The following is a 57,671-nucleotide window of genomic DNA, read 5'->3' on the forward strand; positions in this document are numbered from 1 at the left end:
AACGCTATTTCGCTACGGATATCTCTATCCAGCAGTAACCTCGCGGTCGCCCTTTTTCGTCCTCACCGCGATCCGGCACTATACTTTAACTTTTTCAGGACGGCGCGCTGTCGTCCTTTGCCGATTAAAGGACATTAACACGGTATGCATCAACAACATCATCCACTGTTAAGCGCCTCTTTAGGCACCCAGCGTGAAATCATCAGTTTTCATTTTGCTCCGGACCACGAGCGTCAGGTCTATATCCAGGCTGCACTTCATGGTGACGAACTGCCCGGTATGGCGGTGGCATGGTTTCTGAAACAAAGACTGCAGTCGCTGGAGTCCGCCGGACAGCTGAAAGCCGCGTTTACCCTGGTGCCGGTTGCTAATCCCCTGGCGCTGGGACAGCACTGGCACGGCACCCATCTGGGTCGTTTCCATACGCTCTCTGGTCAGGACTTTAATCGCCGTTTCCCGTCACTGGGTACCACGCTGGCGGCCGGGCTGGCGGATAGTCTGACGCAGAGTGAATCGCAGAACCGAAGCCTGATTCGCGACGCGATCGATCGTCACTATCGCGATACCGTGCCAAAAACGGAGCTGGATGCGCAGCGTTATACGCTGATGCGAATGGCCAGCCAGGCGGATCTAATGATTGACCTGCACTGTGACTGGGAAGCCGTGCCGCATCTCTACACCACGCCGCATGCCTGGCCGGACATTGAGCCGCTGGCGCGATGGTTAGGCAGTGAAGTGCAGCTGCTGGCGCAGATCTCTGGCGGTGAACCGTTTGATGAAGCCTGCTGCGAACCCTGGCTGACGCTGGCAGAACGCTTTGGCAAAGATTATCCCATGCCACGGGGATTGCTGCCGGTGACGCTGGAGTTACGAGGCGTGCGTGATGTGTCGCCTGAACAGGCGGAGAAAGATGCGGATGCGATTATTTCGGCACTCCAGGAAAGTGGTTATATCGGCTACAGCGAGCCCTCAATTTCCGTGGAAGTGGCTGCACCTGTAATCGGTGGCGATGAACTGGTTCCGGCAAGCGCGGGCGGTGACGATATCGTGGCAATCAATGACGGTCCGATTGGTTTAAACGTGCCTGACGTTGCTGAAGCGCCAGGAGAGACGGGCGTGATTAAAGAACGTCACAGCGAAGGATCGGCGGCAGCCTCCCCTGCCCTGAAAAATCCCCCTACGCCGTTAGCAGGTTGCGAATACATTCATTCGCCGGTGTCAGGTCTGATTCTGCATCGTAAACCGCTTGGCGCACAGATTCGGCCAGGAGAAGTAGTCGCTGAGATTGTCGATCCGATTACTGACCATATTACGCCACTGGTGGCAGAACATGGCGGTATCCTCTATGCGAGACACTGGGTAAGATTTGCGACGGCAGGCATGCTGGTGGTGCGGCTGGCGGGTGAAAAGGAGATTCGGAGCGGGGATTTACTGGTGGGGTAAAAAAAAGGGCTTCCCGAGGGAAGCCCATTTTAGTGATTAATCTAACCACTCAGTGTGGAACACACCATCTTTGTCAATGCGCTTATAGGTATGCGCACCAAAGTAGTCACGCTGCGCCTGAATCAGGTTGGCAGGCAGCACTTCTGAACGGTAGCTGTCGTAGTAAGCAATCGCCGCAGAGAAGGTTGGCGTCGGGATGCCGTTCTGAATCGCGTAAGAAACCACATCACGCAGCGCCTGCTGATACTGATCCGCGATATCTTTGAAGTATGGCGCCAGCAACAGGTTAGCGATGCCTGCATCTGCTTCATAAGCATCAGTGATTTTCTGCAGGAACTGAGCACGGATGATGCAACCCGCGCGGAAGATCTTAGCGATTTCACCGTAGTGCAGGTCCCAGTTGTTCTCTTCTGACGCAGCACGCAGCTGTGAGAAGCCCTGCGCATAAGAGACAATTTTACCCAGGTACAATGCACGACGAACTTTCTCGATGAACTCTGCTTTGTCGCCGGTGAAAGCTTTAGCCTGTGGACCGCTCAGTACTTTAGAGGCCGCAACGCGCTGCGTTTTCAGTGACGAGAGGTAACGGGCAAAAACAGACTCGGTGATCAGTGACAGAGGCTCGCCAAGATCCAGTGAGCTCTGGCTGGTCCATTTACCGGTACCTTTGTTTGCTGCTTCATCCAGAATCACATCAACCAGGTATTTACCTTCTTCGTCTTTCTTGGTGAAGATATCTTTGGTGATGTCGATCAGGTAGCTGCTCAGCTCGCCGTTGTTCCACTCGGTGAAGGTTTCAGCCAGCTCTTCGTTGTTCAGGCCCAGAGCGCCTTTCAGCAGAGCATAAGCTTCTGCGATCAGCTGCATGTCGCCGTACTCGATGCCGTTGTGAACCATCTTCACATAGTGACCCGCGCCATCCGGACCGATGTAAGCCACACAGGCTTCGCCATCTTCCGCACGTGCCGCGATCTTATCCAGAATCGGCGCAACCAGCTCGTACGCTTCTTTCTGACCGCCAGGCATGATTGATGGGCCTTTCAATGCGCCCTCTTCACCGCCGGAAACGCCGGTACCGATGAAGTTGAAGCCCTGATCAGAAAGCTCTTTGTTGCGACGGATGGTGTCTTTATAGAAGGTGTTACCGCCATCGATCAGGATGTCACCTTTATCCAGGTGTGGAGTCAGTGAGGCGATAGTCTTATCAGTCGCTTCACCTGCCTGAACCATCAGCAGGATACGACGAGGTTTTTCCAGCGATTCGACAAACTCTTCAACGGTGTAAAAAGGAGCAAGCTTCTTACCCTGGTTCTCAGCGATGACTTCATCAGTCTTTTCGCGTGAACGGTTGAAGATAGAAACAGTGTAACCGCGGCTCTCAATGTTAAGAGCCAGATTGCGGCCCATCACTGCCATACCTACAACGCCGATCTGTTGCTTGGACATTACATACTCCTGTCTGTGGTCTCGCATGGTGTTACCCGTAACACCACTTTGTAAGTGATCAGTATGTTAACTCAGGATAGCGGATTAAAGGTAATGAATGGTGCGGTTGCGTGAGGAAATTATGTTAAGAAAAATCAACCTGATAGGTTAATTATCCTAAATATGATTCATCAGTTTAAAACGCACGGAAAGTTAATAAAAAAAGTTAACCAGCAGGCATCAACCTTAATGGGCATTGATGCCTGACAAAAAGTTAAAGTGAGGTGATATCGACCACTTTAAAACCTTGTGCATTCGCAACTGCACCAGTCACCCTTTCGACGCTGTGAGCAAGCGTGCCATCTAGCTGACCCGCCTCAAGTTCAAACTCTTCTTCATCCAATAAATTGCTGGCCAAAGGATCGAGAGCATCTTTCCTGAACCAGAACATTGAACCCGCCGGGAAACTGGTTTTGAATGTCTTAAACAATTCTGGAGAATCCATTCTTGTAAAAAGCTTTTCGAGCCAATATCTGTTGCCCAAATTTATTTCAGGAATGGAAAGATCAGTTATCGAATTTCTTGGAGCAATTATTCCTATATCATCATGAAGCTCGAAATGGTTAATGATTTTTGAAACATGTTCGCGCGATCCAAGAAGATCTGCGAACAGACTTTCACGCCATTGCTGGCCATCAACTCGATGAGGTGATTTCTTAGTATGGACTTTACAAATATATTTATAACCGAAGCCATCTGCAACTTTAAGCGCCTTGATGAAAGGTCGGATATCTCGTCCACGATTATCTACCATTACAAAAAACACATTTGCAAATGATGCTTTTATTTTCTCAAGCGTGGTCAATTTAACATCACTGCGCATGGTGATGATGAGGTCAAGTTTATCCTGATACTGCGCAATATATTTTTCGACCAATTCGCAAGCCAAATCTTCATAATAAGCATGTAGAATTACAGCTGACTTAAAGCGGGGTTTAAACTCCTGATTAATATCTGCAATAAGTTGGTTATCGCAATCATATTTCAAGAGTGAATTACGTAAGATGTTTGCTGTAGCATGTAAATAGGCATATCCATTATGACGATCAGGCTCAAGATGCGCACCTTCAGCCCATTCATTCCAGGCGTTGACAAAGACAAGACGTTCTTCAGGTTTGCGATTCATTGTGGTTTTGATTGCACTATCAAGCCACTTAGCATAGAGCTCAGGTTTAGCATTATAGAAAGAGAAACCTTGAGTGGGCTTTCTGGCTTCATTATCCCATGATGGCATAACTGCTTTGAAACAGGTAAAATTCTCATTATCAATTTTACCTGCTCGCAACGCCAACTCTTCATAATCATAAACCCGACCAGAAAAGTTTTTATTCAATGGCGTGATACTATCAGTAATATCTTTTGCACCAACCTGATGTGGTGGGAATTCTACAATAGCATCAAAGTCGTATGGTTGCGGACTAGAGACATCGAAAGCATTAACGACGACCAGGTAAAGACCTGGTAATCCATTTTTGATAGCATGCTCGCGCCAGCGTTTACCCGTCTCTTTGGCATCAGGAAGTGAGCTTGCACGATACAGAATAAGCAGTGGCTTACCATCTACCCTGATATAACGTTCATCCTTAAGTGCAGGCATGATATCATCTAAAAAGGCAATATCATCTTCTGGAGAATGTTTTTGAGAAATCAAAACATCGTTTTCCAGACCGTCCCAACGACGTGTCCAGTTCTCATTAGCCCAACACAAACAAAAATCAATATCGAGCGATTTATCCTTAAGGAAATTTTGTACAGGCGTTTCCATCAAACGCTTGCCACCAAACCAGTAATGGTGGAAGCAAAAACCGTTAACGCCATACTGTTTAGCAAGATCGATCTGCTGTCGCATTACCTGAGGTAAACGTAAGTCATAAAACCCAAGTTCGCCAGGTAAGCGTGGCTGCTGATGCCCAAGATATTGCGGCCTTGCTTTCGTCACGTTTGTCCATTCAGTAAAACCTTCCCCCCACCACTCATTGTTTTCTTTAAACGGATGAAATTGCGGAAGATAGTAAGCAATAACTTTTACAGGTAAGTCAACACCTTCAAGGCTATCAAGCGCCTTAGGAACATAATGACTTTGTTCGTTGACTTTCAATGACGCTTTTTTGAAATCAGTTTTTAACCAGGCCTCAATGAGCGAAGATCTATCGTTGATAGATGTTTCTTCAAAGCTATTTTCAGAAGTAGGGTTATAAGCATAAACGCCAGAATTATTATTCTTATAGGCTGAATGCAATCTGCTATAGACAGCTTTAACGCCTTCTTCCTTATAAAGCTTTGAGACCAGTTTAATGCGATATTTTAAAAGATCGCGATCTCCAGAGGATAACATCTTTTTTGCAAAACGATAGATTTTCAACGTCAACACCCTTATCTGATTTCAGATTGCCAGTTTAGTATTTGTTCAGCGATTTAGCAGACCGACTGAAAAATGAAGCTAATTTCCATGCTCTTGATGAAGTAATTTTCTGTAATTTATCCGTCTTAACTTTAACCTCTTCCATAAGTTTTTCTTCTCTGGATTTTTGTTCGGCGGCAACGCTAAGAAGGTTATCGATTTGCTCCTGCAACCGCGAACATGATGCTTGCGCATCTATCAACTCTTTCTCTTTTACATCCAATAAACTATTCTTACCAAATATCTCCTCGCCTTTCTCCTTAATCTGCTTTTCGACATCCTTAATTTGATTTTCGACATTGACTACAGTAGAGGAGAGATCCTGATTTGAATGATAAACTCTGGCAAGTTCGCTTTTATAATCATTCAGGAAATCACGGACAACGAAATACGAATTTTTATAGCGTTCAAATAGATCGTTAGTGTCAACATTGACCACTTGCGAAACCAAAGCGACTTCTTGTTTTAAGTATTCGTTAAAATGCTCTTCCGTTAGCTCCGGGAAAATTTCTGTTACTATAAACTTTGTAGTGTTAAATACATTAGAATCTGATAACTCTTTTGTAGGAGCAACGGATGTCACTCGTAAAAGTGAGTTAAATACACCCCTGAAAACGAGATATGAAAGCATCAGTGGCCTTTCAGAACTTAATTCCAAATCGAATATTTTGTAACCTTGTACCGTTTTTATAATATTAAACGGAGTTGCGTCCAGGTATTCGGGTGGCAACTCAGTATTCCATTTCCATGAAGAAGAAATATTTTCAGTGACCAGCGCTTCACTAATCCACACTCTTGCCCAATCAATAACGCTGCTTAATTGCCAGCCGTGCTTGTTTATGATGCTTACCAGGCTTAGCCACAGGCTTTCACCTTGATAGAAAGGTTCACCACCAATAAACTCCCCTGAAATTTTATAGCTCTCAATCTTATAATTTCCGTTAATCTCAAGGAATTTTATTTTTTTCTGACTATCATTTATTCTTGCATCGGAATAATACCATGCTAATGTATTATCACTTACGTGATTTTTAGATGACATTGAAGCTATCATCAGAAATGAGTTTGACAAATCTGATGAAAGTTCATTATTCCAGATTATTTTCGTGGACTCTTCTAAGGAAAAAGTATAGGAATCAGGGGCCTGCGCATCTTTGTGATGAACTTCACTCACTAACGGATAAATTACTGAACTACGCTGCTGATGACCATAGGGAGTAATAACTAAAGTAGGTAACTTGTAGTCAGGAAAGGGCAGGAATTCTTCAACATTGCTAAATCCTGCATTTTGCATCATTTGTATGAGTTCGATTCTACCAAAAGTGCGTACACCATTATCATGATAGGCGTTATTAATGCCCACCATAGGTATACCCAAATGATCTTCTTTAGCTCCGGCTAAATACTTCATGCCGAGTTGGTTCTCAATGGCTACGAATAATGAACCATCAGAGTTCAATCTCTTCTTACAAAAGGATAAAAGTGATAATTGCCCTTCAGCACCCAGGAAGCATTGAGCATATTCAAGAACGCCAATCAATAAAACGTAATCAAATTCACCAATATCCGGAATTTTATCGCTTGAACAATTAATTACTGTAACATCTTCTAAATCTTTACAGCGTTTACGCGTTATAGATGCTCTTCTTTTGCTGCCTTCAATTGCGATGACTTCTGCACCAGCTTCAGCAATAAAGCGGGTTATTGCACCACATCCACATCCAATCTCGAGAACACGTTTACCCTTGAAATTTTTCCCGAACGGTCTTAATAAGTTAGATCTTTTTGAAGTTAAATGATATTGTGAAGGCCAGTCTTTTATATATCCAGCAAGTTCCTGAGAAAGCACGGAGCAGTCTTCAGCTTTTGTGACGACATCTAAAATGTAGTTTTCATGATAATCGCCGTCATTATAATTAAATTCCTGCTGATCTTTTTCGGTCCAGATTCTAAGTTCAGAGTCGTAAACGAAATCAGACGATAGTAGTACCGTAGAAAGTTTTTCTTTATTCACAGTTAATCGAAGCCTCTAAATTTACCAGACCTAAGAATTCTGGGGTAGGTTCTACTGCAATATGAATTGAATCATATCTCCGATCGTGCGGAACCACCTCTCCTGATGTGTTATAGCTGGCCAGGCCTATTGAAATGAAATAATCACCCTGGAAAAGACGCATGGGTAGTTCAATATTAACTGTATAGGATTTCCCTTCCTCTCCAACTTCAATAAAAGGAATTTCTAATATATTTGTATTGGTATTATAAATTGTTATTCCATCTTTAGTTTTAACCGCAAAACCAAAAATAGGTCTGAAAATGGTCGAGTTGAACTTAACAAGGAATTTAAATTTCATATTCCCGTTTCCCGACACACTATACGGGTATAAGTTTTCACCCTGAACAAGCGAAAAGTCTTGGATCTCAGCAGTCCTGTCACCCCAACGAAATTCGTTCGCGTTATAATTATTACGCTTTTCGAACCCAAATTCTTCTAAAGTGACGACTGGCTCAACCTCCTGACTTACGTTAAATCTTTCAGTCTGATTTTTCTCGATTTCGCTAGCTGATTTTATATGATCATCTTCTACTGCTCGCTTAGTATTGGTTGATGATGACTTTCCAAACAATAGATCGAGATACTGATTAACAATATCTTTAGGAGCACCGTTGTCTACTATTGAACCATCGTTCAATAGTAGAGCTTTATCACAATGAGTAATGATCTGTTCAGTCGCATGTGATACAAAAAGAATAGATGTGCCATCATTTTTGAGTTGCTTAAGTCTGGCAAAGCATTTTGCCTGAAACTTAGCATCCCCGACGGCTAATGCTTCATCAACGATTAATATCTCAGGGTCAATTTGAGCCTGTACAGCAAACGCAAGACGAACCATCATTCCGCTTGAATAAGTCTTAACTGGTGTATTAATAAAATGTCCAATATCGGCAAAAGCCAGGATATCATCCAGTTTATTATCAATCTCTTCCTTAGTCAGACCTAATAGCGCGCCGTTAAGATAGACATTTTCACGCCCAGTGAAGTCACCATTAAATCCAGCACCTAATTCAAGCAGGGCAGCAACACGACCTTGAATATTGACAGTTCCTTGGGTAGGAGATAATGTACCCGCAATAATCTGCAATAATGTTGATTTGCCAGAGCCGTTACGACCAACTACACCCAGCGTTTCGCCTTTAGGTAAATTAAAACTTATATCCTGAAGCGCCCAAAACTCTTCATGATACACCCGGGGGACTTTCCCAAGTCTGCGCTCGATATTAGGTACTATAAATTGTTTAAGTCGTCTGACAGGACTATCGAAAACCTGATAGCATTTGCTAACATCAATTATTTCTAATGCATTATCTTTAGATAACATCAGCAAATCCCTTACGTGTTTTCTGGAACCAGAAGTAGCTAAGCCATAATATTACTGTTGATATACAAGCATATATTATCAGACCATTGAAATCAGGCAATCTACCCCAAATCACAACTTCCCGAGTTTGCTCGATTATGAACGTTAATGGATTAGATAATATAATGACCTGATATTTCTGAGGCACAGAAGAAAGCGGGTAAAATACGGGCGAAAGAAAAAGTATTACCGTAATTAACAACGTTATAAACTGCCCTAAATCTCTGATAAAAACACCCAGCGAAGAAATCAAAAAACTTAAAGCCAAAACTAAAATTAATACGGGAATGAATACCAATGGAAGTAACACCGCCGTCCAGTGGATATAACCGTTCGCAAAAGCAAATGCCAGTAAGAGTACAAAAATATTGATCAGCGCCTGAAAACATGCGGACAATAAAGCTATTACTGGGAAAGAATCAAGTGGGAAAACTACTTTTTTAACATAGTTGGCATTATTAAGTATTAATGTGGGTGATTTAGTTAATACCTCGCCAAAAATCCCATGCACAATCAACCCTGCAAAAAGAATTATCGCAAACTGCGCTTTTGACTCATTTGCCGCAGCATTCCCCCAACGTGCATTAAATACTTCTGAAAAGACAAGCGTATAGACAGCTAACATAAAAACAGGATTTATGAAGGACCAGAAAATGCCCATCACTGAGCCTTTATATCTGCTTATTACGTCGCGCTTGGTCATTTCGAAAATAATATGTCTATTAATATAGGTATTCTTGCATAACGACCATAGGGATGTATCGTGTCTAGTATTCTGCTGCAAAATTTCACCTTTAATGGGTAAATTTATTTATCGATCATAATTTCTTCAGAAATATAGCAACGTAAAGGCCTAAAGTGCCTAAAAACGTCTGACGGTACATATCCAACTTTCTGAATATATAAAGTCTTTTAAATAAATTACTGCTTCTGGCATCATTAAATCTATCAAGAATAACCTTTTTCTCGGGAGCGACATTGATGTCGGCTTTACTTAACGCGTAAAGATTAGCGTCAATCCATTTCTTGAAATGCCCATCAAGTAACCCGCCAATACGTTTAAATCTTGCTATCCATCCCAGGTTTGATCCAACAATGTTGTTGGTATGTTGCCGATAATTGATTGCAGGTTTAGGATCGTAGTATATATGCCCATCGACTGCTGTTATAACAATGTATATCCACCAATCGTGAGATATGATCAATACGTCTCTCGGCGTTTTATTGATGATATTTCGTGCTGTTCGATTAAGTACCATGGTATTGCCACCAGCAATACTTTGAATAAGGGCATTCTTGAACGATGGCGGCTTACTGAATAGCGGTGACTCACCCAGATGATGACCATTCTCATCGATTAATCTGGTTCGCCCACAATAGACTGAAGGGACATTATGACTGTAGCCAGATAGAGCCGATATGCTCCTTGCTAATTTATCTGGCATCCATTCATCATCTTGATCACTGAATGCATAATAATCAAACGCATCCCCGCACTTCTCCAGTAAAGATAGAAAATTCCAGGCAAATCCCTTGCCTGGACCATTGATTATAACAAAACGCTCACTGCCTAACTTCTCCTGATAATATTGCAATATATCAAGAGTCCCGTCAGTTGATCCATCATCCGAGACAAACACCGTCCATTCTTTTTCAGTCTGATTTATAATTGAATCAATCTGCTGTCTTATATATTGACTACCATTGTAAGAGCATAAAAGGACTGCGGTACGCGTTTTTATTTGCATCTCAATCGAAAGTTTCTGCGTTATTAAGTAATACGCCATCTTTATCTTTACCAGATAAAGTCATTTCTTCAACTTCAGGCCATTCAATATTTATCTGCGGATCATTCCACAAAATGCTTCTTTCGGACTGAGGAGCATAATAATTTGTAGTTTTATAAATAAACTGAACACGCTCTGAAAGCGTTATGAAACCGTGAGCAAATCCCTCAGGAATCCATAGCTGACGGTTGTTTTCAGCACTTAAATGCACGCCGACCCAGTGTCCAAACGTTTCGGATGAACGTCTGATATCCACCGCGACATCAAAAACCTCACCTTCAACGCAGCGTACGAGTTTGCCCTGCGCATGTGGATTAAGCTGATAATGGAGTCCTCTTAATACGCCTTTTTTGGACATTGAGTGATTGTCCTGAACAAAATCGACATGACGACCAACAGCTTTATCGAAAATAGACTGATTGAAGCTTTCCAGGAAAAATCCACGTTCGTCACCAAACACTTTAGGCTCAATGATTTTTACGTCAGGAATTTTGGTATCAATAATATTCATTATAAACGTCCTTCAACCAGCGCCATCAGGTATTTGCCATATTCATTTTTAAGATATGGTTTGGCCAGTTCCTGTAATTGCTCTTTATTAATGAAACCCATTCTGAATGCGATTTCTTCCGGACAGGCAACTTTTAGCCCCTGACGTGATTCTATAGTCTGGATAAAATTGTTCGCTTCCATCAGGCTTTGATGTGTGCCGGTATCTAACCAGGCGTGTCCGCGGCCCATAATTGATACAGAAAGCTTCCCCTGCTCCATGTAGATCCGGTTGATATCCGTAATCTCCAGTTCACCGCGGGGTGATGGCGCAAGGTTTTTCGCCATTTCCACAACACTGTTGTCATAGAAATAGAGACCGGTCACTGCATAGTTGCTGCGAGGATGTTCAGGTTTTTCTACCAGAGAAATGGCTTTGCCATCTTTATCAAATTCAACAACGCCATAACGCTCAGGGTCAGTGACGTGATAGGCAAAGACAGTTGCCCCATCATCTTTCTTCGATGCAGCTTCAAGTTGCTTGTAAAGATCGTGACCATAGAAAATATTGTCGCCAAGGATCAGCGCGACTGAGTCGTCACCAATAAACTCTTCACCAATGATAAATGCCTGAGCAAGACCATCAGGGCTAGGCTGAACTTTATACTGAATCGAAATTCCCCACTGTGAGCCATCTCCCAGCAGACTTTCAAAGCGCGGCGTGTCCTGCGGGGTACTGATGATCAGAATGTCATTAATTCCTGCCAGCATCAGCGTACTGAGCGGATAGTAAATCATTGGTTTGTCGTAAACCGGCAGCAATTGCTTGCTGACTGCCATCGTTACCGGATAGAGGCGCGTTCCTGAGCCACCAGCGAGAATAATGCCTTTATTCTTTTTCACAATTTCACCTTAATTGGCCAGGCCGCTATTGCGGCCTGCTTCTATTAAATAAGAGTTTCAAGCAACATACGTTCAACGCCAACTGTCCAGTCGGGCAGGTTCAGACCAAAGGCCTGTTGAAACTTTTCTGTATTGAGTCTTGAGTTTGCCGGTCGTTTAGCCGGTGTAGGGAACGCACTCGTTGGCACAGCTTTAATTGCCTGTACCTGCAGTTCGATGCCTTGCGCTTTTGCAAACTCTATCACTTTAGTGGCATAGGCATGCCAGGTTGTCTCTCCCCCTGCAATCAGGTGATACAGACCCGTAACGGTCCTGTCATTCAGAGCAACTCTGATTGCATGAGCAGTGCAGTCAGCAATCAACTCAGCGCCGGTTGGTGCACCAAACTGGTCATTGATTACTGATAATGAATCGCGATCTTTTGCCAGTTTCAGCATCGTTTTGGCAAAGTTATTACCTTTAGCTGCGTAGACCCAGCTTGTACGGAAAATAAGATAGCGGCTCATGTGGCGGACAATGGCTTGCTCACCTTCCAGCTTACTCTGTCCATAAACATTCAGCGGAGCGGTTGCATCATCTTCGCGCCAGGGTCTATCACCTGAACCGTCAAAAACATAATCCGTTGAGTAGTGAACCAGCCACGCGCCGATTTCCTCGGCTGCCTGTGCCAATGCTTCAATAGACGTTGCATTGACCACGTGCGCTTTATCTTGCTCAGTTTCGGCTTTATCAACAGCAGTGTAAGCAGTGGCATTCACGATCACGTTCGGATTGAGCTTTCGAACTGTCTCGGCGATGCCAGCAGGATTTTCAAAATCACCACAGTAATCAGTTGATTGACGGTCAACAACCGTCAATTTTCCAAGCGGAGCCAGCGCCCGTTGTAACTCCCAACCCACCTGGCCGTTTTTACCAAAAAGCAAAATATTCATTAGCTACGCTTCTCGTAATTTTCTTCGATCCAGTTCTGATAAGCACCACTCTTGACATGCTCAACCCACTGCGAATTGTTGAGATACCATTCAACGGTTTTTTTCAGGCCCGTTTCAAAGGTCTCTTCCGGTTTCCAGCCAAGATCTTTTTCGATCTTAGCGGCGTCGATCGCGTAGCGGCGATCGTGACCCGGACGATCCTGAACGTAGGTAATCTGATCGCTGTACGGAGTTGCTTTTGGTCGCAGCTCATCCAGCAGTTCGCAGACTTTCAGCACAACATCGATGTTTTTCTTTTCGTTATGACCACCGATGTTATAGGTAGTGCCGGTCTCTGCATTTTTCACCACGGTATAGAGCGCGCGCGCGTGGTCTTCAACATAGAGCCAGTCACGAATCTGGTCGCCTTTGCCATAGATAGGTAACGGTTTGCCTTCCAGCGCATTACTGATAATCAACGGGATCAGTTTTTCCGGGAAATGGTAAGGACCGTAGTTGTTTGAACAGTTTGTCACAATCACCGGCAACTTGTAGGTTCGGCCCCAGGCGCGTACCAAATGATCGCTGGCTGCCTTCGTTGACGAGTAAGGGCTGCTTGGCGCATAAGGGGTTTCTTCGGTAAACAGCGGTAGTTCACCGTCCATCTCGTCCGGATGAGGTAAGTCACCATAGACTTCATCCGTTGAAATATGGTGAAAACGGAAAGCTGATTTACGCTCTTCAGGCAGAGCGCTCCAGTACTGACGGCTTGCCTCTAGCAGTGCATAGGTGCCAACCACGTTGGTCTGTACGAATTCCGCCGGACCGGTGATTGAACGGTCTACATGGCTTTCTGCGGCAAGGTGCATGATGGCGTCTGGCTGAAATTCATTTAACGCTTCAGTGATAGCCTGACCGTCGCAGATATCGATCTGCTTAAAGGTGTAGCGTGGATTGCTGCTAATCTCTTTCAACGATTCAAGATTGCCTGCGTAAGTAAGTTTATCAACGTTTATGACTTCATCGCTCGTATTGTTGATAACATGACGCACAACCGCTGAACCGATAAAACCTGCACCACCAGTGATAAGAATCTTCATAACGTATTTATTCCTGACAAGCTATCTGAGGCATGGGCGCCTGAATAAGAAGCAGACAATCATAGGTGTTTTCAGAGCACGCTACCGCCCCTGGGTTACAGCTCCCACGATGCTGATTATCTTTGACCGAATAAGTATGCTGAAACATGAACTCGCCAGGTGTTCAGCATTCAATTGATTGATATCACTTTATTAATGAAATTAGTTAAGTGGGTTTATCATTCAACCATCGTAAATTCTATCACTCAGGTATAGCTATTACGAATAAAATGCGATTATGCCGAGGGTGTTAGTTCAACTTATGAGCGCTTTGCAGGCACAGATGATGGTTGCTGATGCGCCAGGACGATGCAATCAGAATATTGAGAAAGGTCTTATAAGATAATTCAAACCAAATATAAGAAAGGCGAACCTATGTTCGCCTTCTGTTTTCAACTACTTAAACCCATCCGGGTTCTTACTCTGCCAGTTCCACGTATCGCGCATCATCTCATCGATGCCGCGCGTCACGCGCCAGTCGAGCGTATTGTTCGCCAGTGACGCATCGGCCCAGAATGCAGGCAAATCGCCATCACGGCGTGGCTTAATTTCAAACGGAATCGCTTTACCAGACGCCTTCTCAAACGCCTTGATCATCTCCAGTACAGAGAAGCCTTTGCCGCCGCCCAGGTTAAAGGCCGTGTAGCCCTCAACTTTATTGAGGTGGTCCAGTGCTTTCAGGTGCCCTTCCGCCAGGTCTACCACATGGATATAGTCACGCAGGCAGGTACCGTCTGGCGTATCGTAATCACCGCCAAACACGCCCAGCTTCTCCAGACGCCCAATCGCAACCTGCGCAATGTATGGCAGCAGGTTGTTCGGGATACCCGTCGGGTCTTCACCAATTTCGCCAGACTCATGCGCGCCAACCGGGTTGAAGTAACGCAGGGCAATGGCCTTGAACTTCGGCTCTGCTTTAGCGAAGTCGCGCATCACGAACTCGGTCATCAGTTTAGAGGTGCCGTAAGGACTGGTGGTACCGCCAATCGGGGTGGTCTCAACGTATGGAACCGGTGCATCTGCGCCGTAAACGGTCGCTGATGAGCTGAAGATGAAGTTCCAGACGCCGGCGTTGCGCATCTCTTCCAGCAGTACCACGGTGCCTGCTACGTTGTTCTCGTAGTATTCCAGCGGCATGCGGGTTGATTCACCCACTGCTTTCAGGGCTGCGAAGTGGATGACGGCTGAAATGCTATTTGACGCGAATAAATCACGCAGGCAGGCACGGTCACGGATATCGCCTTCAACGAAGGTCGCTTTTTTACCCGCCAGTTTCTCAACGCGATTAATCGCTTCGCGTGAGGCATTGCAGAGGTTATCCAGAACTACAACATCATCACCGCGCTGCAACAGCGCCAGTACGGTATGGGAGCCGATATACCCTGCTCCGCCCGTTACTAAAATTGCCATGTGAGCTCCTTTCAATCTGCCGCGCAGAACGCGGCGAATTTATTACTTTTGTTTTGCGAGGATGGTCTGGATAGCTTCGCGGAACTCACGACCCTGCGTGTTACTGCGCAGTCCGTAAGAGACAAACGCCTGCATGTATCCAAGTTTACGACCGCAGTCGAAACTGTGACCGGTCAGCAGCGAAACATCAACGGTTTTGTTTTTGCTCAGGCTGGCAATCGCATCGGTCAGCTGAATACGACCCCATGCGCCTGGCTCAGTGCGCTCCAGTTCCGCCCAGATATCAGCAGAAAGAACATAGCGACCTACCGCTGCCAGGTCAGAGCTCAGTCCTGCAGTATCTTCTGGCTTCTCAACGAAATCGGTGATGGTGCTGATGTCACCTGGGTGTTCAATCGGCTCTGCAGTGGTGATCACTGAGTACTCAGTCAGATCGGACGCTGGCATATGCTGTGCCAGAACCTGGCTGTGGCCGGTCTCTTCGAAACGGGCAACCATTGCAGCCAGGTTATAACGCATGTGGTCCGCGGTAGAATCATCCAGCAGGACGTCTGGCAGCACCACCACGAACGGGTTATCACCGATCATTGGACGGGCACAGAGAATGGAGTGACCCAGGCCCAGTGGCTGTGCCTGACGCACGTTCATGATCGTTACGCCTGGCGGGCAGATAGACTGCACTTCGCTCAGTAGCTGACGCTTCACGCGTGCTTCGAGCAGTGCTTCCAGCTCGTAAGTGGTGTCGAAGTGGTTTTCTACTGCATTTTTAGATGCATGCGTGACCAGCACAATCTCTTTAATACCCGCGGCAACGCACTCGTCAATGATGTACTGGATCATCGGTTTGTCGACGACAGGCAGCATCTCTTTCGGAATGGCTTTAGTCGCAGGGAGCATATGCATACCGAGGCCCGCAACGGGGATTACTGCTTTAAGCTTGGTCATATTTATTCCGTTTAATAAAATGAAGATGTGGGTCGATTATGCAGGATCGGCCGGAAGTCCAAGTATAATCTTTATCTGAAAAGCGGACAGTAACTCTCTGTCATATCTTGGAAATTCGGCATTTTGCCCATTGCCAGATACGGCATAAACTGAATAAAGACAATCAGTAATCGAATATGACGACTGTGATCTGCAGCACTATCCGTTGGATGCCTGAGACCAGCCATAAATGAAAACGGGCGACCCTAAGGTCGCCCGTTGATATATCTGTGCAGTAATCAGAGCCAGCCTTCAAACCACTCTGGCATCACAAACAGATTAAAGTGATTTACCAGCAACATCACACCGACAAATACCACCGACACCGCCACCCACTGACGGGCATAAGGAATAAACCGAATGCCAATCACCGGCTTGATAAAGAACGGATGCGCCAGTGCAGAGATCAGGATCTGCGAGATAGAGAGCGTCAGCGCCACGTAGAGCACGTTAGGCCAGATAAAGGTGGTCGCCAGTACGGCCAGCACCACAATACTCGCCACAATGTTCCAGTAAAACTCTACGTTGGTCCGCCCGTTGGCCTGTGAAATCGCCCCGGTCAGGCCGCCCATCGGTCGCAGCATGCCAAACAGCAGCATTAGCGGGATCAGATGATAAACCTGCTCATGCGACGCACCATAAAGTACACGGACGATGACCGGCGAGAAGATACCAATCACCAGGTACATCGCGCTGCTGAACAACATGATCCCCAGCGTGCCCTTCAGGAACAGCTTTTTCAGCTGCTCGGCATCGTGCTGCTTTTCAGCAAAACGTGGCAGTGCCAGACGGTTGATCACCGGCGTGACCAGCTTCAGCGGTTGCAGTACCAGCTCTTTCGCCAGCGAGTAGACACCCAGCATCTCGGCACCCATCACTTTACCCACCACCAGCGCATCCGCCTGGGTACGCAGCTGATTAATAGTCTGCGAGCCGAGCTGATAGCTGCCGTAGCGAATGGCGCCGATAAAGGTCGCTTTGTCGAACTCCCACGTCGGACGCCATGACTTTTCGCCCAGCGCAATCATGCAAAGGATGCGGGTAAAGGCGTTGATAAACAGACCCAGAATCGCGGCTGCCACCGTGAGCGAGGTGAACTCCAGCATCGCCACGACACAGAGGAAGGCAAACAGCTTGGTGCCCATCTCAATCTTCGCCAGCGAGACCATCCGCTTGGTTTTGATGTAGTGCGCCTGATATTGGGACAGATGCCCCAGCACCAGGAAGTTCAGGCTGGTCAGCATGATCAGCCCGGTCAGCTCTGGCAGATGATAGAACCAGGAAACCGGGAAGGCGATCAGTAACATGATCAGACCGGTGCACAAGCTGAGTGAGACGTTCACCCAGTAGATAGTGCTCTGCTCACGACGAGTAATATTCTGGCGATGCACCAGATAACTGCTCATCCCCATATCCTGCAGCACACCCGCCACCGCCAGGATGGCGTTGATGATGGCTAACAGGCCCAGCTCGTGGGTTTCCAGTTTGCGGGCGAGAAAGCTCAGCTGTGCAACCTGCAACACTGCGGAAAAGCAGGTGCTGCCGAACAGCCAAATCGCCTGTGATTTAAATCCACTCACACCAGTCGCTCCAGAATCTGTGCCAGTTCGCCATAGGCGATATGCTGATTAAATTCAGTCTCAACTTTGTGACGTGCAGCTGCGACGACGGGCGCCACATCCACTTCGCCCTGAGAGAGCTTCAGCAGCGTTTCCGCCAGCGCCTCAGGATCATCCTCTTCCACCAGCCAGCCAGACACGTTGTTCTCAATCAGTTCCGGAATACCACTGTGGAAGGTTGAGACCACCGGCAGGCCCACCGCCATCGCCTCCATCAGTGCAACCGGAATACCTTCCATGTCACCATCTGCGGCGGTTTTAGACGGCAGCAGGAAGATATCGGCTTCGCTCAGTGCACGACGAATCTCCTCCTGCGGTTTGAAGCCCGGCATGCTGACGCAATCTTCCATCCCCTCGCGGGCGATGAAATCACGCATCATCTCATCCTGATCGCCATTGCCGATGATGGTGTACTGAAACTGACCGCCACGCTGCTTCAGGATGGCGCTGGCTTTGACCGCCACATCCAGCCCTTTCTTCTCGGTCAGACGCGCCACCGAAACGATACGCAGCGGCGTCTGGAACGCCTGCCGCGGCTGGAAGTTAAATTTCTCCGGTTCAATGCCCATACGCGTCACGTGAATTTTTTCCGGCGGACAGCCCATCTCGATCAGCTTGTTCTCCCACAGATGGCTGATAGGCAGCATCAGCTCACTCTGGCGGAACAGATTGACGTAATCGAGTTTGTGCTCTTCCAGAATGTGACGACGGGAAATATCGGCGCCATGAAACACGGTCGCCTGTTTACCCTTGAGCACGCCCAGTTCACGCAGCTTGTTCGCCAGCGCACCGGCATAGCCGAAATGCACCAGGAACACATCTGCAGTGAAGGTCTGCTTTGCATTCGCCACAATCGACGGCAGCAGCAGTTTACTGGACTGCGCGCCATAACGGCGCACATTCAGCGAACGCAGCAGCGACGGTTTGGTCACTTTTGGCAGCACCAGTTTGATACGCTGGTTCAGCTTATCGACAATTGAGATTTTCTCTTCCGGCAGCAGATAGTGCGTCTTCGCCGCCAGACCATACTCATCAAACGCGGCATGCCGGTTCACTAAATCGCCGGGAAAGACTGAAATGATCTCCACCTCGTAACCGGCATCAATAAAATGGGTTACCTGATTAAGTACGAATGTCTCAGAGGCAACCGGGAAACGCATGGTGAAAAAAGTCAGTTTCATCACATTACCCTAATACTTTGAGAATCTCTTCAGTGATCCGGTTGCCAATTTCCCTTTCATTCGCAACGGCCGTGTTGACCTTCAGCTTGATGTTGTCGTAATCGGCAAGGACCGTTTTTACCTTATCGATCAGCGAGCCATCCATCAGGCTTTTTACGTCGGTTGCCATCTGCGGCAGACCAAGCTGGTTCATCACACCCATCGACTTGTGCTCGTAGTTGATTGCCACAGCCGGGGTGCCAAAGTTCATGGAGATAATCGCCGAGTGCAGGCGGGTACCAATGGTCAGATGACAATGACTCAGCAGGATGCCCAGCTCCAGGTCATTAAACTCATCCATGATGACATGGTAATGTTCAGGCTGCGTCACGTGGTCACGCAGTGTCAGTGCGACCATGCGATCATCTTTGGCATAGCTGTCGATGCCGGTACAGGTTGAGAACGCCACAACCTGATAGCCTTCCGCAATCATGGCGTTGATGACCCGGCCAAATGCTGCTTCATACTCTTTCTGTGTGACACCCAGACGTTTATCAAACGGCGCCAGTTCACGCACGGTGATCGCGATGGTTTTACGACCATCGATAATGCCCTGCCAGTAGAGCAGGTTATGGCTTGGGTTTTCGACTTCACGCGCACGTACCAGGAAAGCGGTATCCACACCAGACGCCACTTTAGAGCTGGTCACACCATCGCGCTTCATCAGATCAAGGCTGACCGATTCGCGCAGCACCAGGCTGTCGACCCGATCAAAGACAAAATTCGCCAGCGCATTAACGCGCGGGTTCTGGAAAGGCCCCACCGAGTGACCAATCAGGTAGATCGGCTTTTTGGCCATCAGTGCACAGAGCGCATGGTCGAACTGGGTTACGCCATAGAGGTCAACGAAGAACGATCCGCCCACCTGAATAATCGCATCATATTTTTCCAGACTTTCCGTAAACGCTTTCAGGTGCGGTGGTACTGAGAAGGACTTAAAGATACCGCCCTTGCCCAGATGCGCCATCATGATATCGGGCATCAGGCGGTTCGCGACTTTACGTTTAAACGAACCGACCAGACCTTTACCAGACTTGCTGTTGTGCAGATACAGCGCATCCTGCTGTATATCCTGCTGGAGCAGATAACCGGAGCTGGTTGGATAACGGCTTATAACGTCAATCTCTAAATCACTCCGTGCAGACCGCATTGAATCAATCAGTCCACGAAGAATCGCGCCATCCCCGCGGTTCCCACACGTGTGGTTACCCACCAATAAAATTTTCATAAAAACTCCGAATGAATTTTTTTAATTCTGAAAGCCGCCCAGATCCGCAATGGGCAAAATGAACTCTGATTAAAAGTAATGCTTTACGGGATAACGCACCCAAAGGTAGTGCTTCTGTTGAAACCGGCCGCCTCCATTCTGGCGGCCGTTATAGACGCTGTTACGACTTAATCGCGAAGTAAGGCAGTGCAACCTGTTTCCCGTTGATTACCACGGAAACAAACCCTTCTGGCTTACTGGTATCAACCTGATCGGCTGAGATCGGACGGGAAGCCATTAACAGATCGCCCTGCTCGTTGGCACCGATACCCGCTTTGCCGTTGTGCAGGCTGAAGCGCTGTGGCGCGCGTTTCGTCGCGTCACCTGACGGTGGATTGCCCTTCTCCATTACCGCATTGACCCGCGCACAGCGCCCGGTCACAAAGCGATCTTTACCGGTGGTTTTCACCAGCACGGCAGCCGACGGCGTCCAGCCCGCCAGTTTGACGTAGAGATGCACATCGGTGTCATGCTCAGCCACATAGCGCACATCCACAATCGGGCAGCTGCCTTCGGCTGACCAGCTCGCTTCCGAGCGGTCTTTCTTACGCTGCACGTGGATTACCGCGCGGCCGCCGGTGGTCTTGTCGCCGATCAGGTTCATCAGCGGCTTATCACCACTGCCGTTACTGAATTGCGACTGACCGAAAATCTCGATCTCCCATGAATCCCCCACCGTCGGTGAGTAGAGGCTACCGAGATCAAACCAGGTTTCCTGATTCGTGTTGTTCTCTAAGCGCCAGCGCGAGGTGATGTAGTTGTACTTCAGGCTGCCATCCAGTGCGACGCCATAGGACTCAACGCGGGTAGAGCCCATTTCCCAGATGCTAAGCAGACGATCGCCCTGCATGGAGTTGTCAATCCAGCTGCCAGACTGGAGACTGGTCTGACGCATATTCAGGCGAGTGTTATGGGCGATAAGCGGATTCTTACAATCCTCAATGCTCAGCGCATCAACGATCCACTGGCCGTTGGAGAGATCGCCTGGGTTATCGCAGTGCTCAATCCAGCCGTTATGGATAATTGACTGACCGCAGCGCGGCAGGTTAAGGACTTTACCGCCACGACAGTGCTGCGCATTGAAGTTTGACAGCTCAATTGCGGTGCTGTGGTCCCATTTGCCCTGCTTCTGCCCTGACCAGCCCGATTTAATCACGTCGCCGCTGCAGCGAGAGGCGTACCACTGGTCAATTTTACAATCGAGGGTATCCTGCAGGCTGATGGCCGTGCCGCCAACGGCGTTAAAGCGCAGGCAGGCACCCCGGAAATATTGTCCGCCAGGACAGTTGTTATGGAAAAAGCCCTGCTGATTCGCACTCTTATCGCTGTTGCCATTAAAAATCAGGTTGGAAAGTTCAACGCGACGGGCGTTCATCTCAAAGACGAACGCTGACTTACCATCTGAGACAATTGTGGTCGCTGGAAAATAGCCGAAGTTCACCATCGCACCGGACATGCGGAAGAAGTTGAGATACTTATCGCCAAGGTTACAGGCTGAGACCATAAAGGTACCGGCCGGGAACTGGACGCAGATCTGCTGGTTAGCCTGCTGCGACCACTGGAACATCGCCATAATGGCGGGTGCCGTATCGGTTTTGCCATCGGCAATCGCACCGAAATCAAACAGCGTCAGGCGGTTAAAATCGTCTACCACACGACGCCAGGAGAACCCCTCACCGGCAAAATTCACACCGCCATCATTCTGGGCAGGCTGGAAGCTCCCGACAAACTCGCCGCCGCCAACTTCCCGTCCTTCATGCCAGCTTTTCAGCTTAACCTTGGCCCCTTCAAACAGTGGACGGGTTTTACGTAACTCCGCCACAGACGCAATCTCACCAATCAGCTGATAACCCGCTGGCTGCGCCAGGCGCTGACTGAAATCTGCAGCGCCCGGACGACTGACATCCGCAATGTTGAACAGCGTCTGACCGTTGCTGTCTTCCACCGTCATCGAATGCGAAGGATCGGCAATCAATGCGGCATTGTCCTGAATAAACTGGGTAAAATTGCCTTTATTCAGCGCGATGGGCTGCGCAATCTCAGACACCTTACCGCTGGCGTCACGCAGGAAGACCGGAATCTGGTTGCCAGGCTTACTGGCATCCGCACCCGCTTTACCGATCCAGAGTTTTCCTTCAAAGCTCTGCCAGAATTGCGGTGGCATCGCGTAGACATTTTCTGGCGTCAGGATCGGCACGTCGCCTTTCGGGATATTAGTGGCATCAACCGGCTTCAGGGCAATACCGTTACTTTTTGCAGCGTAGCTGGAAAAGGTGCTCACGGAGAGAGCCCCCACCAGAGCGGAGGCGGCGGTCTGTAAAACTTCTCTTCTTTTCATGCATCAATTCCCGTAGTCAATAAGGCCATTGGCCATGGCGGTGTCCCTGAGGCACGTCGCAAGTGAGCGTTTCCAGCTCCGGTTAAACCAATGACAGCCAGCTTTGCTTAATCTGGTTACCGTCGAATTTCAGCGCGGTTTGTTTGGTTTTTTCGCTCATGGCATAGAACAGGGCGTCATCGGTAGCGAGCTGCTCCATTCGTGCCAGAAACGTGGCTTTATCATTCATCGGAACCAGGAAACCGTCTTCACCGTGATTGATGATCTCCTGCGGTCCGGTCGGACAGTCATACGCTACAACGGGCAGTGACCAGGATTTTGCTTCCAGCAGCACCAGTGGCAATCCTTCATAACGCGAGGTCATCAGCGCCATATCGCTGTCACGGTAGTAGTCATTGATATTGCTGACCTTACCGACAAACTTCACGCTGTCAGTAATGCCCAGTACGGCGGCCTGATCGTGCAGCTGCTGACGCAGTTCACCATCACCGGCAATCACCAGCGTCCAGTCCGGATGGCTGCGTGCGAAGTCGCGCCAGATATCCAGCATCAGATCAAACCCTTTCTGGTTATCCAGACGGCCCACCGCCAGCGCCTGACGATGACGAGTCTGACGCTGAAAACCTTTGTAGACGACGGGGTTAGGAATTTGCTTGCTGGGAATGTGCCAGCGGCTGAACACCTGATGATCTTTGTCGGTCAGAACAATCACGCGGTCGTAGTAGCGCAGCAGCAGAAACTTGAGGAACTTGATCGGCTTGCTGAAGGAGTTAATGGCAATGTGCTCGCAGGCGTAGGCTTTGCCCCGTTTCTTCTTCATTGCCAGCAGATTCCAGAAGGCAAACATGACGCTCAGACGCCCCATGCTGATCAGGAAGACGGTATCGAAACCCTCTTCGTGGATCCGGGCTACCGCGCTTTTAATGGGGTTGCTCTGCCCTTCGAAGCTGACAATCTGTCTGACATGTTCAAACGGATAAAAAGTCTTACCACTGCCTTCAAGCGAGTAGATGGTGACGTCATGTGTTTCGCCAAGACACTCTGACATGAAGTTACAGATGTTCTCGGTGCCCGCATACGAATAAGCATCTTTGATCACCAGGACAATTTTTTTCATGAAACGCTATCCACCTCAAATAATAAAGACAATCCTGCCGACAGGCTCAACGATGCTTAAGGGTAAACAGCACACCATTCACCATATACCAGGCGTAATAGTAATAGATTTTTAACGGATTGTTTTTATAGATAATTCTTAATAATTCAAGGTGCCACTGGGCTGCTTTGTTCTTATTGCGAGAAAGGGAATCGCCTAATTCGTAATAGTTGACAAGAATCGTCTGAATTACCCGTGCCTGCTTATAGCGGGTGAATAATTCATACAAAAACAGGAAATCTTCATGACCTTTGCGCTGGAAGAAAAGTCCCTGTGGCGGACGACGGAAACAGACAGAGGAGAAGCAGACGCGATACTGCTTTTTCACAAAGTTGTCCTGCTGCAGGTAAGGCTTTCCGTAGGTAATGTCGTGCTCAGCCTTGCGGGTTTTATAGTGATATTCGGTAATCACAAAATCATCACCGGCGGCGATAGCAGCTACCTGCTGGGTCAGCTTATCCGCATGCCACTCATCATCGCTGTCAAGAAAGGCAATAATCTCTTCAGTGGCCGCGCGCAGTCCGACGTTGCGGGTCTCTGCTGCGCCCATGTTGACCGCGTTATCCAGAATGGTAATGCGCGGATCCTGACAATGCTCCCGCACAAATGCCAGCGAGTCATCAGTGGATTTATCGTTGACCAGATAGAGGTGCCAGTCGGTATAGTGCTGATTGATAACCGATTGCACAGCGCGTAACACGGTCTGACGGGCATTGTACATAGGCATAACAATGCCAACGGTTCCAACAGAAGTATTCATCTTCAACCCTGAATGTAAACGAAAAGAGAGGTGCTCCTGGTATCAGGAGCAGAGCGAGGCGCAGTGCGCGTCAGGAGATCGCTTTCTCACCGCCAAAACGTGCTTTGACCTTGTCTTTAACCCGGTTCATAAAATAAGCACGGTTGTCTTTATTGGTGAGGAAGAAGTAGCGAGCAAAGCTCAGGCTCGCCATCAGCGACTTACCGTCCATTTTGTAGCGCAGCGGCAGCTTAAAAGCTTTGTAGGTGTGGATATCACGCGGGGTAAGATGCGGCTTCATGCTATCAAGCCAGAACATCGAGTAGTTCACCGATTCGCCTTTATGTTTTGAGCCAAATTTTGTGACCAGGTGGTAGTTAGCCAGCGGTGCGGCGATCATCACAAAGTCATAGCCCATGCGGTCGGCACGAATGCAGAAATCATAATCCTGATGACGGATGTAGCGGGTATCGAACTGAATTTTCGCCGCATCTTCCCGTTTCAGCACAATCGTGCTGGTCTGGATAAAGCCATAACAGCCGAACAGATACTCAGCGACGGTTTCATTTTTGCCTGGTGGCTGCATTGGCATCACTTTCAGGAATGTGCCGTCCTGATAGATATTTACCTGGCTGAAAATAACGACATTCTTTTTACCCTGTGCGTCCAGTTGAGCAATTTTTTCACTCACCTGCTGCAGTTTGTCCGCCGCCCACTCATCATCGGCGTCAAGAAAACTGACATAATCACCGGTCGCCAGCTCAATGCCTTTGTTACGTGCACCGGCCCCGTTGAGTTTGACCTCAGAAAGCACCAGATTGATGTCGAGATCCTGATAGCGTTCGCTGCGAACGACCTCCGCCAGCGCGGCGGCATCTGCAGACTTATCATCCACGATGATGACTTCGAAATTACGATACGTTTGTGCTTTAACGCAATCCAGCGTCGTGACAATCGATTCTGACGCGTTATAAGCCGGAATTACGATGGAGAAACGAATGTCCTTCATTGCCAGCACCTCATTAAAAAGTTCAAAAAAATAAACAGTTCAGTCGACAACGGTCGATTAAAAATCTGAATTCTCACACGCGAGCGCCCCCGCGTGACACTTATCACGAAGGGGCGCCCGTCGGGTCAATCAGTGGACCAGCCAAAACTCCCGCGCCACTTCATAGCCAGTAACGGCCTGCTTGGTTGAAATGGTGTTGTAGTAGAGGTAATAGAGCAGGAAGAACACCAGCATCGCGTACAGCGCTGGCTTCCACGATCGCCTTGCCTGATAAATCAGTGAGGTCAGGATGATCGGCTCGACCTGTTGCAAATAGTTGGACAGGCGCGAACCTGAAGGGAAGTTGTACAGGAAGATCCTGACAGCACCGCCAATAGCAAAACTCATGATCAGCAGATAGTTAAGACGATACTGAGCATAATTTTCGCGCTTCAACTGGTCAGTAAGCATGAAATAGAAGAAGACAAACACCAGCATGATGTTTTTCAGGTTCGATACGGCCAGGATGCTGCCACCCATTGCGTAGGACGGGTCATTGTTATAGCCCGATGCCCTTTCCCCCAGCGATCCAAGATGACCCGCAATCAGGGCAACAAAGCTGGATCCGCCCACTACGGACAGCGGCAGACTGGCAACGATAATGACCACAGGCCACCAGCGCCAGTCGCGAATAAACAGGAACGGCACAAGTGTTACCACCATTACGGCAGTGTTATGGCTTGTAAACGACAGAATAAAGAAGGCAAAAGCCCACCAGTAACGCTTGAGATAGATTGACCACAGGACACCAAGGAACAGCGCAGAACTCAGGCCAAAGCGAATCTGGTTTATATCTTTGTTAATAAAGATGTGCGCTGAATAGAGCACCAGCGCCAGCACCGGATACGGTGACATCTTTCTGAAGAAGTAAGCATTGATGGATACGGCAAGGGCGCAGAAAACAAACAGAAAGATGCTGGCATTATGCGAAAACAGACTGGTGATCCAGGCCGTGGCAAAAATCAGCGGTTCGTAACGGAAAAAAGCAACGGTTTTAAAGAAGCCGTTAATCTCTATACGTCGAACAAAGTCCTCAAAGAAGCTCCGGTACTGGAAGTCATCCATGCCGGTGCCAAGGCCGCGTATTCCCCCAAAAACAATCAATAGAATGGCAGCAAAACAGAGCAGCCAGGTCAGAATATGATTTGTGCGTTCGTCTTTTTTCAGGGCTAATTCAAACAGCGAAATCAGCAGTAAAAATCCTGATACATACCAATATGGAGCCATGGTGTGATTCCTTAATTCCACAAGTTCTCATGCCAGCAATAATCACGCTTCGCCTTCCCGACGGGCTTTTCAGTAAACCTGACAGTACGGTCACACATTGCGTGCAGGCAATGCCATGCTGGTGATGAATTCTGTTGATTGACGCTCGCCATGCGATTTATAGAGGTATCGCTTTTGTGGGTTTGGACAGAATAACCTGTGTAAATTGATGCGTGTCGTCATTCAAAAGGACGATAAAAAGGGGCGGTCAGACCGCCCCCTGGTTATTACTCAATGATCAGCTTTTGCTGGGCTTGCTGTAGTCATAGGCGTAGTAGTCATAACCATGTCCGTAAGCATTGGCGGCTTTACGCACCACGGCGTTGAGGATCACACCTTTAATCTCAATACCGTTCTGGGCAAAGCGTTTGAAGCTGACGTCCACTTCTTTGGTGGTATTGGCTTCGAAACGCGCCACCATCAGTGAAGTACCGGCCATTTTACCGATAATTGACGCATCGGTGACGGCCAGGATTGGCGGCGTATCGATTAACACCAGGTCGTAGTTCTTGCTCGCCCAATCCAGCAGCTCACCCATACGACGATGCATCAGCAGCTCAGACGGGTTCGGTGGAACCTGACCACGTGGCAGGAAGTCGAAACCGTAGACGCCCTGCTGAATCAGCGCCGGGCTGAATTCCGTTTTACCGGAGAGCACGTTTGACAGGCCTGATTTGTTATCCGCGCCCAGCAGCTCGTGGGTGTAACCACGACGCATGTCGCCATCGATAAACAGAACACGCTGACCCGCTTTCGCGACCAGTGTCGCCAGGTTGGCACAGATAAAGGTTTTACCAATACCCGGGCTGGCGCCGGTGATCATCAGGATGTTGTTTTTCGCTTCCATCATGGCGAAGTGCAGGCTGGTGCGCAGGCTACGAATCGCTTCGATGGAGAGGTCAGTCGGATTACCCAGCGCCAGCAGTGTTTCGTGCGGGTCGGTTTTCACCTTGCTGCCACGACGCGCCAGCGCTTCGGTATCTTTCTTACGCTGCCACTCAGAGAGTGGAACGCTGGCGTAGACATTCATGCCCAGCTCTTCCAGCTGTTCAGGGTTCTCGATACCGTGATGCAGCAGAGCTTTCAGCAGAACCAGACCCACTGACACGAACAGGCCCAGAATCAGGCTTGCAGCGATAATCAGCAGCTTCTTCGGTGCAACCGGTGAATTAGCCGTCTGCGCATTGTCGATGATGCGGACATCACCCACGGTGCTGGCTTTGCTGATGCTCAGCTCCTGCTGACGGTTCAGCAACTGCATGTAGATCTCCTGACCTGACTGAACGTCACGGGTCAGACGCAGGATTTCCTGCTGAGTCTGTGGCATGCCAGAAATTTTCTTGTTCAGCTGAGCCTGTTCACCTTCCAGCGTTTTGCGTTTTTCAAGCAGCGCGCGATACGTTGGGTGATCTTTGGTAAACAGCTGAGACACTTCAGCTTCACGGAAGGTCAGTTCGTTCAACTGGCTCTGCACGCTGACAGAAGAGTCCAGGGCGGATTTCGCTTCCAGTGACAGGTCAACCGATTCGTTCTGACGACGGAACGTATTCAGTTTGTTTTCTGCTTCATCCAGCTTTGCGCGAACGGCAGGCAACTGAGTGCGTAAGAACTCCAGGCTTTTCTCTGCCTGCTCTGACTTGCGCTCAACGTTCTGTAACAGATAGTTGTTCACAATCTGGTTCAGGACTTTGCTGATCTGCTCGGGATCTTCACCCAGATACTCCAGACCCAGTACGCCGGTATCTTTACCTTTGTCTGCAACGGTCAGGTTAGCCAGTACGGAACGGATCGCCTGCAGGTCATTCAGCTTAGTCACGGTGAAGCTGGTGCCTTCATCGGCATGAATCTCGCTCACCAGCATGCTGATGTCGCCGTGCGACTCCAGCTGGCCGACTTTACCTTTAAACAACTCATCGCCATCTTTAGAGACGGTGTAGCTATCCGGACCGGTAACTTCCAGCTCGACATTACGTTTTTCGACAGTGCGTGGGATTTCCAGACGCGAAATCGCGATATCAGCAGGTTTGTTGCCCATCAGGCGCGACAGGCCCTTGCCGATAACCGGGAAGTAGTTCTGCTCAACCACAGTATCCAGACCCAGATCGTCAACGGTTTTGCCGATGACCATACGGGATTCCAGAATCTCGATCTCCGTATCGGAGGCTGGCGTTTGTGGCAGAATGCTGTCAATTTCGTTCAGGACGGTACTGGCATTCTTCTGCTCAACCTGAACTAACGCATCTGCGCTGTAAATCGGTGTTGCAAACAGTGTGTAGAGTGTTCCCGCCAGCATGAAAAATGCGGTAACGGCAACAATGATCCAGCGATGATCAATTAGCTGTCCCACAAGATGCGCCAGATCCCATCCATTCGAATCCTCTCCCGGCGCAGTTCTGACCTTATTTTTTATATTCATGGATAATCCCAACTATCGGCTTAATACGTTGACCCATTTCTGGGTAGCGTTTTCCAGTAACCCGTAAATCTCTTCAAAGGCCTCACGGCTTTTTCTGTACGGATCCGCAATTTCTTTCTGATTGAGCCAGTGCCCAAGCAACATGGTTTTGCCACGTGCAGCCGGGTCGATGCGATTGACCTGTTCAATATGTCGCTTTTCCATGACCAGAATCAGGTCAGCCTGACGGCACATTTCGGCCGTCAGTTGCTGTGCCTGATGTCCTTCCAGCGACAGACCCTGTGCTGCCGCGACCTCGGATGCCATTCTGTCGGCCGCATGGCCTACCAGCGCTCCCAGGCCAGCAGAGCGAACATCCAAATCGGGCAATGCACGTTTAAACAGGCGCTCTCCGGTAGGAGAGCGGCAGATGTTGCCAATGCAAACGACTAACACGGACGTAATCATGGTCAGACCTTAGTTCGACCAGTTGCGGATACGCTGTGCGGCCTGAGTCGCATCGTTGATACCAGCAATGGTTGGTATCAGTTGCGAAATCACACGGTTCCAGCGCGTCAGCGGTGTAGAGGTGACATAGACGATGTCATAAGGCTGGAGCTGGAAATCGGTTCCCATCACCATGGATGCTGCATCTTTGGTGTTCAACTGATAGATGTTGGCAATCTTGCTGCGATCGGTGCCGTGCAGTGGACGGATAACGAAGACACCAGTAGCGTCAGAGGTGGTTTGATCCATCCCCGCCGCATTGCCCAGCGCTTCCGCCAGCGTCATGCCGCTACGGTCCATTTTCAGCGTGGTTTGCTGCTTCACTTCACCCATCACGAAGATTTTCAGATCATCGTTACGCGGAACGTAGAGAATATCGCCTGGATAGAGCAGGTGGTTCTGGCTCAGGTCGCCATTCTGCATCAGTGCCTGCAGAGAGACGCGCTGCTCACGACCGTTGTGCGTCAGCACGACGTTACGCCAGTCAGCATCAGGTGCCAGGCCGCCAGCGGCGTTGATCGCATCCAGAACCGTCAACGGTACGTTGGTGATCGCCTGCTGACCAGAGGTGGTCACAGAACCCGTAACATAGGTTTTCTGCGATTTGAACGAGGCGATGCTGACATCAACCTGTGGACTTTCAATATACTGAGCCAGACGACGCGAAACTTCGTCACGCACTTCGCCGACGGTACGGCCCGCGACACGGACGCGACCAATGTAAGGATAGAAGATGGTGCCGTCAGAATGCACCCAGTTACCGGTGTCGCTAGCGCTACGGTATTGACCCGCTGGCGTGGTCAGTTCCGGGTGATCCCAGACTGTCACGGTCAGGACATCGCCCACGCCAATACGGTATTCATAGTTCTGAATTTCGTTCTGCAGTGCCGGGTTCGTCTGAGCCACCAGAGGCTTAGGACGCATCTTTTCAACCAGTGAAGGCGTTAACGGAAAGACGTTGACGTATTTATCGATGTCAAAGTTGCTATCCTGCTGCTCGATAACATCTTTTCCTGATGTAGTAAGACGAGAACCGGGTTCGATTGTACACCCGACAAGGAATGTGGCGGATACCAGCAAGGGTATCAATTTCATTTTGATTGTAATCATTTAGATCTTCGCTATCAGTTATTTATTGATAGAGGCGAAACCGCCGCTGTGTAAGCGTCCAACAAAAAGTAAATCCTGGCTGACTAAAGCCTTAAGCACTGAACCTGTCGTTCATTATCCTTGCTCCACTTGTTATAAGTAGTGGCCATCAACCAGGGTGTACCTGAAACGCCTTGCATCATAGCGGACTATGGATGCACTGCGATATCCCTGGTGATGGCCGCTATTAACGACACGCCTGACAACGGCACAACACCTCTGAGCGCGCGTTAGCACGCTCATTTCGACTCACGGTTAATAGGCACCGTCGCGTTTTAACACCACACCCACTGTTTTGAACAGAATGGCAATGTCATTCCACAGTGACCAGTTTTTTACGTACCACGAATCGAAATAGACGCGGGTTTCATAGTCAACGTCATTACGACCGCTGACCTGCCACAATCCCGTCATGCCCGGCTTAGCCATCAGGTAATAATCAACATCACCAGCATAACGACAGAGTTCATCTTCAATGACCGGACGAGGTCCAACCAGACTCATATCACCGCGCACCACGTTCCAGAGCTGAGGCAGCTCATCGAGGCTTGTTTTACGGATGAAGTGGCCCACTTTAGTAATACGTGGATCATTTTTGAGTTTGAAATCTTTATCCCATTCCGCACGCGCAATCGGATCGGTGCGTAATACCTCTTCCAGCACTTCTTTGGAATTGATGACCATTGAACGGAATTTCAGGCATTTGAATTTACGGCCATTCATTCCCACACGTTCGTGACCATAAATCGGCGGTCCACCATCACGGCCCACCAGGAAGCCCAGCACCAGCAGCGCTGGCATCAGCATCAGGATAATTGAGAGTGCACCCACGATATCGAATGCCCGCTTCAGGAAACGCGAGGTGCGTTTAGCGAGGTTATTCTGAACACGCAGAATCATCACCTCATGGCTAAAGATATAAGCCATGTCTGTACCGTAAAGCGGAACACCACGCAGGGTCGGAATCACTGAAACTGAACGGCAGTTATGCATCGCCAGCGATTTTAGCCAGATATCACGATACTGACTCTGCTCATACTCGACTGCCACGATAAACTGGGTTTCGCTGTTAGTCAGGCTCCAGAGCTCCTGCTCATCACGCAGCACTGGCACGCCATTCATGATCTCCTGCGGACAGGTTCCATCAACGTCGTAGAAAGCGATAACGTCAAAACCCATGACCTCTTCGCTTTGCAGTGCCTGCCAGGCTTCGTGCGCATTTTTGCTGCTGCCGATAATAATGGTTTGTTTCTTCCACAAGCCTTTTTTATTCAGCAGACGTTTTGAGAGCGCACGACAGGTTGGAATTAAAATCAGCGCCAGAACCCAGGTCAGTAACCAGACGAAACGCGACATCTGCCACTGCGACAGTGCGGTGATCGACAGATCGATGACAGAAAATATAAGAATGGTACGAAAAACTTCTTTTAATTCGAACCAGAAAGGTTTCCGGTAGGTATAGTGCCGAAGCCTTACCCAGAACCAGCCAATACAAATTACCGACAGACAAATGTGTGTGGCAATTTTTAAATTCATTTCTTTTTCAGAAATATCTGCCAGCGGCGAACCTGAGTGAAGATTAATTAGCATCATCGCCACAAATAATGCTGCGTTGAAACAAATTAAGTCTGAACATGCCAGCATTAATTTGGTAATAAGACTTTTAAACGTAAATTCTGTATCGCGCATATTTAACTCTTTATTTTATTTCCTTAAACCCGCAACGGCTATCGCCTGTTAAATCATTAAGCGACGAAACCTCTCCAGACTGAGCCGTTTCTAAGGGGAGCTCCTGCGGCGTTTACGCCAATGATCTTAACCATAAACCAGTAATATTGTGATGAATACCAACAGATTACTCTGACTTAACCACCGCCAGCGCTGCTCACTTTATCAACAAAAACACGATTCGGGCACGCTACCGCCCTTGGCTGTCGCTGCCAATATCGCTGTCGTCATTCATATTGATCCCCGTAATGCAGTAACGTTACCGCATTGCATCGTGCAGACGTTCACCGGCGAATGACTCATTCGTCACATTGCGATTAATGTCGAATAGGCTCGCGAATTACGACTCTGGGGCAGAGTTTGCAAACTTGTTGCTATACTAGTTATTACTGGCTTGTTTACAAGCAGGTCCCGCTATCCCTGGACTATTTTAGGAAAAAGACTACCAGCGATTAGTATTGAGGCCTGACAGGCAGTGCAATGCTTTCTTCAAAATTAGGATTAATGCCATACTCGTGATGAGATAAATCGCATAAGCCCGACAGGTGAATATCTCATCCAGGGTTAAAAAGGAGTCAGAATACTCTCTGCTGCATTCTGTGAATTTAATCAAAACGTCACACTCATATGTTCATATTTTGCACGATATATAGCCTCGATTGGGTCATCGCTCCCCTGCCCTGCCATTTGTACGTGGCTTTGCACTCCACTATCATCAGAGAAAACTCAATTTAAAATATTCAGGTGAACATGACATGCTGGAGGTAATTGCAGATCCCTCGCTATGGGCGGGATTAGTAACGCTAATCGTTCTGGAACTGGTTTTAGGCATCGACAATCTTATCTTTATTGCCATCCTGGTTGAGAAGCTGCCTGGACCGCTTCGCGACCGCGCACGCGTGATAGGACTGCTGCTGGCGTTATTATGCCGATTATTGTTACTGGCATCGCTTTCCTGGCTGGTTACCCTGAAAGAACCCTGGATCACGCTGGGCGGACACCCCTTTAGTGCGCGCGATCTGTTGCTGCTGTCAGGCGGGATTTTCCTGCTATTTAAAGCCACTACAGAGTTGAATGCGCGTCTGGAAGGACACGATGAGGCGTCCGGTCAACAAAAAGGCGGCGCTAAATTCTGGCCGGTGGTGGCGCAAATCGTGGTGCTGGATGCCATATTCTCACTGGATGCGGTCATTACCGCCGTGGGCATGGTGAATGATCTGCCCGTCATGATGGTTGCTGTCACCATTGCCATTTTGCTGATGCTGCTCGCCAGCAAGCCGTTAACCCGCTTTGTGAACAACCATCCGACAATTGTCATCCTCTGCTTAAGCTTTTTGCTGATGATCGGTTTCAGCCTGGTGGCGGAAGGCTTTGGCTTTGTCATTCCTAAAGGGTATCTCTACGCGGCCATCGGCTTCTCAGTTGTCATCGAAGCGCTTAACCAGCTGGCACACTTTAATCGCCGCCGCGTGCTGTCGGCTGGTCGCCCACTGCGCCAGCGCACGGCTGAAGCGGTATTAAGGCTGCTGCGCGGGGCAGCAGAACCGGCGGAGCTGGATGCCAAAACCTCATCACTGATTGCTGACAGCGATGAGAGTATGCTCTTTAACCGCCAGGAACGCGCAATGATTGCCCGCGTGCTGGGCATGGGTCAGCGTCACGTTAACAGCATCATGACCTCGCGTCACGACGTCGACCATATTGATCTCAGTGATGATCCGGCTGAGATCATGTCGCGCCTTGACCGCAATCAGCACACGCGCATTCTGATAACCGAGCACTCCAGTGAACCACTGGGTGTGGTGCATGTTATCGATCTGCTGCACCAGTCGCTGCACAACAATTCACTCGATTTACGCGCCCTTATCCGACAACCGCTGGTATTTCCTGAGCGACTGACCCTGCTGCAGGCGCTGGAACAGTTTCGTCAGGCTCATACACATTTTGCCTTTGTGGTGGATGAGTTCGGTTCAATGGAAGGCGTGGTGACGCTGAGCGATGTGATGGAGACCATCGCCGGCAATCTGCCGAATGAGGCAGGTGAAATTGACGCCCGTTACGATATACAGATTCAGGGTGAAGGTCACTGGATTGCCAACGGCCATATGCCACTGGACGATCTGGCGCTCTATGTGAAATTGCCGCTGGATGAACAGCGTGACTACCATACGTTGGCTGGATTACTGATGGATAAGCTGCAACACATTCCTCAGGAAGGCGAAGTGTTGCAACTGGGTGACTATCTGCTGCGAACGCTGCAGGTTGAAAATCATCGGATTCAGAAGGTAGAAATTCTGCGGCAGCCTGACGCAGATTACGAGGTATAGCCACTGCCAGGGGCGCAGGGGATGCGCCCGCTAGGGGCGCATGATTTTCTTCAGATTCTCTTTGTTCTCGCCCTCTTTCTGGCGATCAATCCACTGATTCAGACGTGACCTGGCCTCACTCTGCAGACGGTTACGAAGAACGTCATCCACTGGCAGGGAATATTGCAGGCTGTTCCAGCCGCCATACATACGCAGTGGGATAGGCTGACTGGAAAGTGCCTTCACCAGCGCATCATCGCCACGCCAGCCGCTGATTTTCAGTCCCAGCGTCACATCCAGCTGTTGCTGCACCATGTCGACTTTGCCCGCGCCCTGTAATCCCAGATTCTGACCGTTACCATTGAGATCACTGAAGCTGAGTACACCTTTATTCAGCGCCACCTGCCCGCTGATCGACTCAATACCCTCTTCTACGGCATCCTGGCTGCTGACCTTATCGCTGACCCGAGCCACAGCACGCTGCACCATTTGCTGGAGATTAAGCTGTGCCAGCTTCAGGTTGCTGGCACTGATCGTCGCCCTGCCCTGCCAGCTGCGCTTTGCCGCCTCGACTGTCAGCGTATCGCCGGACAGCTCCCCGTCAAGACTCAGGTTGCCCTGCAGACTTTCCGGTAGTGCAAACGCTTTCAGCAACGGCTGGATTTGAATAAACCGGAGTTGCGGTTTCAGGCTGACCCGTGTCTCTGGATGACGAATGTCGATGCTGCCGGGAATCGAGAAGCTGCCATTACCCAGCTTGCCGCTGAGGGTGTTCAGCGTCATGAGTCCCTGCTGATTGCGGGCATTTAACGTAAAATCAGTCAGCGAGAGGCCGCGCCATACCGCATTATTCGCCTGAAGTTTTAGCGCCAGATCCATGTCGTTGAGAGGAGAGTCCGCATTGGTGCGTTCACGCGGCGCAGCAATCACCGGCGAACGGGCCACGGTGGCGTGCTGCGCGCCAGGCGCTTCAGAAACGGGCGCACTGGTGAGTAAATTATCGAGATTCAGGTTGCTGGCTTTCAGATCCAGCGCCAGCTGCTGTGGCGGCACCACATGACCACTGCCCTGCCCGGTCAGGGTACTGTCATTTGCGGTGAGCTGCAGACCACTAAAGGAGAACTGCTGCCGGTCACCATTCCATTCGCCTTGCAGGCTTAACGACCCTTTAATCCCCTGAGACGGAATGTCGGCGCCCGATAAGGTGTAATCGAGCTGCTGCAGCTGGCCGGTAAGACGGTGCGGATATTGCGCAGCATCCAGCTGGCCTTTGAGATTCAGCGCGGCGTTGCGCTGGTTGCGCATCAGCGTCGTGCTCAGAGACAGTGTCGCCAGCTTGTTCGCGTCCTGATCCATCGTAATGTTGAGGTCGCGGAAATTATATTCGTCGCCGCCTGGCTGTTGCCAGATCAGCAGACTGTCGGCTACCCGCAGTTTAGCGATATCAAATGACCAGCCGGTGGATGGCGAGGCAGGCTCCGCATCACGGGGACCCTGAGGGGCATTTCTGGCAGGCTGCGCGCTACTGTCGGGCGTTACCCGCACTATCGCATTTTTCAGCAACACCTGACTGACGCTGAGCTGATGGGATAAAAGAGGCCAGAGATCAACATCGAGACGCATGTTCTCCGCTGAGACCAGCGGCTGAGTCGCCCCCGGCGCGGTGAGGCTCATCCGCCCAGCCAGGATGCTGAGCTGAGGCCAGACGTGCCAGCGCAAATCGTTACTGACCTCAAGGCGATAACCACTGCGTTGTTCAACCTGTTGCACCATATAGGTACGGAAGTCGTTGGGATTGACCAGCAGCACCAGCGCGCTCAATCCCGTTACGACCACCACTAACAGGATGGCCAGCGTGGTTATCACTCTTTTCATTACATCCTCAGATCAGTCTTTATCGATACGGCTGGCATCAGCGCCCTGCTGACCCCGATATTTAGCATCTTCACGTCGGTTATAAGGACGCGCAGCCGGGCCTGAAAGCGGTTCAAAACTCAGCGCGCCGATTAACATACCCGGACGCAGAGCCAGCGGCAGTTTACCTGAATTGTAGAATTCCAGCACGATACGACCCTGCCAGCCTGGATCAATGCGGTGCGCTGTCACATGCACCATCAGCCCGAGGCGCGCCAGCGATGAACGGCCATCCAGCCAGCCGACCAGGTCGTCAGGCAGCGTCACGGACTCCAGCGTTACCGCCAGCGCCAGCTCACCCGGATGGAGGAAAAAGGCTTCACCATCAGGCAACACGATCTCATCGCTCATGACCCGATCCAGTGCCGCGCTTACTTCCTGTTTCGGGCCACTCAGATCGATAAAGGCCGCGGTATGACCGCTGAAGGTGCGGAACTGATTCCCCAGGCGCACATCGACGGTTGCCCCATTAATGCGCTCGACAGGCGGGCGTGGCTCAATGGCCAGTTTGCCATTGTCCAGCCAGGCTTCAATATCGCGATCGCATAATCTCATTGCGGTAACTCCATGGCATAAGTGTAGCGAACCGGTGACAGCGTGCTTGCCACCGGTCTGCACCCCGTCCGGATGGACGTGGGTTATTCAAAAAACTGGTTAATTTTCGCCTTCAGGATATCAATGGCGATACGGTTTTTTCCGCCGCGCGGCACAATGATATCGGCGTACTGTTTTGATGGCTCGATAAACTGCAGAAACATCGGACGCACGGTCTTCTGATACTGACTCATTACCGAATCCATTGAGCGGCCGCGCTCATTGACGTCACGTTTCATACGGCGCATCAGACAGATATCAAGCGGCGTGTCGACGAAGATAGAAAAGTTAAGTTCCTGGCGCAGACGGGCATCGGTTAACAGCAGAATGCCTTCAAGAATAATGACCTTTTTCGCTTTCAGGTGCTGCGTTTGCTGAGTGCGGGTGTGCTCAACGTAGCTGTAGACCGGCAGCTCAATGTCCTGCCCGGCTTTTACCGCCTGCAGATGCTGCAACAGCAAATCATGATCCATCGCACTCGGATGGTCATAATTGGTTTTAACCCTCTCTTCCATGGTGAGGTGACTTTGATCTTTGTAATAAGCATCTTCCGGGATAACCCCGATATGCTCGTCACCTACCTGATCACGGATTTCACGATAGAGCGTGCTGGCAATTAAACTTTTACCGGATGCGGAAGCGCCGGCAATGCCTACAATCACGCACTGATGAGACTTGTCAGTCATACTTTTTTAAGACCTGATAACTGGAGCCTGCCACTGGTCACACATTACGCGGGCAGCGGACGGGCCGAAATGGAGAGGGTGTGTTCGCGCTAAGTATAGGGATTTCGGCCTTTTGATGCCAGAAAAATGGCACCGGCGTCTTTTCAGACTTTCTCCTTTGGACGCCACTCATTTCACCGATAAACTAGCAGCACACCATATTATAAAAAAATGGCCTGTGCGGCGCGCGGTTGTCTGAACGCGTGTCGCTGACATGATGACCGAATGATGCATCAGGAGTGGTATGCACTGGAAGACTTTGACCTATTTTGGCGACAGCATGCTGTTGATTCCGACAGCGGTAATTATTGCGCTGATTTTGCCGTGGAAAAGTGATAACCGCCTTACGGTCTTTTACTGGATTGTGGCCTTTGGCCTGGCTGGCCTGACAGTCAGCATCTCAAAGATTCTGTTTCTCGGGTTTGGCATCGGCAGTGCCCGTTTTAATTTTACCGGCTTCAGCGGTCACAGCGCGATGTCCGCTACCCTGTGGCCAGTGATGCTGTGGCTGATTTCCGGACGCTGGTCAGCAAAATGGCGCATTGCCGCGATTGGCGTGGGTTACCTGATTCCTCTGATGGTTGGGTTCTCGCGTCTGGTCATCCACGCTCACTCGAAAAGTGAGGTTGCCACTGGTCTGCTGCTGGGCTTCACGTTGAGTACCGCGTTTCTGATCTCTCAGCGCCGCACCGCGCTCAAAGGCTTTAGCTGGCCACAGATCGGTGCTGCACTGTTAGTGCCGTTTCTATTAATGGGTCATGGCCGTGTCGCCACGACGCAACAGTTTCTGGAACGCTTCTCTGCCAGCCTCGCGGGGCTGGAGAAGCCCTATACCCGCGCCGATCTTTTCCGCCAGTAATCAATACGCTGGTCATCAATTTCTCTGTGCCCGTCAATTCACCGAATAACGGGCAATATTGATTTCACCCCTTTTTTCTTTGCCGAATGTGCTAGCATGCAGTCAGAGAATGACTGGTGCCTGATTCGCCGTAGCGGAGCGTTGCACCCTGACGGAAGTCCGCATGACGATAGAGATCCTGTCCCCGCAAAAGAGCACGCCAAACTGCTGGCTTTCGGCGCTGTTCCTTGGCTGTATAGTGTTTGTCCTGACACTGTTCTGTCTTGAACTGATCGTGGTCAGCGGGAAAATCTCCCCGCTCTGGTTCCCGACGACATTAATGACTGTGGTGGTTTTCCGCTGTCCGTCACGACAGCTACCCCTGCTGCTGACTGCCTGTGTGCTGGGCACCGCCGCGGCCAACGCCATCATCATCGGGCCTGCCTTTTCAAACATTAAATTCGCGCTGTTAAACCTTATTCAGGCCAGTGTGGGTGGCATGCTGCTGCGCGCGCTGCTGGATCGGCGCGCGCCACTGAACTCTCTGCATGACTGGGCCCGGATGGTGTTATCGGTGGGTATCGTGACACCGGTTCTGGGCGGCCTGCTGGCGCTCTGGACGCTGCAGGTCAGCGGCCACGCTTCGTTTCCCTTCTTTTATACATGGGTGATCTCAGAAATCATCGGCATGCTGGTGTTAGGCCCGATGCTGCTGCTGCTGCCCTGGCCGCTGCGACGGGCCCAGTTCAGCGAGCTGGGCAGGCAGTTGCCAGAAACGTTGATGACGCTGCTCCTGACCCTGGGTGCCAGTTATCTGTCGCTGCGTTTTCTGCCCTGGCCCTTTACCTTTATTGTCGTAATCCTGTTCTGGTGCGCGGTGCGCCTGCCCAAGCTGCAGGCGTTTGTGCTGTTCTTCATCAACGCCAGTTTTATCTCGATGCTGCTGGCTTTGGATGCGGTCAGCGTAGTAAACAACAACAGCGCGCTGGGCCCGGTATCCAGCTGGTTACCTTTCCTTCTGGTGTTGATCCCCAGCCACATTATGTCGCTGGTGATGGATGCGTTCCGGCGTGAAAAACTCCACATCACCGACAGCGAAACCCGCTTCCGTCACGCCATGGAATACTCTGCAATCGGTATGGCGCTGGTGGCGCCTCAGGGTAAATGGCTGCAGGTTAACCGCTCGCTGTGCGATATCCTTGGCTATCCGGCCGAAGAGCTCAAACGCCTGACATTCCAGCAAATTACGCATCCCGATGATCTGAGCCTTGATCTGCAACATGCCAGCCGATTGCTGGAAGGTGAGATTGATACGTACACGTTTGAGAAGCGCTATTTTCGTAAAGATGGTGAGATTGTCTGGGCACGCCTCACGGTATCGCTGGTGCGCGATGGCAGCCAGGAACCGCTCTATTTTATCGCGCAAATTATTGATATCTCTGAACTGAAGCAGAGTGAGCAGGTGAATCGCCGGCTGATGGAGCGCATCACGCTGGCCAACGAAGCCGGTGGCATTGGCGTGTGGGAGTGGAACCTGCTGACCGGTGAAATGTTATGGGACAAGCGCATGTATGCCCTGTTTGGTCTCGCCTCTCATGAGTCGCCCAGCTATGACCTCTGGATCCATCTGCTGCATACCGCAGATCGGGAGTATGCTGCGCTGACGGTGCAACAGGCGATTGAGCTGCGCAGTGCTTTTCACATGGAGTATCGCGTGGTTAATGCCGAGGGCCAGCGCTGGGTGCGCACCCAGGCAAACCGTTTACTGAGTAAAGAGGGCCGCATTGAGCGCATGCTGGGGATCTGCCAGGACATCACCCCGCTTCGTAATCTGAACGAAGCGCTGTTTCAGGAGAAAGAGCGCATGGCGATAACCCTGGACTCAATCGGTGAAGCGGTTATCAGCACGGACAAAGAGATGCGTGTCGCCTTTATGAATCCGGTGGCGGAGAAGATGAGTGGCTTGTCACAGGAGCAGGCTGCCGGGCAGCCGCTCAGTGAGCTGCTGCACATAACTCAGGGACGTAACGGCCCGAAAGTGGAGAATCTGCTGTTGTGCCAGTTGCCACCGGAAAAAATCACCCCCAGTCTGGCTGAAGATCTGGTGCTCCACACCCCGGATGGCGGCCACATCGATATTCATTACAGCATCACGCCACTGCGTTCAGAAGCGGGCGTGGAACAGGGTGCCGTCATGGTTATTCAGGATGTGAGTGAATCACGTAAACTGATGAAGCGCCTGAGTTACAGCGCCCTCCACGACACCCTGACCCGCCTGCCTAACCGCGCCAGCTTTGAGCTTCAGCTTAAACGTCTGCTGTTTGATGCCGCTGAACATCAGCATCAGCATGTGCTGGTGTTTATCGACCTGGATAAGTTTAAAGCGGTCAATGACACCGCAGGGCATGCCGCAGGCGATGCATTGCTGCGCGAGCTCTCCGATCTGATGCAGCACCATCTGCGCAGCAGCGACTTCCTGGCCCGACTGGGCGGCGATGAGTTTGCGCTTCTGATGCCTGATTGCGATGTGGGTCAGGCACATGACGTGGTGCAGCGCATCGTCGCTGCGGTCAACGATTACCGCTTCCAGTGGCTGGGTCGCCTCTATCATGTGGGCGCCAGTGCGGGAGTGACACAAATTTCAGCAGAAAACTGTCAGAGCAGCGACGTCCTTTCTCAGGCGGATATCGCCTGTTACAACGCCAAACGCAGTGGGCGTGGACGACTGATGATTTATGAGCAGCATAGCTTACCGCTGCCGGGTAACCATCAGGGAATGGATGCCGCGATGATTGATGCGCTGCAGATTGAACTGCCCGCCTGGCCTGTTGCGCCACCCAAAACCCCGCAGGCCGCCTTTATCTGGCTGCTTGATGTACAGCTGTTAACCGCAGATGGATTACTGCTGGATGAGACGTTGCTGCGCAATAACCTGCACGATGAGACGCTGCGACGTCGTCTCGATAACAATATTCTTGCGGTTTTTTTCCGCCACGACGTGGAAAAGCTCAATCAGAAAGGCATTCCGGTGATTTTGCCGCTTGATGCCGGGATACTCAGTGATGCCGCCTTTGTGGAGCAACTCTGTCAGCGCTTTGTCGCGGCCGGTCTCTCTGAAAGCCACTGTGGTTTCGCTTTCCCTGCGGCCAGCGTGTTGAGCAAAGGCGATCAGCTCTATTCCGCACTGCTGCAACTGCGGCAGTGTGGCTGCCGTATCGTATTGCAACATTTTGGCCGAAATCTGGACGCGTTTACTCTGCTGAGTAACGAGGTAGTTGATTACCTGGTACTGGCACCTGAACTGGTTGCTAACGTTCACAATAATCTGATGGATGAGATGCTGCTGACCATTATTCAGGGCCAGGCAACGCAGCGTAACATCGCGGTGCTGGCCGGTCCGGTTTCGGTCCCTGCTGTGCTCAGCACGCTGGCTACCCTTGATGTGGATGGCGTCTGGGGCAGTGCCGTGGCCGAGCGGCAGCCATTACGCGCACTGGCCGAAGATCGAATCTTCGCTATCCGTTAATTCCAGCGCGACCTGCTTGCTACACTGATGAAGCTGCGCTAAAGTCGCCCCCTTTTTTCCGGCATGGGGGCGAAAATGTTCATAGGATTCGATTACGGTACGGCTAACTGCTCAATTGCAGTCAGCGAAAATGGCACGCCACGTCTGTTAACGCTGGAAAATGATCAGCGCCTGCTGCCGTCGATGATCTGTGCGCCTACCCGCGAGTCGATCAGCGAATGGCTCTATCGCCATCATCAGGTGGCAACACCTGATAGCGAAACCACCGCGTTGTTGCAGCGCGCCCTGCGTTATAACCGCGAAGAAGATATTGAGGTTCAGCCCAACAGTGTGCAGTTTGGCCTTACCGCGCTGCAGCACTATATGGTCGATCCCGAAGATGTCTGGTTCGTTAAATCCCCCAAATCCTTTCTGGGTGCCACTGGCCTGAAGCCGCAGCAGATTGCTCTGTTTGAAGATCTGGTCTGCGCCATGATGCTGCACATCCGCCAAAAGGGCGAAAGCCAGCTTGATCACGCTATCGATCAGGCTGTGATCGGGCGACCGGTCAACTTCCAGGGCTTAGGCAGTGAAGAGTCTAACCAGCAGGCTGAAGGCATTCTGCTTCGCGCAGCACACCGTGCCGGTTTCCGCGACGTGGAATTTCAGTTTGAACCGGTGGCAGCCGGACTCGATTTCGAAGCCACACTCAAACAGGAAACAACCGTGCTGGTTGTGGATATCGGCGGCGGAACCACCGACTGCTCGATGTTGCTGATGGGGCCAAAGTGGCGTGATAAGGCCGACCGCCGCGAAAGCCTGTTGGGCCATAGCGGTTGCCGCGTTGGCGGTAACGACCTGGATATCATGCTGACGTTTAAGACCCTGATGCCGCTACTTGGCCTGGGTGGTAATACCCAGAAAGGCACCGCCTTGCCAGCCCTGCCGTGGTGGAACGCCATCGCGATAAATGATGTGCCGGCACAGAGCGACTTCTACAGCCCGGCCTGCGGAAAGTGGCTGCGGGATTTAGTGCGGGATGCTGAACAGGGTGATGTGGTGGCTCGCCTGCTGAAAGTGTGGCAGCAGAAGCTGAGTTATCGCCTGGTGCGTGCGGCGGAAGAGAGCAAGATTGCGCTGTCAGCTAATCCGGCACATACCGCCTCGCTCGACTTTATTGCCGCGGCATTAGAGACAGAAATTGGTGTGGAGCAGTTGCAGGACGCCATCAGTCAGCCGCTGGAGAAAATTCTGGAGCAGGTGCAGCTGGCCTTAGCCACCAGCCAGATTAAACCGGATGTCATCTACCTGACCGGCGGCAGTGCGCGTTCACCGTTACTGCGCGCGGCACTGCAGCAGACGCTGCCGGATACGCCGATTGCGGGCGGCGATGATTTCGCCTCCGTCACCGCCGGGCTGGCCCGCTGGGCAGAAGTGATGTTCCGTTGATCTTTGGCAGCCCTGCTATGTAAAAAAAAGCACCTTTAAGTGCCCTTTCAGACTGCTGACAAATTCAAATCATGGTGTAACTGGCAGCGACGGAATAACTCAACAAGCAGGGAACACGGTCAGAGGAGGAAAGCGTCCCGCGCCATGGACGGCGGGGGCCGAGCGTGCCAGGGATTGGTGTAAGCGACTTTCCGATCTGACCGTGTTTACTGCACTGGCTCGATCTCACAGCTAACCGAGCCAAACTTCGTCATCAATCTCAAACGGCAACTGCTTATCGTTTTTGTTTGCAGACAACGATGAGCACGCTCCCATCGCTTTACGTTTGGGAGCAGTCTGCCTGATACATCTGAGCCCTTTTGGGCTGTAAATCAGAAGGCAATATTGGCGCTGATACCGCCGATAAACGCATCCTTCACTTCGCTTACCGCGCCTGGCGCCACCACATACTGCAGGTTTGGTCGCAGTGACATCCAGTTCGTCACTTTGGCGTTGTAATAAACCTCATAGTTGTACTCTGAACCTTCCTGAATCGGCAGATAAGTCGGGCTGTCAAAGCGGCTCTCGCCATTCGCCTGATTCTGCTGACGCAGAGCGCGGGTGTAGTCGCTGTTCACATGAATACGCGACGCGCCCACGCCGATCTCATCCTGAGGACGGGCATCAAACGGTCCTGTCCAGGTAAACGCGATAGACTGGTAGTTATCCGTCTTCGAGGTCTTGTGATCGTTCATCACCGCCTGAACCCGCACGCCCAGACCACGATTCACATCGCCATCCTGCGCGGTCAGCTGTTGCTGTAACAGCAGATAGCCGCCATAGGCATGCGCCTGATCCTGATAGCCGCCATTGCGCCAGCTGCCATAAACATCGCCATCCACCGACGAATAGTAATAACCGATGCGGTAGTTACCCGGTAATTTCTCCGGCCCGAACGTCGGTTTCCAGCCCAGTTCCACCGGCACCAGATTGCCCTCGGAATTGCTGGTATCCAGACGGAAGCCATCTCCGCGATCATAGTTAGCTCGGTTCTGATTGTAGAAACCAACCTGGAAGAAGACCTCCGGGGTGATATTGAACTTAATCCGACCGCCCCACTGCGATACCGGCCAGTTGAACCAGCGGTCGCCGCGCCAGTTACCTGCCTGTCCGCTGCCCAGTGCCAGGTTCTGGAACAGGTTGCCATCGAAATTATCGAAGTCTTCACCCACCGTCACGCGTCCGGCTTTCAGATCGACCACATCGTTAAACAATCCTTTGCGTAACCAGAACTGTGTCAGACGCCAGGTCTGGCCGCGACCATACACCTCCTGCACGGAGGAGAGCATCCCGGTGCGTTGATCCGCGACCTGCTCAGAAACATTCTGACCGTTACGATTCGTCACGGTCATCTGAAATTCGGCATCCTGCCAGTCCAGCAGCTTTTGCAGGTCGAAATTGGTGCCGAACGTCCACTGGTCGCTGTAGCGCATGGTGGTGTTGGTATTTGCGCCACCCCCTAAATTTGCGGCGCTCTCCATGGTGTAGTTGACGTCAAACTTGATGCCGTCATCCTGCAATTGCGTTCGGTAGCCGCCCCAGTCACCAAACATCCATTCGGAGTCCGGACTCAGCGCGTCAGCAGCCATGGCTTGTGAAGAAAAAATGGCCAGGATCAGGGTGCCCGTTGCCATACTGGCAGCGGAAAAGGTGGGTGCTTTTCTGTTTTTCATCTTGTTTATTCTTATGTGAGTTACGGGAAGTGACGCGCAGAGGATAGTGCTGGGTAAACGCTGTTTTTTATAAATACGTGCGCATAATTTCCCGTAACATCCGTTTATTAATGCAAGTGTGATCGGGATCTCTGATTGATTATTCTTTGGTCGGGCTTACTTCCTGCACAGCCATACCGTAAAAAGGGGCGCTGGCGCCCCTGAAGTTAACGGCTCGCCTGGTTCAGTTGCGCGATCTGCGCGGGGGTCAGCGTCAGTTGCATCGCACCAGCCAGATCGTCGAGTTGTTTAATCGACGTCGCACTGACAATCGGGGCGGTGATGCCAGGACGGGCAATCAGCCATGCCAGTGCCACATGAGCTGGCGTCGCCTGATGGGCTTCACTGATGGCATCCAGCGCATCCAGGATCCGCAGACCGCGCGGGTTAAGGTATTTCTCCACCACGCCCTGCCCGCGTGCGCTTTTACCGGCATCTGCTGCATCACGATATTTGCCACTGAGAAAACCGCTGGCCAGCGAGTAGTAGTTGATCACGCCTAAACCCTGCGCCATGACAACGGGCTCCAGCTCCGACTCATAAGGCTGGCGGTCAAACAGGTTATATTGCGGTTGCAGCGTTTCATAACGCGCCAGCCCCTGCGATTCACTCACCTTCAACGCCTCCTGCAGACGCGCTGCGCTGTAATTGGAGGCACCAATGGCGCGCACTTTACCTTCACGGATCAGGCTGTCAAAGGTGCTCAGCGTTTCCGTCAGCGGCGTATCCTGATCGTCGCGGTGTGCCTGATAGAGGTCGATGTAGTCAGTCTGTAAGCGGCGAAGTGAATCTTCGACTGCCTGACGGATATATTGCGGCTTCAGCCCGGTCTTCTCAGGCGACATTTCCATGCCAACTTTGGTTGCCAGCACGATCTGGTCACGTTTTCCGCTTTTTTTCAGCCACTCTCCAATAATGGTTTCGGATTCACCGCCTTTATTGCCTGGCGCCCAGCGGGAGTAGACATCGGCGGTATCGATGAACCACAGCCCTCGTTCAACCAGCCCATCCAGCAGAGAAAACGAGGTGGGTTGATCCACCGTCCAGCCAAACACATTGCCGCCAAACGTCAGTAACGGCACCGTAATCCCACTGTCACCCAACTGCCGGGTTTGATTCTGACTCATTATCTGCTCCTTAATTTGCCTGACAAACTGCCTGTTTCTCAGCATAGCAAAGTGTTTTCACGCCTTTATGACGATTGTGCTGCGATTAATGTAATAACAGGCATAATTACCCGGCCCTGACAGATATCCTTATTTCCTTCAAATTTTGCCTGTCAGAGGCGACTACACTCTGTCGTTTGCAGGCTACCCATTTGATGCCTGCGCCTGGGACTACGTCACTGCTGGAGAGCATCAACAATCATGAGCACCCGACACCCTGTTATGAAGAAAACACTGATCGCACTGGCCCTGATTGCTGTGGCCGCTGGCGGCTACTATGCCTGGCAGCGCACTGCCCAGCCACAGAGCAGCAGCCAGACGGACTCGCCCGGGCCTCGAGGTGGTAAGGGCAGCGGTGACGGCGCTCGTCGGCCACTCGCCCCTGTTCAGGCAGCGACGGCTACCAGCCAGAGCGTGCCGCAATACCTTAGCGGATTGGGTACCGTCACGGCGGCTAACACGGCCACGGTGCGCAGCCGGGTCAATGGCGATCTGCTGGCGATCCACTTTACCGAAGGCCAGCAGGTCAACGCGGGCGATCTGCTGGCAGAAGTCGACCCACGTCCTTACCAGGTGGCGTTAACCCAGGCTCAGGGCCAGCTGGCGAAAGATCAGGCGACGCTGGCCAATGCCCGTCGCGACCTGGCGCGCTTCGAGAAGCTGGCAAAAACGTCGCTGGTATCGCAGCAGGAGCTGGATACCCAGCGCTCACTGGTGAATGAAACGTTGGGCACCCTGAAAGCGGATGAGGGCGGCGTCGCCAGTGCGCAGCTCAATCTGACCTACAGCAAAATCACTGCACCGATTGCCGGCCGTGTCGGCCTGAAACAGGTGGATGTTGGCAACTACGTCACCAGTGGCGACACCACCGGTATCGTCGTGATCACCCAGACGCACCCGATTGATGTGGTCTTTACCCTGGCGGAGAACAGCATCAGTTCCATTCTCAAGGCACAGAAAAGCGGCCAGCCGCTGCTGGTGGAGGCCTGGGATCGCAGTAATGAGAATTTAATCGCCAGCGGCAAACTGCTGAGCCTCGATAACCAGATTGATGTGACGACCGGCACCATAAAAATCAAAGCGCGGTTTGATAATCAGGACGACGCCCTCTTCCCTAATCAGTTCGTCAATGTTCGGCTCAAGGTCAACACCTTGCAGAATGCCGTTGTGATTCCGCCTGCCGCATTACAGATGGGCAACGAAGGCCACTTTGTCTGGGTGGTCAACAGTGACAACAAGGTGAGCAAGAAAAGCGTGATTGCCGGCCTGCAGGATAGCCAGAAAGTGGTGGTCAGCGCCGGTCTGGAAGCCGGTGAACGGGTCGTGACCGATGGTCTGGATCGTCTGACCGAAGGCGCGAAAGTCGAGGTGGTCGCGCCGCAGAGCAACGCACCGCGCGCCACCCGCGCCGCCCTGCCGTCAAAAGGAGAGCGTGAGTAATGCAGGTCATGCCTCCCGATCACAGTGGCGGGCCGTCACGCCAGTTTATTCTGCGTCCGGTCGCCACCACGCTGTTGATGATTGCGATTTTGCTGGCCGGAGTGCTGGGCTACCGGTTCCTGCCGGTCTCGGCACTGCCGGAAGTCGATTATCCGACCATCCAGGTGGTTACGCTTTATCCTGGTGCCAGCCCGGATGTGGTCACCTCCTCCATTACCGCCCCACTAGAGCGTCAGTTTGGTCAGATGTCGGGGCTGAAACAGATGGCATCGCAAAGCTCCGGCGGTGCCTCGGTGGTAACACTGCAGTTTCAGCTGACGCTGCCGCTGGATGTGGCCGAGCAGGAGGTGCAGGCGGCCATTAACTCCGCCACTAATCTGTTGCCCAACGACCTGCCCAATCCACCGGTCTACAGCAAAGTAAACCCTGCCGATCCGCCCATCATGACGCTGGCCGTCACGACGCGCAGCATGCCGCTGACGCAGGTGCAGGACATGGTGGAAACACGGGTCGCGCAGAAAATTTCGCAGGTCAGCGGTGTCGGCCTGGTCACACTGTCAGGCGGTCAGCGCCCGGCAGTGCGGGTAAAAATGAATGCGCAGGCGCTGGCGGCGCTGGGTCTGACCAGTGAAACGGTGCGAACCGCCATCAGCAATGCCAACGTTAACTCCGCCAAAGGCAGCCTGGATGGTCCGACGCGTTCTATTACCCTGTCAGCCAATGACCAGATGAAATCCGCGGAAGATTATCGCCAGCTGATTATCAGCTACAAAAATGGCGCGCCGGTGCGTCTTGGTGACGTGGCGACCATTGAACAGGGAGCAGAAAACAGCTGGCTTGGCGCCTGGGCCAATCGCGATGCGGCGATTGTGCTTAATGTCCAGCGTCAGCCTGGCGCTAATATTATCGCCACTGCAGATAATATCCGTGCCATGTTGCCCGCCCTGACGGAAACGCTGCCCAAATCGGTAGAGGTGAAACTGCTCACCGACCGCACCACCAATATTCGCGCGTCGGTAAACGACACGCAGTTTGAGCTGATACTGGCGATGGCGCTGGTGGTGATGATTATCTATCTGTTCCTGCGTAACGTGCCCGCCACGCTGATTCCGGCGGTGGCGGTGCCGCTGTCGCTGATCGGCACCTTTGCGGCGATGTACTTCCTCGGTTTTTCCATTAATAACCTGACGCTGATGGCGCTGACCATTGCCACGGGTTTTGTGGTCGATGATGCCATTGTGGTGATTGAGAACATCTCGCGCTATATCGAAAAAGGGGAAAAGCCGCTTACCGCCGCGCTGAAAGGTGCCGGTGAGATCGGCTTTACCATTATCTCCCTGACCTTCTCGCTGATTGCGGTACTGATTCCACTGCTGTTTATGGGCGACGTAATTGGCCGTCTGTTCCGCGAATTTGCCGTAACACTGGCCGTAGCGATTCTGATTTCCGCAGTAGTGTCACTCACCCTGACGCCGATGATGTGCGCCCGGATGCTGAGCGCAGAGTCGCTGCGTAAACAGAACCGCTTTTCACGGGCCAGCGAGGCGATGTTTGATCGTATCGTGGCCGCCTATGGCCGTGGCCTGAAACGGGTGCTGAATCACCCCTGGCTGACATTGTCGGTCGCGCTTGGCACCCTTGTGCTGACGCTGCTGCTGTGGATGGTGATCCCGAAAGGCTTTTTCCCGCAGCAGGACAACAGCATTATTCAGGGTACGCTGCAGGCACCGCAGTCGGTCTCCTACGCCAGCATGGCAGAGCGCACCCGCGACGTTGCCTCCATCATCATGAAAGATCCGGCGGTTGAGAGCATGACCTCGTTTGTCGGCGTCGATGGCACCAATGCCTCGCTGAACAGCGCGCGACTGCAGATTAACCTTAAACCTCTGGATCAACGCGACGACCGCATTCCGGCTATTCAGCAACGCCTGCAACAACAGGTCAGTCAGCTGCCGGGCGTGCAGCTCTGGCTGCAGGCGGTGCAGGATCTCACCATCGATACCCAGGCGAGCCGCACGCCGTACCAGTTCACGCTGCAGTCTGGCTCCCTGTCGTCGCTCAGCACCTGGGTGCCGGCTCTGCTGACCCGGCTCAGTACCCTGCCACAGCTGCGTGACGTCAGCAGTGACTGGCAGGATCAGGGGCTGGAAGCTTATGTCAACGTTGACCGCGACAGCGCCAGCCGCCTCGGTATCAGCATGGCCGATGTCGATAACGCGCTGTACAACGCGTTTGGGCAGCGACTCATCTCCACCATCTATACCCAGGCAAATCAGTATCGTGTGGTGCTGGAGCAGGATAATAACGCCACACCGGGGCTGGAGAGCCTGGAGGCAATTCGCCTTAACAGCAGTGATGGCGGCAGCGTTCCGCTGAGCGCCATCGCCCGTATTGAACAGCGTCACACGCCGCTCAGCATTAACCATCTGGACCAGTTCCCGTCGGCGACCTTCTCCTTCAACGTGGCTGATGGCTATTCGCTGGAAGATGCGGTGAAGGCGGTGTCGCAGGCGGAAGCGCAGCTGGGCATGCCCGCGGAGCTGATGACCCAGTTCCAGGGCAGTACGCTGGCGTTTGAGGCGGCGCTGAGCAGCACCGTCTGGCTGATTGTGGCAGCCATCGTGGCGATGTACATCGTGCTGGGCGTGCTCTATGAAAGCTTTATTCACCCGATTACGATTCTCTCAACACTGCCCACTGCCGGTGTCGGCGCGCTGCTGGCGCTGATGCTCAGCGGCAATGAGCTGGATATCGTGGCAATTATCGGCATCATCCTGTTGATCGGCATCGTGAAAAAGAACGCCATCATGATGATCGACTTTGCGCTGGCAGCCGAACGTGAACAGGGCATGAAGCCGGTAGATGCCATCTATCAGGCCTGTCTGTTGCGCTTCCGTCCGATTCTGATGACCACACTGGCAGCCCTTCTCGGTGCGCTGCCGCTGATGCTCAGCACCGGCGTCGGTGCCGAATTGCGTCATCCGCTGGGAATCGCCATGGTCGGTGGCCTGATTCTGAGTCAGGTACTGACGCTGTTCACCACACCGGTGATCTATCTGCTGTTTGACCGCCTGGCGCATGCTACCCGCCGACGCTTTGGCCGTACGGAGGCCGCAGAGTGAAGTTTTTTGCCCTCTTCATCCATCGGCCCGTCGCCACGACCCTGCTGACACTGGCCATCGCCCTGGCCGGGATGCTGGGCTTCCGTCTGCTGCCGGTGGCACCGCTGCCGCAGGTCGATTTTCCGGTCATCGTCATCTCGGCCTCGCTGCCGGGCGCCTCACCGGAAATCATGGCATCGTCGGTGGCTACACCGCTGGAACGCTCGCTGGGACGCATCGCGGGGGTCAGTGAAATGACCTCCACCAGTTCGCTGGGTAGCACCCGCATCATTCTGGTGTTTGATTTTGATCGCGACATTAACGGCGCGGCGCGCGACGTGCAGGCCGCCATTAACGCCGCGCAAAGCCTGCTGCCCACCGGCATGCCGTCGCGTCCCACCTACCGGAAAGTTAACCCTTCTGATGCGCCGATCATGATCATGACGCTGACCTCAGATACCTACAATCCGGGTCAGCTTTATGACTACGCCTCTACCCAGCTGGCGCAGAAGCTGTCACAGATTGAAGGCGTGGGCGATGTCACCGTGGGCGGCAGTTCGCTGCCTGCGGTGCGCGTGGCGCTGAATCCCCAGGCACTGTTTAACCAGGGCGTATCGCTGGATGCGGTGCGCACCGCTATCTCCAATGCCAATCAGCGACGACCGCAGGGCGCACTGGATGACGGTCAGCAGCGCTGGCAACTGCGAACCAATGACGCGCTGCAGACTGCCCGGGAGTATCAGCCGCTGGTGGTGCATTACAACAACGGCGCGGCGGTCAGGCTGTCGGATGTGGCGACGGTAGAGGATTCGGTTCAGGACGTGCGCAACGCCGGAATGTCACGGGGTAAACCTGCGGTTCTGCTGCTGATCCGCAAAACGCCTGAAGCGAACGTCATTGATACGGTCGATCGGATTCGCGCTGAAATGCCGCTGCTGCATGAGGTGATCCCTGCTGCCATCGATCTCGAGATTGCGCAGGATCGCTCGCCCACTATTCGCGCCTCGCTGCATGAAGTGGAGCAGTCGCTGATTATCGCCGTGGCGCTGGTGATTCTGGTGGTGTTTGTTTTCCTGCGCTCGGGCCGCGCCACGCTGATCCCGGCCGTTGCCGTGCCGGTTTCGCTAATCGGCACGTTTGCCGCGATGTACCTGTGCGGCTTCAGCCTGAATAATCTGTCACTGATGGCGCTGACCATTGCTACCGGTTTTGTGGTGGACGATGCGATTGTGGTGCTGGAGAACATTGCCCGTCACGTGGAAGCCGGCATGAAGCCGCTGGCTGCCGCGCTAAAAGGGGTGCGGGAAGTCGGCTTTACCGTGCTGTCGATGAGCCTGTCGCTGATTGCGGTGTTCCTGCCGCTGCTGATGATTGGCGGGCTGATTGGCCGCTTCTTCTCTGAGTTTTCCATTACGCTGTCGGTGTCGATTCTTATCTCGCTGTTTATCTCGGTCACGCTGACGCCGGTGATGTGCGCTTATCTGCTGAAGCCGCACGCGCCGCGCAGCCAGCCACGTCAGCGCGGGGTGGGCCGGCTACTGATGGCGATTCAGCAAGGCTACGGTCGGTCGCTTAACGTGGTGCTGAACCATGCACGCTGGGTGCTGCTGCTGTTTTTCGCCACCATCGCCCTGACAGGCTGGCTATTCGTTCATATCCCGAAAACCTTTATGCCGGAACAGGATACCGGGCGACTCTCCGGCTTTATCTCTGCCGACCAGAGCATTTCCTTTCAGGCGATGCGCAGCAAGCTGCAGGATTTTATGGAGATTGTCGGGGCCGATCCGGCGGTGGACAGCGTGGTGGGCTTTACCGGTGGGATGCGGACCAACAGCGGCTCGATGTTTATCTCGCTGAAGCCGCTGTCGGAGCGTAAAGAGAGTGCCCTTGAAATAATCGCCCGGCTGCGCACTAAGCTGGCGAAAGAGCCGGGGGCCAATCTCTATCTGAATGCGGTGCAGGATCTGCGCGCAGGGGGGCGGGAATCGAATGCTGCTTATCAATATTCATTGCTGTCGGACGATCTCGGCGCACTGCGGACGTGGGAGCCGAAAATCCGCGAGGCGTTCTCCGCGCTGCCGCAGCTGGCGGACGTGAACTCCGATCAGCAGGATAAAGGCAGCGAAATGGCGCTGACCTACGATCGTGAAAGCATGGCCCGGCTTGGCATTGATGTCTCTCAGGCCAATGCCCTGCTGAATAACGCTTTTGGTCAGCGTCAGATTTCCACTATCTATCAGCCGCTTAATCAGTACAAAGTGGTGATGGAGGTCGATCCGCGCTACACCCAGGATATCAGCGCCCTTTCACAGATGTTTGTGATAAATAGCGACGGTAAAGCCATCCCGCTGTCGTGGTTCGCCCACTGGCAGCCGGCGAATGCGCCGCTGTCGGTGAACCATGAAGGGCTGTCAGCCGCCTCGACGATCTCTTTTAACCTGCCAGAGGGTGTGTCGCTGTCACAGGCATCGGAAGCAATTGAACGGACCATGACCGCGATTGGTGTGCCCTCCAGCGTGCGCGGCAGTTTTGCCGGTACGGCGCAGGTGTTTCAGCAGTCGCAAAGCAGCCAGCTCTGGCTGATGCTGGCAGCCATTGCGGCGGTCTATATCGTGCTGGGCATCCTCTACGAAAGCTATGTGCATCCGCTGACGATTCTCTCTACCCTGCCCTCGGCGGGTGTCGGGGCGTTGCTGGCGCTGGAACTGTTCGATACGCCCTTTAGCCTGATTGCGCTGATCGGTATTCTGCTGCTGATTGGCATCGTGAAAAAGAACGCCATCATGATGGTCGATTTTGCGCTGGAGGCCGAGCGTAACGGCCAGCTGAGTGCGCGAGAGGCGATTTTCCAGGCATGCCTGCTGCGCTTCCGGCCAATTATGATGACCACACTGGCGGCATTGTTTGGCGCGCTGCCACTGGTGCTGAGCAGCGGCGACGGTGCCGAACTACGTCAACCGCTGGGAATTACCATTGCAGGCGGGCTGGTGATGAGCCAGCTGCTGACACTCTACACCACGCCGGTGGTCTATCTGATGATGGATAAATTGCGGCGCAAAAAGCGTCCGCTGACCGCCGCCGCGCAATAGCCGTAATGAGTGTGTCGGCAGGCACGGCGCGTGATGCTTTTATCGGGGGGATCGATGACTACGCAAAGCACAAACGTCCGCTGGCAACTGTGGATCGTTGCCATCGGCTTCTTTATGCAGACGCTGGATACCACCATCGTCAATACCGCGATCCCATCGATGGCGCACGATCTGGGAGTCAGTCCGCTGCACATGCACTCGGTGATCGTCTATTACGTGCTGACGGTGGCGGTGATGCTGCCGGTCAGTGGCTGGCTGGCGGATCGTTTTGGCGTGCGTAACGTTTTCTTCTGCGCGATTCTGCTGTTCAGTATCGGCTCGCTGCTGTGCGCCATGTCCGGCACGCTGGATCAGCTGGTGCTGTCGCGCGTGGTTCAGGGGATTGGCGGCGCCATGATGGTCCCCGTGGGTCGTCTGACGGTGATGAAAATCGTGCCGCGCGAGCAATATATGTCCGCCATGACCTTTGTCACCCTGCCCGGCCAGATTGGCCCCCTGCTGGGTCCGGCACTGGGCGGTGTGTTAGTAGAGTACGCCAGCTGGCACTGGATCTTTCTCATCAATATTCCGGTCGGCATCGCCGGCGCTATCGCCACTCTGATGCTGATGCCCAACTACAGCATGCAGACGCGGCGCTTTGATTTCGCCGGGTTTATCCTGCTGGCCGCTGGCATGGCTACCCTGACACTGGCGCTGGATGGCCAGCGCAGCAGTGGTGGCTCACCGCTGTTACTGGGTGCCATGATTCTCGTTGGCCTGTTCTCTCTGCTCTTCTACCTGATACATGCACGCGGCAATGATAATGCGCTGTTCAGCCTGAAACTGTTTGATAACCGCGTTTATGCCATTGGTCTGCTGGGCAGTTTTACCGGCCGCATCGGCAGCGGCATGCTGCCCTTTATGACCCCTATTTTTCTGCAGATTGGCATGGGCTACAGCCCGTTTCACGCCGGTCTGATGATGATTTCAATGGTGCTGGGGAATATGGGGATGAAGCGCATAGTGGTGCGCATCGTCAATCTTTACGGCTACCGCAACGTGCTGGTGATGTCGACGGTGGCGCTGGCGCTGGTGGTCCTGCTGTTCCCCCTGGTGGCGCTCATGGGTTGGGTCTGGCTACTGCCGCTGGTGCTGTTTCTGCAGGGCATGGTCAATGCCATTCGCTTCTCTTCAATGAATACCCTGACGCTGAAGGAGCTGCCCGATGAGCTGGCATCCAGCGGCAACAGCCTGTTGTCGATGATTATGCAGCTGTCGATGAGTGTTGGCGTCACCGTCGCCGGGCTGTTGCTGGGCGCATTTGCTCATGAAAACATGGCGAACAGCACCGCGAATCACTCAATGTTTATTTATACCTACCTTTGCATGTCGCTGATTATTCTTCTGCCCGCGCTGGTGTTCTGGCGCGTTCCGCCACAGACGAATGCCAACGTTGATTTGCGACGCCGGAGAGAAAAATGAGAGTTAACCTGCGACTGGGCATCGGTGCCAAACTGTTTATGGCGATTTTCGCTACCTGCATGCTGGTCCTGATCACCATGCACTGGGGCGTTCGGATGAGTTTCGAGCACGGCTTTGTCGACTACATTAAACGCGGCAACGAGCAGCGGTTAAACCTGCTCAGCGATGCCCTCGCCGATCAGTATGAGCAGCACGGCAACTGGGATTTCTTGCGCCATAACGATCGGCTGGTCTTTACCATGCTGCGCTCGCTGGAGCAGAATCCCGACAGCAACAGCCAGCTACCGCCGCACGGCTGGCGGACCCAGTTCTGGATCCTCGACCAGCAGTATAAAGTGCTGGCCGGACCAAAATCGCCGGTGCCACCCGAAGGCACACGACGCAACATCACCACCAGCAACAATAAAGTGGTCGGCTGGGTGATCGGCTCGCCGCCGGAGCGGCTGACGCGCAGCACCGATATTAACTTTGATCAACAGCAGCGGCGCACCAGCTGGATTATCGTGGGGCTTTCAACGCTGCTGGCGGCACTGGCGACGTGGCTGATGGCGCGCGGTCTGCTGGCGCCGGTCAAGCGACTGGTCGACGGCACCCATCATCTGGCGGCCGGTAATTTTGCTACCCGCGTGGAGGTCAGCAGCCGGGATGAGCTGGGCCAGCTGGCCGGTGACTTTAACCTGCTTGCCAGCTCGCTGGAGAAAAACGAGAGCATGCGGCGCGCTTTTATGGCCGACATCTCCCATGAGCTGCGCACGCCGCTGGCGATCCTGCGCGGTGAACTGGAAGCGATGCAGGATGGGGTGCGCAAACTGACGCCGGAAGCGATCGCCTCGCTGCAGAGCGAGGTGGTGGTGCTGACCAAACTGGTGGACGATCTGCACCAGCTGTCGCTGTCGGATGAGGGTGCCCTTGCCTACCGCAAACAGGCCACCGATCTGGTTCAGTTGCTGGAGGTGACGGCGGGCAGCTTTGCCGAACGCTATCGCGCACACGGCCTGACGCTGAAACTGAATCTGCCCGAAAACGCCCCGTTCTTTGGCGATCCCGACCGGCTGATGCAGTTATTCACCAACCTTCTTGAGAACAGCCTGCGCTACACCGACAGCGGTGGCCGCGTTGAAGTGACACTGAAGTATGAAGCGCCCCACTGGTGCATCGATTTTGATGACAGCGCACCTGGCGTGGATAAAGAACATCAGGTGCAGATTTTTGAGCGTTTCTTCCGCACCGAAGGCTCGCGCAACCGCGCCAGCGGCGGCTCGGGTCTGGGACTGGCCATCTGTAAAAATATCGCTGATGCACATGGTGGCGATATTCATGCGTCGCACTCTGATTTAGGTGGACTGAAAATCGCGCTACACTTGCGCTATGTTCCCCTTGTGTAAACGCTTATGAGCCAGGAAAACCACGACCCGCTGATTCTGGTGGTCGAAGATGAGCCGAAACTGGCGCAGCTGATGATCGATTATCTGCACGCCTCAAACTACCGTACCCATCACATCGCCGACGGCAACGCGGTGCTGGAGTAT

At 51.9% G+C, this 57,671-nt stretch carries 41 protein-coding genes (2 of these 41 cut by a window edge); 12 read left to right on the forward strand and 29 right to left on the reverse strand.

The features are described 5' to 3' along the window. Together Q7C21_RS01070 and Q7C21_RS01075 are read left to right on the forward strand one after the other, a co-directional pair. A protein-coding gene (locus Q7C21_RS01070) for an ABC transporter substrate-binding protein (protein ID WP_110411264.1) crosses the window boundary here: on the forward strand, positions 1–38 show its final stretch. It extends 754 nt beyond the left edge of the window; the window shows 38 of its 792 coding nt (coding positions 755–792); the start codon falls outside the window, past its left edge; its stop codon occupies positions 36–38. A gap of 106 nt (positions 39–144) precedes the next feature. Next, on the forward strand, positions 145–1,443 hold the full coding sequence (locus Q7C21_RS01075) for a succinylglutamate desuccinylase/aspartoacylase family protein (protein ID WP_004571306.1): 1,299 nt from the start codon (positions 145–147) through the stop codon (positions 1,441–1,443). Positions 1,444–1,479: 36 nt separating this feature from the next. Here Q7C21_RS01075 and gndA read toward each other — a convergent pair whose 3' ends face one another. The 24 genes from gndA to wbaP form a co-directional block, all read right to left on the reverse strand. Further along, positions 1,480–2,889 carry an NADP-dependent phosphogluconate dehydrogenase gene (gndA, locus tag Q7C21_RS01080; RefSeq protein WP_039659816.1) on the reverse strand — a complete coding sequence of 470 codons (1,410 nt, stop codon included), beginning with the start codon at positions 2,887–2,889 and terminating at the stop codon, positions 1,480–1,482. A 253-nt stretch (positions 2,890–3,142) separates the two neighbouring features. Continuing rightward, complete coding sequence (locus tag Q7C21_RS01085) at positions 3,143–5,290, reverse strand: glycoside hydrolase family 99-like domain-containing protein (protein ID WP_187513300.1); 2,148 nt, start codon at positions 5,288–5,290, stop codon at positions 3,143–3,145. 34 nt (positions 5,291–5,324) lie between these two features. Then, positions 5,325–7,343 (reverse strand): methyltransferase domain-containing protein, encoded by a 2,019-nt coding sequence (locus Q7C21_RS01090; protein WP_375150275.1) that lies wholly within the window; start codon positions 7,341–7,343, stop codon positions 5,325–5,327. Further along, positions 7,336–8,709, reverse strand: a complete 1,374-nt coding sequence (locus Q7C21_RS01095; RefSeq protein ID WP_154926623.1) for an ABC transporter ATP-binding protein — start codon at positions 8,707–8,709, stop codon at positions 7,336–7,338. Before Q7C21_RS01095 ends, Q7C21_RS01090 begins: the two co-directional genes overlap by 8 nt. Next, on the reverse strand, positions 8,699–9,451 hold the full coding sequence (locus Q7C21_RS01100; protein WP_375150327.1) for an ABC transporter permease: 753 nt from the start codon (positions 9,449–9,451) through the stop codon (positions 8,699–8,701). The genes Q7C21_RS01095 and Q7C21_RS01100 overlap by 11 nt, the downstream gene beginning before the upstream one ends. A gap of 115 nt (positions 9,452–9,566) precedes the next feature. Further along, positions 9,567–10,496 carry a glycosyltransferase family 2 protein gene (locus tag Q7C21_RS01105; RefSeq protein WP_164913085.1) on the reverse strand — a complete coding sequence of 310 codons (930 nt, stop codon included), beginning with the start codon at positions 10,494–10,496 and terminating at the stop codon, positions 9,567–9,569. A gap of 1 nt (position 10,497) precedes the next feature. After that, positions 10,498–11,046 carry a dTDP-4-dehydrorhamnose 3,5-epimerase gene (rfbC, locus tag Q7C21_RS01110; RefSeq protein ID WP_110411258.1) on the reverse strand — a complete coding sequence of 183 codons (549 nt, stop codon included), beginning with the start codon at positions 11,044–11,046 and terminating at the stop codon, positions 10,498–10,500. Further along, the gene (rfbA, locus tag Q7C21_RS01115) at positions 11,046–11,927 is read right to left on the reverse strand and encodes a glucose-1-phosphate thymidylyltransferase RfbA (RefSeq protein ID WP_110411257.1); all 882 of its coding nucleotides are present in this window, start codon (positions 11,925–11,927) and stop codon (positions 11,046–11,048) included. The genes rfbC and rfbA overlap by 1 nt, the downstream gene beginning before the upstream one ends. Before the next feature lie 44 nt (positions 11,928–11,971). Next, positions 11,972–12,859 (reverse strand): dTDP-4-dehydrorhamnose reductase, encoded by an 888-nt coding sequence (gene rfbD, locus Q7C21_RS01120; protein ID WP_039659807.1) that lies wholly within the window; start codon positions 12,857–12,859, stop codon positions 11,972–11,974. Further along, positions 12,859–13,938, reverse strand: coding sequence for a dTDP-glucose 4,6-dehydratase (rfbB, locus tag Q7C21_RS01125; RefSeq protein ID WP_110411256.1), 1,080 nt, complete (start codon positions 13,936–13,938; stop codon positions 12,859–12,861). The genes rfbD and rfbB overlap by 1 nt, the downstream gene beginning before the upstream one ends. A 435-nt stretch (positions 13,939–14,373) precedes the next feature. Next, entirely contained in the window at positions 14,374–15,387 is a 1,014-nt protein-coding gene (gene galE, locus Q7C21_RS01130) for a UDP-glucose 4-epimerase GalE (protein WP_110411255.1), read from the reverse strand. 42 nt (positions 15,388–15,429) lie between these two features. Next, entirely contained in the window at positions 15,430–16,332 is a 903-nt protein-coding gene (gene galF, locus Q7C21_RS01135) for a UTP--glucose-1-phosphate uridylyltransferase GalF (RefSeq protein ID WP_004571293.1), read from the reverse strand. Between the two features lie 278 nt (positions 16,333–16,610). Beyond that, positions 16,611–17,951, reverse strand: a complete 1,341-nt coding sequence (locus tag Q7C21_RS01140) for a lipopolysaccharide biosynthesis protein (protein WP_004571292.1) — start codon at positions 17,949–17,951, stop codon at positions 16,611–16,613. Continuing rightward, positions 17,948–19,171, reverse strand: coding sequence for a glycosyltransferase (locus Q7C21_RS01145; RefSeq protein ID WP_004571291.1), 1,224 nt, complete (start codon positions 19,169–19,171; stop codon positions 17,948–17,950). The genes Q7C21_RS01140 and Q7C21_RS01145 overlap by 4 nt, the downstream gene beginning before the upstream one ends. Positions 19,172–19,175: 4 nt before the next feature. Next, positions 19,176–20,438 carry a colanic acid biosynthesis pyruvyl transferase WcaK gene (gene wcaK, locus Q7C21_RS01150; protein WP_008926077.1) on the reverse strand — a complete coding sequence of 421 codons (1,263 nt, stop codon included), beginning with the start codon at positions 20,436–20,438 and terminating at the stop codon, positions 19,176–19,178. Positions 20,439–20,598: 160 nt separating this feature from the next. Then, positions 20,599–22,815, reverse strand: a complete 2,217-nt coding sequence (locus Q7C21_RS01155; protein WP_110411253.1) for a phage tailspike protein — start codon at positions 22,813–22,815, stop codon at positions 20,599–20,601. An 82-nt stretch (positions 22,816–22,897) separates the two neighbouring features. Continuing rightward, positions 22,898–23,932, reverse strand: coding sequence for a glycosyltransferase (locus Q7C21_RS01160; RefSeq protein ID WP_004571288.1), 1,035 nt, complete (start codon positions 23,930–23,932; stop codon positions 22,898–22,900). A 46-nt stretch (positions 23,933–23,978) separates the two neighbouring features. Then, positions 23,979–24,731, reverse strand: coding sequence for a glycosyltransferase family 2 protein (locus Q7C21_RS01165; protein WP_039659802.1), 753 nt, complete (start codon positions 24,729–24,731; stop codon positions 23,979–23,981). Positions 24,732–24,801: 70 nt separating this feature from the next. Next, positions 24,802–25,719: a glycosyltransferase family 2 protein gene (locus tag Q7C21_RS01170; protein ID WP_140033227.1), complete on the reverse strand. Its 918-nt coding sequence runs from the start codon at positions 25,717–25,719 to the stop codon at positions 24,802–24,804. Between the two features lie 129 nt (positions 25,720–25,848). Beyond that, on the reverse strand, positions 25,849–26,985 hold the full coding sequence (locus Q7C21_RS01175; RefSeq protein ID WP_004571285.1) for an EpsG family protein: 1,137 nt from the start codon (positions 26,983–26,985) through the stop codon (positions 25,849–25,851). Between the two features lie 277 nt (positions 26,986–27,262). Next, positions 27,263–29,440 carry a tyrosine-protein kinase Wzc gene (gene wzc, locus Q7C21_RS01180; RefSeq protein ID WP_192377741.1) on the reverse strand — a complete coding sequence of 726 codons (2,178 nt, stop codon included), beginning with the start codon at positions 29,438–29,440 and terminating at the stop codon, positions 27,263–27,265. A gap of 12 nt (positions 29,441–29,452) precedes the next feature. Then, positions 29,453–29,887 carry a protein-tyrosine-phosphatase gene (locus Q7C21_RS01185; RefSeq protein WP_008926086.1) on the reverse strand — a complete coding sequence of 145 codons (435 nt, stop codon included), beginning with the start codon at positions 29,885–29,887 and terminating at the stop codon, positions 29,453–29,455. 9 nt (positions 29,888–29,896) lie between these two features. Beyond that, on the reverse strand, positions 29,897–31,036 hold the full coding sequence (locus Q7C21_RS01190; protein WP_033762024.1) for a polysaccharide export protein: 1,140 nt from the start codon (positions 31,034–31,036) through the stop codon (positions 29,897–29,899). 294 nt (positions 31,037–31,330) lie between these two features. Further along, the gene (gene wbaP, locus Q7C21_RS01195) at positions 31,331–32,764 is read right to left on the reverse strand and encodes an undecaprenyl-phosphate galactose phosphotransferase WbaP (RefSeq protein WP_004571283.1); all 1,434 of its coding nucleotides are present in this window, start codon (positions 32,762–32,764) and stop codon (positions 31,331–31,333) included. A 794-nt stretch (positions 32,765–33,558) separates the two neighbouring features. Between wbaP and Q7C21_RS01200 the strand changes: the two genes are divergently transcribed. Further along, positions 33,559–35,130, forward strand: coding sequence for a TerC family protein (locus tag Q7C21_RS01200; RefSeq protein WP_110411252.1), 1,572 nt, complete (start codon positions 33,559–33,561; stop codon positions 35,128–35,130). 30 nt (positions 35,131–35,160) lie between these two features. Here the strand turns inward: Q7C21_RS01200 and asmA are convergent, their stop codons facing one another. The 3 genes from asmA to udk form a co-directional block, all read right to left on the reverse strand. Further along, the gene (asmA, locus tag Q7C21_RS01205) at positions 35,161–36,984 is read right to left on the reverse strand and encodes an outer membrane assembly protein AsmA (protein WP_154926628.1); all 1,824 of its coding nucleotides are present in this window, start codon (positions 36,982–36,984) and stop codon (positions 35,161–35,163) included. A 12-nt stretch (positions 36,985–36,996) separates the two neighbouring features. Further along, positions 36,997–37,578 (reverse strand): dCTP deaminase, encoded by a 582-nt coding sequence (gene dcd, locus Q7C21_RS01210; protein ID WP_004571280.1) that lies wholly within the window; start codon positions 37,576–37,578, stop codon positions 36,997–36,999. Positions 37,579–37,661: 83 nt separating this feature from the next. Beyond that, positions 37,662–38,303 (reverse strand): uridine kinase, encoded by a 642-nt coding sequence (gene udk / locus Q7C21_RS01215; protein ID WP_004571279.1) that lies wholly within the window; start codon positions 38,301–38,303, stop codon positions 37,662–37,664. 283 nt (positions 38,304–38,586) lie between these two features. On the opposite strand from udk, the gene Q7C21_RS01220 reads away from it, so the two are divergent. The 3 genes from Q7C21_RS01220 (at position 38,587) to yegD (ending at position 44,134) form a co-directional block, all read left to right on the forward strand. After that, positions 38,587–39,201, forward strand: a complete 615-nt coding sequence (locus Q7C21_RS01220; RefSeq protein ID WP_004571278.1) for a phosphatase PAP2 family protein — start codon at positions 38,587–38,589, stop codon at positions 39,199–39,201. A 163-nt stretch (positions 39,202–39,364) separates the two neighbouring features. Continuing rightward, entirely contained in the window at positions 39,365–42,706 is a 3,342-nt protein-coding gene (locus Q7C21_RS01225) for a diguanylate cyclase (RefSeq protein ID WP_039659793.1), read from the forward strand. Between the two features lie 75 nt (positions 42,707–42,781). After that, a complete protein-coding gene (yegD, locus tag Q7C21_RS01230; protein WP_008926093.1) occupies positions 42,782–44,134 on the forward strand; it encodes a molecular chaperone in 1,353 nt (450 codons plus the stop codon). A gap of 371 nt (positions 44,135–44,505) precedes the next feature. Here the strand turns inward: yegD and Q7C21_RS01235 are convergent, their stop codons facing one another. Continuing rightward, the gene (locus tag Q7C21_RS01235) at positions 44,506–45,846 is read right to left on the reverse strand and encodes a carbohydrate porin (RefSeq protein WP_004571275.1); all 1,341 of its coding nucleotides are present in this window, start codon (positions 45,844–45,846) and stop codon (positions 44,506–44,508) included. A gap of 206 nt (positions 45,847–46,052) precedes the next feature. Beyond that, positions 46,053–47,012: an aldo/keto reductase gene (locus Q7C21_RS01240; protein WP_375150276.1), complete on the reverse strand. Its 960-nt coding sequence runs from the start codon at positions 47,010–47,012 to the stop codon at positions 46,053–46,055. A 240-nt stretch (positions 47,013–47,252) separates the two neighbouring features. Between Q7C21_RS01240 and Q7C21_RS01245 the strand changes: the two genes are divergently transcribed. The 6 genes in view from Q7C21_RS01245 to baeR are tightly spaced (at most 54 nt apart) and all read left to right on the forward strand, a layout consistent with a single transcriptional unit that may run on beyond the window. Then, positions 47,253–48,491, forward strand: a complete 1,239-nt coding sequence (locus Q7C21_RS01245) for an MdtA/MuxA family multidrug efflux RND transporter periplasmic adaptor subunit (protein ID WP_182629541.1) — start codon at positions 47,253–47,255, stop codon at positions 48,489–48,491. Next, complete coding sequence (locus Q7C21_RS01250; protein WP_078804578.1) at positions 48,491–51,613, forward strand: MdtB/MuxB family multidrug efflux RND transporter permease subunit; 3,123 nt, start codon at positions 48,491–48,493, stop codon at positions 51,611–51,613. The genes Q7C21_RS01245 and Q7C21_RS01250 overlap by 1 nt, the downstream gene beginning before the upstream one ends. Further along, entirely contained in the window at positions 51,610–54,681 is a 3,072-nt protein-coding gene (gene mdtC, locus Q7C21_RS01255; protein ID WP_004571271.1) for a multidrug efflux RND transporter permease subunit MdtC, read from the forward strand. Before Q7C21_RS01250 ends, mdtC begins: the two co-directional genes overlap by 4 nt. Positions 54,682–54,735: 54 nt before the next feature. Continuing rightward, positions 54,736–56,142: an MFS transporter gene (locus Q7C21_RS01260; RefSeq protein ID WP_140916245.1), complete on the forward strand. Its 1,407-nt coding sequence runs from the start codon at positions 54,736–54,738 to the stop codon at positions 56,140–56,142. Then, a complete protein-coding gene (baeS, locus tag Q7C21_RS01265; protein ID WP_004571269.1) occupies positions 56,139–57,527 on the forward strand; it encodes a two-component system sensor histidine kinase BaeS in 1,389 nt (462 codons plus the stop codon). The genes Q7C21_RS01260 and baeS overlap by 4 nt, the downstream gene beginning before the upstream one ends. A 6-nt stretch (positions 57,528–57,533) precedes the next feature. Continuing rightward, a protein-coding gene (baeR, locus tag Q7C21_RS01270) for a two-component system response regulator BaeR (RefSeq protein ID WP_004571268.1) crosses the window boundary here: on the forward strand, positions 57,534–57,671 show its 5' portion. The gene runs 570 nt beyond the window's last position; 138 of the gene's 708 nt are visible here — the first part of the coding sequence; the start codon lies at positions 57,534–57,536; its stop codon lies beyond the right edge, outside the window.

This window comes from Pantoea sp. ANP04, assembly GCF_041982285.1.
In the GTDB taxonomy this organism is placed as follows: Bacteria; Pseudomonadota; Gammaproteobacteria; order Enterobacterales; family Enterobacteriaceae; genus Pantoea; species Pantoea eucalypti.

Coding starts and splice junctions, on each gene's coding strand:
- Q7C21_RS01260 (WP_140916245.1), top strand. CDS start 54,736: ATGACTACGCAAAGCACAAACGTCCGCTGGCAACTGTGGATCGTTGCC.
- Q7C21_RS01220 (WP_004571278.1), top strand. CDS start 38,587: ATGCACTGGAAGACTTTGACCTATTTTGGCGACAGCATGCTGTTGATT.
- gndA (WP_039659816.1), bottom strand. CDS start 2,889: ATGTCCAAGCAACAGATCGGCGTTGTAGGTATGGCAGTGATGGGCCGC.
- Q7C21_RS01190 (WP_033762024.1), bottom strand. CDS start 31,036: ATGATTACAATCAAAATGAAATTGATACCCTTGCTGGTATCCGCCACA.
- Q7C21_RS01170 (WP_140033227.1), bottom strand. CDS start 25,719: ATGAAGGACATTCGTTTCTCCATCGTAATTCCGGCTTATAACGCGTCA.
- wbaP (WP_004571283.1), bottom strand. CDS start 32,764: ATGCGCGATACAGAATTTACGTTTAAAAGTCTTATTACCAAATTAATG.
- Q7C21_RS01250 (WP_078804578.1), top strand. CDS start 48,491: ATGCAGGTCATGCCTCCCGATCACAGTGGCGGGCCGTCACGCCAGTTT.
- Q7C21_RS01185 (WP_008926086.1), bottom strand. CDS start 29,887: ATGATTACGTCCGTGTTAGTCGTTTGCATTGGCAACATCTGCCGCTCT.
- asmA (WP_154926628.1), bottom strand. CDS start 36,984: ATGAAAAGAGTGATAACCACGCTGGCCATCCTGTTAGTGGTGGTCGTA.
- galF (WP_004571293.1), bottom strand. CDS start 16,332: ATGACCAAGCTTAAAGCAGTAATCCCCGTTGCGGGCCTCGGTATGCAT.
- Q7C21_RS01225 (WP_039659793.1), top strand. CDS start 39,365: ATGACGATAGAGATCCTGTCCCCGCAAAAGAGCACGCCAAACTGCTGG.
- udk (WP_004571279.1), bottom strand. CDS start 38,303: ATGACTGACAAGTCTCATCAGTGCGTGATTGTAGGCATTGCCGGCGCT.
- Q7C21_RS01155 (WP_110411253.1), bottom strand. CDS start 22,815: ATGAAAAGAAGAGAAGTTTTACAGACCGCCGCCTCCGCTCTGGTGGGG.
- wcaK (WP_008926077.1), bottom strand. CDS start 20,438: ATGAAAATTTTATTGGTGGGTAACCACACGTGTGGGAACCGCGGGGAT.
- dcd (WP_004571280.1), bottom strand. CDS start 37,578: ATGAGATTATGCGATCGCGATATTGAAGCCTGGCTGGACAATGGCAAA.
- Q7C21_RS01100 (WP_375150327.1), bottom strand. CDS start 9,451: ATGACCAAGCGCGACGTAATAAGCAGATATAAAGGCTCAGTGATGGGC.
- Q7C21_RS01235 (WP_004571275.1), bottom strand. CDS start 45,846: ATGAAAAACAGAAAAGCACCCACCTTTTCCGCTGCCAGTATGGCAACG.
- Q7C21_RS01240 (WP_375150276.1), bottom strand. CDS start 47,012: ATGAGTCAGAATCAAACCCGGCAGTTGGGTGACAGTGGGATTACGGTG.
- Q7C21_RS01095 (WP_154926623.1), bottom strand. CDS start 8,709: ATGTTATCTAAAGATAATGCATTAGAAATAATTGATGTTAGCAAATGC.
- rfbC (WP_110411258.1), bottom strand. CDS start 11,046: ATGAATATTATTGATACCAAAATTCCTGACGTAAAAATCATTGAGCCT.
- rfbB (WP_110411256.1), bottom strand. CDS start 13,938: ATGAAGATTCTTATCACTGGTGGTGCAGGTTTTATCGGTTCAGCGGTT.
- baeS (WP_004571269.1), top strand. CDS start 56,139: ATGAGAGTTAACCTGCGACTGGGCATCGGTGCCAAACTGTTTATGGCG.
- Q7C21_RS01165 (WP_039659802.1), bottom strand. CDS start 24,731: ATGAATACTTCTGTTGGAACCGTTGGCATTGTTATGCCTATGTACAAT.
- Q7C21_RS01245 (WP_182629541.1), top strand. CDS start 47,253: ATGAGCACCCGACACCCTGTTATGAAGAAAACACTGATCGCACTGGCC.
- Q7C21_RS01075 (WP_004571306.1), top strand. CDS start 145: ATGCATCAACAACATCATCCACTGTTAAGCGCCTCTTTAGGCACCCAG.
- yegD (WP_008926093.1), top strand. CDS start 42,782: ATGTTCATAGGATTCGATTACGGTACGGCTAACTGCTCAATTGCAGTC.
- Q7C21_RS01175 (WP_004571285.1), bottom strand. CDS start 26,985: ATGGCTCCATATTGGTATGTATCAGGATTTTTACTGCTGATTTCGCTG.
- galE (WP_110411255.1), bottom strand. CDS start 15,387: ATGGCAATTTTAGTAACGGGCGGAGCAGGGTATATCGGCTCCCATACC.
- wzc (WP_192377741.1), bottom strand. CDS start 29,440: ATGAATATAAAAAATAAGGTCAGAACTGCGCCGGGAGAGGATTCGAAT.
- rfbD (WP_039659807.1), bottom strand. CDS start 12,859: ATGAATATTTTGCTTTTTGGTAAAAACGGCCAGGTGGGTTGGGAGTTA.
- Q7C21_RS01200 (WP_110411252.1), top strand. CDS start 33,559: ATGCTGGAGGTAATTGCAGATCCCTCGCTATGGGCGGGATTAGTAACG.
- Q7C21_RS01145 (WP_004571291.1), bottom strand. CDS start 19,171: ATGAAACTGACTTTTTTCACCATGCGTTTCCCGGTTGCCTCTGAGACA.
- Q7C21_RS01160 (WP_004571288.1), bottom strand. CDS start 23,932: ATGAAAAAAATTGTCCTGGTGATCAAAGATGCTTATTCGTATGCGGGC.
- Q7C21_RS01105 (WP_164913085.1), bottom strand. CDS start 10,496: ATGCAAATAAAAACGCGTACCGCAGTCCTTTTATGCTCTTACAATGGT.